Origin of the sequence: Cellulophaga sp. 20_2_10 (assembly GCF_023476645.1) — a bacterium.
Lineage (GTDB): Bacteria > Bacteroidota > Bacteroidia > Flavobacteriales > Flavobacteriaceae > Cellulophaga.
Genome location: NZ_JAMCOJ010000008.1, coordinates 1 through 57,671, shown reverse-complemented (window position 1 = coordinate 57,671; position 57,671 = coordinate 1). Strand labels below are relative to the sequence as shown.

The following is a 57,671-nucleotide window of genomic DNA, read 5'->3' as shown; positions in this document are numbered from 1 at the left end:
TTTTAGATAAGGATAAAAATATTTTAAGTAAAACAGGATATAAAAATAGTTCACCATCAGAATATATTAAGGATTTGAGTACTTTTGTGAAGTGAAAAAATTACTGTCCCCCCTGTTTTGTTTTTTCTTTTTGTTTTCAGTTGCTCAAGAAAAACACATTACCGCCCATAAAACTGTAAAGTTAATGGGCAATAGATTCGATTTTACTATAGTTGCTAAAGAAACAGCAACAGCAAATGCTTATATAGAGGAATGCATTGCAGAGGTAAAGCGCATAGAAAAAATAATATCTTCTTGGGATAAAAATTCTCAAACTTCAGAAATTAATAAAAATGCAGGTGTTGCTCCTGTGCAAGTAGCTCCAGAACTTTTTGGACTAATAGAACGTGCTATACAAATATCTAAAGTAACAGATGGTGCTTTTGATATTACTTATGCAGCTCTAGATAATGTATGGAAGTTTAATATACATATGGATTATTTGCCTACAGATGCTCAGGTTGCAAACTCAATTGCAAACGTAGGTTATAAAAATATTATTCTAGATAAAGAAAAGCAGACTGTTTTTTTACCAAATAAAGGGATGAAAATAGGCTTTGGGGCAATAGGGAAAGGTTTTGCTGCCGACCAGGTAAAGCAATTAATGATTAGTAAAGGTGTAATCGGAGGTATTATAAACGCATCAGGTGATTTAACCACTTGGGGCACTCAGGTAAGTGGCAAAAAATGGATGGTAGGCATAAGCAATCCTCTAGATGCAGAAAAAATATTTTCTTGGTTGCCTATAGTAGATTCATCTGTAGCAACTTCTGGTAATTATGAAAAATATATCATTTTTAAAGGAGAAAAATACTCACATATCATAGACCCTAGAACAGGTTGGCCTTCTAAAGGTGTAAAAAGTGTTTCCATTTTTGCTAAAAAAGCAGAATTATGTGATGCGCTTGCAACGTCTATCTTTGTAATGGGTGTAGAGACTGGGTTGTCTGTTGTAGCGCAATTAAAAGGAGTTGAGGTTATAATAGTAGATCAAAACAACCAAATACATAAAAGTAAAGGCATTACGTTCCAAAATAATTACTAAATTTAAAGTATGAGAAATTTAATTATTCTTTTCTGCTTGGCTGTTACAGCTACATCTTGCGTAGCTGTAAAGGGGTATGATAAGGTGTACCTTAATGATGAGGAGATGACCCTAGCAGCAAAAAACATAGAACGTTACGAAACCAATTTTCAGGTTTACAGAGAATCAGCTTCAGGAGCAAACGGAGGTAAAACAGGTGGTGGTTGCGGTTGTAATTAAAAATAAATAATTAAAATAATGCAAAAGGTTCTTATACCAATAGCTTTGTTATTTTCTGTTCTAATCTACGGACAAGAAGAAGCTACTTATAGCAAACGAGTTTTAGAAGATGCAGAAGTAGACCTGCTTTTTAGTTACTACGATCAAGATGGAGATAATGCAGCTGTATCTGGAGGTGAGGGTACGCAAGAGTTAACAGATGTAACATCTACCATCGTTGTAAAAATACCTTTAAATAATGATGATGTACTTACTGTAGATGTTGGTATATCTGCGTACACATCTGCATCGTCTAGTAATGTAAACCCATTAGATGGAGATTTTAGCAAGAGAGTTAACCCTTTTAATGCGTCTTCAGGAGCTTCTAAAAGTGATAAGCTAATTCATTTTAAAGCGGGTTACGAGCACAGCTCAGAAGATAGAAATAAAATTATAGGAGCTAGTTTATATTCCGCAAAGGAGTACGATTATAGTTCTGTGGGTATAGGAGCTAGTTATACATACTTGTTTAATGAGAAAAACACAGAATTGTCTATTTCTGGACAAGTATTTTTAGACAAATGGAAGCCGCAATACCCAATAGAGTTAAGGCAAGGTTTTTTTGATAGTAGAGTTTCAGGAACAGGAACGTATAACCCTAATTTTACTGAGTTTACTAACAAAAATAGAAATACATATTCAGTGTCTTTAGGCTTGTCACAGATATTAGGTAAAAAGGTGCAAGGATCTTTATTTGCAGATGTTATTGTACAGAGCGGATTATTAAGTACACCTTTTCAGCGTGTATACTTTGGAGATATGAACGATTTTTTTATTGATGATTTTCAATTAGCAGACGGAGTAGAAATATTGCCAGATAACCGAGTTAAAATTCCAATAGGAGGTCGCTTAAACTATTATCTTAATGATACTTTTGTGTTACGTACCTATTATCGTTTTTATACAGATGATTGGGGAATTACGTCTAATACGGCTAGTATAGAGGTTCCTATTAAATTAAATAATGTTTTTACATTATACCCTACATATAGGTTTTACAATCAATCAGAATCTGAATATTTTTATGAGAAAGAAGGAGCAGTGTCTATTTTGGACTATTACACATCTGATTATGATTTAAGTGAGTTTATATCTCATCAATACGGAGCAGGTCTACGCTACAAAGATATTTTTGCCAAGCAAAGAGTTTTTGGTTTTGGTTTAAAAACGATAGACGTTAGGGGAACAATGTACAATAGAGACAACGGATTAGACTCTTTTATAGTAAGTTTGGGAGCTACTTTTGTAAATGTCAGATAATTAGAAACTAAATATAGCCTTCGTTTTTTAAATCTTCTTTTGAGTCGATAGGTTTAGAATATCCATTTTTAAAAAAAAAGAGAGTGTCACTAATTTCCAAAATATCATTATAATAGTGATCTGTTATAATAATTACACTTTCTTTTTTCTGTGTGTTGATTATGTTTTTGATTTTTTCAATGTGAATAGGAGAAATAAAAGAAAATGGTTCATCTAATAGAATTATCTTTTTTCTAGACTTTAAGATTAAATATGTTTCAATAACTCTTATTTCACCACTAGAAAGTTTATTGATTTTAGTTTTTTCGTATAAAGAAAAAGTGTCAAACTCAGCTACAAAATCTATCCATGAAACTTTAAATAAATTAAATATTCTTGACGTCGTTAAATTTTTAGGAATAAGGGAATGTTGTGGTAAATATGCAATAAGACATGTACTAAACAAAGCTTTTTTTTGATGTTTACCATCTATTCTAATATTTTTGCTTTTTGGAGATAAATTGCCAAATAGGATTTTTAATAATGATGTTTTTCCACAACCGTTTTTTCCAAGAATACCAGTTACCGTGCCAGTTTCTCCTTTTATGTAAATTCCTGATAGAATTTTATTTTTACCAAAAAAATACTCTACATTGTCTATTTCTACTATCAAAATAAGGAGATTGTTTTAAAAGCTAATAATGTGAGTATACTATCGATTAAATATAAAAAAGAAAAAATTTTTATCCTCGAGAGTCCAAAATTTTGATAAAAAGTTAACTTTTGATTTAGTTTAACATTAGAAATAAATTGAATATATAACAAGCCAAATAAAACAGTTTTTATTGTAAATAATTGAATAATGGATATTGATCTAAAAATTAGATACAATGTAACTATTGGAGACAAAAACATATAAGTTACGTAAAAAATAAAGCAAAGCTTGTATGTCTGTATTTTTAAAAATGATTTCATCAAATATTCTTGTCTTTAAATTATTTAAATAAATATACAAAAATATCGTAAATTCGCAGTCCAAGCGAAGCACGGATTATGATTGACAAATTAAATATAGTAAAACAACGTTTTGATGAGGTTTCGGATTTAATTATCCAACCAGATATTATTACAGATCAAAAGCGTTATGTAGAGCTAAACAAAGAATATAAAGATCTTAAGAAGTTATGTGACAAAAGAGATTTATATCTTGAGTTTACGAACAATATAGAAGAGGCTAACGAAATTATTTCTGACGGTAGCGATGCAGAAATGGTAGATATGGCTAAAATGCAATTAGATGAAGCTAAAACTGCATTGCCTAAGTTAGAAGAAGAAATTAAATTATTACTTATACCTAAAGATCCAGAAGATTCTAAGAATGTTGTGGTAGAGGTAAGAGGAGGTACTGGTGGAGATGAAGCTAGTATTTTTGCAGGTGATTTATTTAGAATGTACACTAAGTATTGTGAATCTAGAGGTTGGAAAACCAACGTGATAGATTTAAGTGAAGGTACAAGTGGTGGTTACAAAGAAATTCAGTTTGAAGTTACAGGTGATGATGTTTACGGTACCTTAAAGTTTGAAGCTGGAGTGCACCGTGTACAAAGAGTACCACAAACAGAAACACAAGGTAGAGTACATACAAGTGCTGCAACGGTTATGGTATTGCCAGAAGCAGAAGACTTTGATGTACAAATAGAACCTAAAGATGTTCGTGTAGATTTTTTCTGTTCTTCTGGACCAGGTGGACAGTCTGTAAACACAACGTACTCTGCAGTGCGTTTAACTCACTTACCTACAGGATTAGTAGCACAGTGTCAGGATCAAAAATCTCAACATAAAAATAAGGAAAAGGCATTTAAAGTATTACGTTCTAGATTGTACGATCAGGAATTAGCTAAAAAGCAAGAAGAAGATGCCGCAAAACGTAATTCACAAGTAAGTAGTGGTGACCGTTCTGCTAAAATTAGAACATATAATTATCCGCAGGGTAGGGTAACAGACCATAGAATTGGTTTAACACTTTACGATTTGCAGAATATAATAAATGGAGATATTCAAAGAATTTTAGATGAGTTAATGCTTGTTGAAAATACAGAGAAACTAAAAGAAGCATCTGAAATTTTCTAGGGAATACGTAGATTCTAAAAAAAAAATGAAAGATTTTGTAGGTTGATAAATTGAAGATTGAAGAAGTTCAGGTTCAAAATACATCAATTGCAAAATCTTTTTTTATATAACAAAGTCAAAACATAGTATAGAATGACAACAGAACAGTTAGTAGCACAAATACATAAGAAACAATCTTTTTTGTGCATAGGTTTAGATGTAGACCTAACTAAAATTCCACAGCATTTACTAAAAGAAGAAGATCCTATTTTTGCTTTTAACAAAGAAATTATAGATGCTACGCACCATTTATGTGTTGCTTATAAGCCAAATACTGCTTTTTATGAAGCGTATGGTATAAAAGGATGGGTTTCTTTAGAAAAGACTATAAAATACCTTAATGCTAATTATCCAGAGATTTTTACAATTGCAGATGCTAAACGTGGAGATATAGGTAATACCTCTACAATGTATGCTAAAGCCTTTTTTGACGACTTGGGGTTTGACTCGGTAACTATTGCTCCTTATATGGGTAAAGACTCTGTAGAGCCTTTCTTAGCCTTTACAGACAAGCATACAATACTTTTAGCCTTAACATCTAATGCTGGTGCTTTTGACTACCAAACAAAGCTTGTAGACGGCAAAGAGTTATATAAACAAGTTTTAGAGACCTCTAAAACGTATAAAGGGTCTAAAAACTTAATGTATGTTGTAGGAGCTACAAAAGCCGAGTATTTATCTGAAATTAGACAAATAATACCCAATAGCTTTTTATTAGTGCCAGGGGTTGGGGCACAAGGAGGTAATCTTGCTGATGTTTGTACATATGGTATGAGTTCTAATGTAGGTTTATTAATAAACTCATCTAGAGGCATAATTTATGCAAGCAACGATTTAGACTTTGCTAAAGCGGCAGCGCAAAAAGCTCAAGACTTACAACAGCAAATGAAAATAGAGCTAGAGAAACTAAGCTAGTTTTTCTAAAGTTCTTCTTGTTTTTACAGCTTTAAATTGTAAAAATTCAGCCAATTTTGTGTTGCTATTTCCTATTTGTGCAGCCATCTCAATAAAAGAGTTATATCTGCGTTCTAATAGAGAAATCATATTCTCTTCGTTAGTTAAAGGAGTGGTAGTACCTACTTTGCAATATTGATTTTTCATAGCTAATGTTTTGTTCTTTACAAAGATACGTTTCAAACAGGGGTTTTGGTTCATCAGAAGAGTGACGTATGACCAATAAATAGGTAATTTATCTTTTTTTTAACTTTAATTTCTGAAAATCCTAACATTGTGATACAAACAACATATATAATTCCTATTTTTACGCGCTTAAAGCATCATCAATCAACACAAAAATATATTGCTTAATTATACAACTTATAGACATAAAACTTCTGAAAAATGGGTTACGTTTATTCACGGAGCAGGAGGTAGTTCTTCTATCTGGTTTAAACAAGTAAGAGCATTTAGGAGTGAGTTTAATATACTACTTATAGATCTTAGAGGTCACGGTGGATCTAAACACAGTTTTAAAGATGTTTATGATAAGAAGTATACCTTTAATTTCTTAACTGAAGATATTGTACAAGTTTTAGAATTTGAGAACGTAGAAAAATCTCATTTTATTGGTATATCATTAGGGACAATCTTAATTAGAAATTTAGCAGAAAACTACCCTCAGAAAGTAGAGAGTATGGTTTTAGGTGGAGCAATACTAAAATTAAACTTTAGATCACAGGTTTTAATGCGTTTAGGAACCATTTTTAAATCTGTTGTACCTTATTTATGGTTGTATAAGTTTTTTGCATTTGTAATAATGCCAAATAAGAACCATAAAGAGTCTAGATCTCTTTTTGTACGTGAAGCTAAGAAGTTATACCAGAAAGAGTTTATACGTTGGTTTAAGCTTACTGCAGATATAAATCCATTACTTCGTTTTTTTAGAACAAAGGATATAAAAATTCCTGCTTTATATATTATGGGACAAGAAGATTATATGTTTTTACCTTCTATAAGAAAAGTTGTGCAACAGCATGAAGCATCAGAGTTAGTGGTAATAGAAGATTGCGGACACGTAGTAAATGTGGAGCAACCAGACGTTTTTAATGAAAAGGTTATAAAGTATATCGCATCGTTTTAAACACAAAATACTACAAAAAATAAAAACCGGTGCTCCCACCGGTTTTAAACTAACTAACTCAAAAAAATACTAACTCAATTTTTTTACAAAAATCGAAAATTTTGTAATATTCACGGTTAACTTAACATTAATAATAAGTTAGATAACACGTTTCATATTTACATAACGTCCTTATTTTTAGATTATTGTAAAATGTAAGAGAAATTAGTAATATTTTTAATCTTGTAAGGCAAATACTTTCTTTAAAAGATCTGTAGATCTAGAAGAAACTTTATTTCTAATCTCTTTTTCCTCAACAGCAATCATAGTAAACACACCTTCTAAGGCTTCTTGTGTAACATAGTCTGTTAAGTCTGGGTTTACATTATTTGTAAGTGGTAAGCTATTGTATTTTGTAATAAGTTGAGCCCATATTTTATCTGCACCAACTTTAGAAAAAGACTTTTTAATTACAGGGTTAAATTTACTGTATAAAGCAGTTTCTGTGTTTGCTGTTAAATACTGTGTAGCTGCATTGTCCGACCCAACTAAAATATTTTTAGCATCTGCGAAAGACATATTTTTAATAGCATCTACAAAGATAGGAGTAGCTTCACCAACCGCATCTTCTGCAGCTCTGTTGATAGCTTTTAATCCTTGATCGGCTAAACTACTTAAGCCAATGCTACGTAATGTTTTATCTACTTTTTGCAATTCTTCTGGCAAAATAATTTTTACCAACTCATTTTTGTAGTAGCCATCTTTTAGAGTAAGCTTGCTCACTTGTTTTTGAATACCTTGGTTAAGGGCAGCTGTTAATCCGTTTGCAATTTCTTGATTGCTTAGTACAGCACCGCTTTGTGGCAATTGGTTTACTACTTGTTGTAGTTCTGCGCAACTTATAAAACTAAATATTACAAGGACTAAAAGTAACTTTTTCATACTATAATGGTTTGTGTTTGTGTTATACCTAATTAAGGTAGTGCAAAAGTAACAAAAGCCTTGAGTTTTATGGTGTTTTTAGTCTTTTTTTAACCTTAATTATAAAGTCTTATAATTTCGCCACTACGTTTGCCTTTTACGCTCCTAACATAAGCACCAATTAGTTTATTCATTGGTATTGGCATATTGCCAAGAAATAAATCTTTGTATTTATCGTATGCATCTTCTACTACGTTAGAGGATACAGCATTAACCCTAATACCATTTTCTATTTCTAATGCAACTGCCATTACAAAACTATGCACAGCACCATTAACCATCGCAGCACTTGTAGTTTTTACAACAGGATCATCTGCTAAAATACCAGTAGATAAGGTTATAGAGCCATTTTTATTTAAATAGTTTTGGCCAATACGTACAAGATTTACTTGGCCCATTAGTTTGCTATTAAGTCCAATATGGTAATCTTCTTCTGTTAAGTTATTAAATGTGTCCCATTTGGCTTCACCCGCAATAGATATTATGGCATCTAGTTTTCCTGTTTTATCAAACATTTCTTTTATAGAGTTGCTATTGGCAATATCAACAGTTACATCTCCGCTTGTTCTGCCAGCTACAAGTACTTCTGCTTCATTTTTAAAATGTGCTGTTACTTTTTTACCAATTGTTCCGTTGCCTCCGATAATTAAAATTTTCATATCAATATATTTTAGAATTATACATTTCTTTTTTGTCTAGGTGTATTGTTTTTTCGGTTTTTATAGATTGTTAATGTAGCTATGATGCTCCACAATAAATTTGTTACAAATGCGGAATAGCATTGTAATAGAAACAATTTAAAGCAATAAAAAGTCCGTCTATTAAATTAAGGTACTTACCGCATTCTAAATACTTCTTATTTTCTACAAGAGTAAGTGCGTATGCCAAAATAATTATAGCAGAGCCATACCAACCTAAAATATCTATTATTAGTTTCTTTTTTTATATTGCTATATCTATAAAAATGAAAAATTATTTATTAAAAACATCTGTGTACTTAACCGTTACTTTTCGTAGGTTTTCTGACAGCGTTTTTAACCAAATTAACTGGTTAGATATCAAGTGCGACTCTTGTAAATTTAGTAGCGTGTCTTTATCTATTTCTGTTTTACCAGCTTCAATATCTTTATCTCTTGCTAAGGCTAAAGCATCAAAATCTTTGCTAAGTTTTTGCTGTGCTTTATCTACGTGTACCTCTTCTTCATCTGCTGTAAAGTTTACTTTTTCTAGCGTTAAAGCAGATTTTTTTAAAGAAGTGTTTATACTAGAAACTATAATATCAAACTCTTTAGAAGCAGGTGTTGTCTTGTGGTTTAAAATATAACTACCTATAGATGCAATTGCAGATAACATAGTGTGGTTAAGGGTTACTATATCGTATATTAAAACAGACTCTTTTTGTTTAGATTTTGGGTCTTGTGTTAAACGCTGAAAAGCTGCATTTAAATTACTCATAGCTAAAAAAGCTTCTTTTCTATATACTTTATACTCTAAGGTATTGGTTTCTTTATTTTGATATAATTTTTTTGTAGCTTCTAAATAATCTCTATTACTTAGTATTACTTTTAAAATTACAGTGTCTAAATTCTTGTACTCCCAACTAGGAAAAACTACATAATTAGCAAGCAAAGCAATAGCAGCGCCAATAACAGTATCTATTACGCGGTATTGAATTACGGAAAAAGCATTGGGGTCTAATAAAGCATAAACAAAAACAATGTTTAATGTAATAAATGCAGCACCAGCCTTATAACTTTGTTGTATTAATGAAAACGCAAAGGTTAAAGAGATTACAGCTAATACCATATAAACGATGGTGTTTTGTGTAATAAGAATTATAATTGTGGCAATTACAGCACCAATTATAGTACCTATAATTCTGTTTTTAGAACGCTCTTTTGTTAAACCATAATTAGGTCTCATAATTACTATGATAGTAAGTACAATCCAATACGCATTTTTTAAATCTAAAATACTACCAATTAGAAATCCAAAAACAATGGCTAAAGACAAGCGTAATGCGTGTCTAAGCATTGGAGATTTTAGGCTAAAATGTTGTAAAAGAATATTAAATTTATATTCTTGCAGGGTTAAAAATTGTTTAGATTCCTGTGTTTTTGGTAAAACCTTAGCTGTATTTTCAGAATTGCTTAATACGCGTCTAATAGCTTTTATTTCTGATAAAAGTTGCTTTTGGTAATCGTGTAAATTACGTAGTGTAATTGCACCATCTCTGGCTTTAGGTAAGGTAACTTCGGCAACAAAGGCACCTATAGAAGTATTACATTCTTCAAAAGTCTTATTTAGGATAGATATATCTGGTAACTTGTCTTTTTTAAGCAGTAATTCTGATAACATAATAAGGTGATTCCCCATTACTTTATTCATTTTTTTGAACGACTTAATATGGTGTTTTTGAAGTTCAAAAAGTGAATCTATTTTAGAATAGTCTAAATTATTTGCAAGAGCGAGCTCAAAAATATCTACTAGAGAAATAAAAATCAGTAATCTTTTTTCGTTGGATATAGATCTACCAGAACGCTTACGGTCTTTTAATAAGAGTTCTCTTAGTGTTTCGTGCTTTTCACTTATTTGGGTTTGTATAATAAGTGCTTTGGTAGAGAATTTATCTCTTTTAGCAGGTTTACTTAATAGTTTAGCTCTTATTTTTAGGTACTTACCGGTAAGTGCAGATGTGTCAGACAATAACTGGTCTACATCTTTTTTAGGCGAAATCCAACCAGAAATTAATGATACAATTAAATACCATAAACCACCAATACCTATTAAACCAACGTGTTGCCAAATTTCTGTAGCTTCAGGTTTTTTAACAGCTAATCCTAAAACAATAGCTAGTAAACCAGAAAAGGAAACTAATGAAGCTCTAAAACCATACGCAGAAATTAATGCTATTATAAAACTTAAAACAGCAATGGCAATTAGTAGTACTATAAAAAATGGTTTAGTAAATAGAATTACACTAGTAACCAACATTGTTAGTCCTATACCAATTAGAATACCATTTATTTTACGTTTTAGACTGCCAGGAACATCACTAGGAGCATTTAAAAAAGCACCTAAAACAATTGATGGTGCATACTCCATTTGTCCAATCGAATAAAAAAAAACCAAAGGAATAACCACAGATATAGTAAGTACAATACCTCTGTAGAAGGCAGACCCTTTTAAAAAGAGCTCAATGGTTTTTAAGTACGTGGTAATCTTTTTCTGCATTGTAGGCAAAGATAGTCTAATTGTTTTTTAGCAAATTTGACCTTGACGTTAATTAAAATGCAATAAATTATTAGGTTTAAGAGTAAGACTAAAATTAATTTAGCCGCTCTTCTTCCATTTTTCTAGATTCTCTAATAAGAGCACTTGCTAAAACGGTTGTTGCATCTATAATTAAACTGTCTTCAATCTTTTCATATTGTATGGCAAGCGGAATTTCTGTACAGCCTAAAATTACAGCTTGTGCGCCTTTTCTAGATAAATAAGTTGCCGCCATACTTAGGTTTTCTTTTGCTTTTTGGTTCACAGGGTTAGAAAATGCTTTAATGCCGTAGCTAGCATCATAAATAGAAGGGTGTACAAACAAATCTTGAATATCTTCTGATGGCTGAATTACTTCAATATTATATTTAGCTAAAACATCTGGATATACTTTAGCTAAAATAGTACCTGTAGTACCTAAAACTCCAACTTTTGTAATTTCTGGATATTTAGTAGAAATGTGTAAGCCTACTTCTTCAATAAGATTTACAAGCACACAAGACTCTGGGATACTTTTTTCAATTAAACTTAAAATAGGTTTTGCGTGTGCCGTATTACAAGGAATACCTATAATACTAGAACCGCTAGCAATTAACGATGCTATAATTTCTGATATAGCAATACCCGGATTTATAGTTGTCTCGCCTAATAGGTACTTCGTACGATCTATAATTTTGTGTGGCACGGATAACATGGAAACAGGTAAATGCTCTTGGTCAGATTTTGCCTCTGTAAGGTCGTACACCTTTTTAATTAAATCTATACCAGCATAGCTGCCAACATCGCCAACTATACCTATTGTTTTATGTATCATACCTAAAAAATTAAGGGTGTAAAATAACAGTAAATTTTAAAGCCATAGCTGTTAAAAAGCTATAAATTTTTAGCTAAATCTGTTAACTTATGTATTACTGTTGTAGGCTCTATTCCCCAAGGATCCATAATAGCATCTGGAGTACGTTGTACCCAAGCAGAATGCATGCCAAACATTTTAGAACCAATAACATCAAAATTATTACTAGATATTAACCAGCTTTCCTCTTTTTTTGCATTTGCAGTTTCTAAAAAGTAGTCGTATACAATAGGGCTAGGCTTAAACATTTCTACATTTTCTACGCTAATTACAGCCTCAAAATAGTGAATAATAGTAGCTGTAGTTAGTAGTTTTGTAACCGCTTCTTTACTTCCGTTAGAAAAAGCAAACAAACGATGACCAGCATTTTTTAGTTCTTCTAAACCATTAGCAACGTCATCAAAAACGGGTAATACTTTATACTCGTTTAGCAATGCTTCTTTTTGTTCACAACTTAAATCTATAGCAAATTTTTTACACGCATAACTAAGTGCATTGTCTGTACATATTGAAAAATCTGTGTACTTATCCATTAAGCCACGTCTAAAAGAATACTCCAATTGCTTATCTCGCCACGTATCCATAAATGGTTTTGCAGCATCTTTGCCAATTAGTTTCTCTAACGAAGTGAGTACGGCAGACGTATTTATAAGTGTGCCATAAACGTCAAAAGCTAAGGTGTATTTCATAATTAGTTTTTTGCTAATTCAATTTTATTAATGGTAAACTCCATATCAGAAATATCTGCAGTTACCTCATTAATTCTAGAGTTGGTATAATATAAATATCCATTGTAAATGCTAAAAGTGTCTGCCCATTTTACGATATCACCTTCAATTAAAGTATGTATGCTACCGTCTGTTTTGCGATACATAATTTTATTGTGTTCTAGATCTGCATAATATAGGTTTCCGTTTTCGTCAAAAATCATTCCGTCTGGCGCAGATGTTTTAGCTTCAAAAGTTACTGCATTTTCAACCTCTTTTTCATTAGTTAAAGCCAAGGCCTTTGTAGGTATACTGTATAAACTATAGCCTGTAAGTGAGTGGTAGTATAATTTATCATTTTTAGTATCTAAAGCAATACCATCAGAATTTACTGTATTTGTCCATTTCTTATGATCAAAAGTTAAAAACTGAACCTCTGCAGCTGTTGAGGGATGATTGTCTAGAACTCTAGTAAATTTTTCAGTTTTTAAATCTAAAATTACCAAACCAGAATTGCCAGAGTCTGTAAAGTATATTTTGTTATTCTTTTTATCAAGTCGTAAATCGTTTATATAAGAATTAGCGTGATAAGTGCCTTCACTTAAAATATAAGTATGCTCTAATTGTTTTGTGTTTATATTAAACACAAAGACTCTAGGTGCATCTAAAACTTCTTGAAAAAGCGGACTTCTTGTATCTAAAACATAAATAAGATTATCATAAACAACTACAGATTGTACACCAATAAATTTAGTAGCTTCTACCTTGTCTCCAATTTCCCAAGAGTTCCATTCTTTGTTAGGAAAAGGGGAGTGGTTGTTGCTACCGACTTCAACTTCAACCACAGAATTGTTAACTCCATTTCTCCATCTAGGAAAATTTACAAAAATACGACCCTCATTACTCACAGATACTCCCGTTACTTGCTGCCCCTTAAAAGATGCTATTTGGGTAATTTTTGGAGTTTCAGTCTGTATGACTACAGGTGTCGATTCTGTTTTGTTAGCTGTTTTTTCTTTACAAGAAATAAATAAAATAGAAAGGATAATTATATAGCTTAAATTTTTCATTGATTCGTTTTTCTTACTTAAAATAGATTATTTTAACTTTTGTAAAGCAGCCAATATTTCTGAAGGTTCTGCACGTACGGTATAATCTGCATCTAAAAAAGCATACGTAATTATTCCGTTAGTATCTATAACATAGGTTGCAGCTAAAGGCAATTCATTACTAGTATCTCCATTTACATTATTTAATCCAAAACCAGCATTATATACAGTAGCCACATCGTCTGTTAACGTATAAACTACACCATATTCTTTTCCTATAGTATTTCCTAAATCACTTAAAATAGCGAATTCTAAATTGTTTTTTTCTGATGTACTTAAAGAGTTATCTGGCAATTCTGGAGTTAAAGCTAAAAGTGTTGCACCTTCGTTTTTAAATTCAGGTAACTTTTCTTGTAAAGCATGTAATGTAATGTTACAATACGGGCACCAACCACCTCTGTACCACGTTAAAACTACAGGGCCGTTTTTTAATTCGTCGTATAAAGTAACCAACTCATTTAAAGCATTTTTTAAGGTGAAATTATGAGCTTTATCTCCCACATTTAAAGCCTTTTCTAGTATGCCAGAGTTTTTAACACTAGAAATACCATTTGCATAAATCTGTTTCTTTTCGTCTGTGAATTTAGCAGCACCTGTTTGGCGTACTTTATCTAGCAAAGTATCTAATTCTCCAGTATTTTTATTGTTATCCATTTGTTGTGTTTTAAACAATTTGTTAAATTAAACAGATTGTTGTTCTGCTAGTAATTCCGTTACTACTTGTTTGTAAGTGTCCACTGGTTGTGCACCAGTTAATGCACTTTTACGGTTAAAAACAACGGTAGGTACAGAGTTTACTCCTAAACTTTTCCAGTACTCTTCTTCGGACCTTACTTTTGTTCTTGCTTCTTCATGATCTAATAAAGCAAAAGCTTCTGTAGCGTTTAAACCAATAGCTTCTAATTCTTGTTTAAGAATTTCTCTGTTAGACACATCCTTACGCTCTCCAAAAAATGAGTTCATTAAACGCAATTTGAGTTCTGTTTGTTTGCCTTGTTCTTTAGCATACTCTAAAAGTACGTGAGCGTCAAACGTATTAACCATACGCATACCCTTAAAATAATCGAATTTAAAGTCAAGTTCAGCGCCAAAATCTGTCATACGCTCTTGCGATTCTTTCTGCTGCTCTGGAGTAGAACCATATTTTTCTGTAATATGTTCTTCTACATCCTGACCTTCAGCAGGCATATTTGGATTTAACTGGAACGGTTGCCATTCTAATTCTATCTTATCTTCAACACCAAGTTCTTTAATTGCTTGTTCTAAACGTTTGTATCCAATGGCACACCATGGACAAACAACATCAGAAACAACATCAATCTTTATTTTTTCTGTCATAATTTTTATTTTAATTACATACTAGAATTAGCTACTCGCTAATAATACTAGTGTTTAAAAAATCTTTTTCATTAGGCTCATTCTCGTTACTTTCCCCTGTAGATAATAAATTAATAATCATAGAATTTACAATTCTACTTTTGGTAAGATCCTGCTTTGGAATAGTTACTTTGTGTAGCACACCTAGCATATTTAGGTGAGACTTTAGACTACTATTGTTAATTAGTACAATACTATAATTTTCTTTAGTAAAGGATTTTACCTTAGATATGTATGGAGAAAGTAGTGATATATCATTTTTAAAAACAGGAATAATTTTGTCTATATCGCCTTTTAAATGATCTTTACTCTCTGCTATATATTTTGCGTAATCTGCTAGGTATAATTCACTTTCTACTTTACTAGGTTCATAGCCTAACATTAAAAACGATGTGTCCTTTGCATTGTCTAAGTGAAAAGGTGTATTCACCTGCTGATTAAATCTAACGAGCCAATGGTACGTTAATGGTTTATGATATGTTTTTAGCGTAAACTTAGAAAGTTCATTCTTTAAATCAACCATAATAGACCTAAACGCTAAGGAAGTCAGGTTTTTTCCAAAGTCTAAATGTACAAAGCCAGGGGTAATTGTATCTGATCTAAAAACGAGATCTATACAAGTTTTGGCAATACTATTTATGCTCTTATCTTTTACCTTCATTCTAGTTTAATTTTACTTCTTAGAACAAATAGTTACGTTAGGTACTGTTTTTATTAAAACGTAACCAATTCACTAATTTGCAACTCTCCTTGTACATTGCTGTAGTTTTTTATATCTGCAGCAAAGACTTCTGCGTGTGGGCCAAATGAAGATTGGAACGCTGCAACATCATCAAACTTTAAATGAGCAATAGCTACATAAGGAGCGGGTTCTCCAGGAATTCTACTAGCGAATCCTAAGTCTAGCTCTAGCCCTTTTAAAGCACTACCAAGAGCTTCTACGATCATTGGTAAATGTTTCGTTTTATAATAATCGGCATCAAACTTAACGTCTTTACCGTTTGGGTACATTACAGATACTTTTATCATATTATTGTTTTTAAAAATTATTTCAAAGACAAGAAAGCAATCTTACACAAATTTACGTACTGTACACATGTATAAGTGTTCATTTATGTTTTCTTTAGGTTTTTCTATTGGTACTAAAAAAAAACCTTCCGTGGATGGCACGGAAGGTTATATGTCGCTATCCTCTTCATAGCCAAACTACTTTTGCGACAGTTTTTTATTTTTTAGACCAAGCAAATTTTTGGAAACCTGCATCAACCGGAGTATTAGCAATATGGTTTGTATAGTTGCTAATTACTTTTTGTGATAAACCTAAAATAATTTCTAATACTTGTTGCTCACCGTATCCAGCTGCATAAAAAGCTTCTAAATCTTCTTGAGAAACATTACCACGATTACGAGTTAAAGATAAAGTCATAGTACGTAATGCTTCTAATTTAGCATCAGCAAGTGGAGTTTCATCACGTAAAGCATTAATAATTGCATCATCAACCTTCATCATTTTTGCAATACCTGTATGCGCTGGCACACAGTAATGACAAGCGTGCTCTACGTTAATTGTTTGCCATACTACAGTAAGTTCATCATTATTAAAAGATGTTTCTGTAAATAATTGATGCAAATCTTGGTATGCTTTTAATAATCCTGGAGATCCTGCTAAAACACCGTGCAAACCAGGAATCATTCCATAGGCTTTTTTAGAAGCTTCTAATAATGGTTTTGCAGCTTCTGGTGCAGATTCAATGTTGTGTATTTTTAAAGTTGTCATAATTTTTAATTTTATGTTATTAATATTTGTTTTAATTTAAATCTAAGCAAACGCTTAGTTATATTGTAAAAAAAATGTTACAGGTTTGTAAATGTAACTTCTATTATATTTTCTAATTGATTTTTATGAAACACTTTAGATGCAATTGATAAACCTAAAATGGTATTCATTAAAAAATCTGCTTGCTTTTCTATTAAAGCATTTTCCTTTTTGTCGTCCTGTTTTAAATTACTTACAAATAAATCTCTAATTTCATTTGCAAACTTTTTAAGTTCGTCCATTACAATAGGCTCAACATCTTCTTTAATCTCATTTACCGTGTTAGTCACCAAACAGCCTTTTCTTAAATTGCCTTCTGATGAGAACTCAATAAAATCATAAAAATATTGCTTAAGACCAATAACACCGTTATTAGATGTTCTTAGTTTTTCTTTAATGGTATTTATTTGAGTCTTGTAATACTTAACACTTTCTAAAAAAACACCCTGTTTATTTTTAAAACTAGCGTAGATAGAGAATTGATTAATACCCATTTCTTTTTCTAACATACGAACAGAAGTAGCTTCGTAACCATTGCGCCAAAAAAGACCCATTGCCTTTTCTATTACTTCCTCTTCGATATATTGTTTTTTACGTGCCATTATTAATTAACTACAGGACAAAACTAAGCACTTGCTTTGATATAGGAAAATATTTAAGATTATTTAACATATTTGCCCGATAAAAGGTTGCGTAATTAAGTTTATTCATCATCATCATAAGTAGGTCTTATAATGGTAACCTCTTTAATAAAGCAGTTGGTCGTGTCTTGTTTTTTTAAGAATAAAGGAACAAAATTTTGGAGTTTAGTCTTTAAATGTTCTTTTGTTATAGAGTTGCTATAGGCAGTAAAGTAGAATAGGTGCGTACTATCTTTTAATTTAATTCTTGGGCCCATAATAAGCTTTAAACCAGACTTTATTTTCTGATTATCTAACTCGGTTTCTGTAAAAATTATTTTCGCTTTTTGTAAAGAATCTAACTCTCTAATTTTTTCTTCTTTTGATTGTAATATAGAAGTGTAGTTATTCTTTTTATTGATTAATTCTTTTAAATGATCTTTTTCTTTGCTATTATAATAGTAGGTAGAAAAAGTAACGTACTCTGTTTCTTTATTGTTGTTCACAAGTCGCTTTAAATAAAAGCCACCTTTTTTTGTGTTTAAAATTATGTTGTAACCTAGGCTATCTCTGTTTTTTAAAAACCTATTTAGCTCTGCTGTGATGGCATTGTTTTTTTGAATAACGGGTCTTGGAAAACCATATTCATTAAAAACATCATAGTTTATATTAGGTCTAATTGAAGCAGTCAATTCTGTAGTATCATTGGTATAAATGTGTAAACTGCTATTTTTGTTTGTAATACTATCTGTATAGTGCCTAATGTCCATAATGGCCTGGTTGTACCTTTCTACAGAAGCATCTAGTGCAGACTGGTCTCCACCATAATGTATGTTCTGAAATTCCTTATTCTGTTTGTAATTTTTAATAAGCCCAGGTCCAAACCATTGTACTACGTAAAACAATATTAAACCCGCTATCATTGCAAATTTTAGCAAACCGTAGTTTCTTTTATCTTGGTTGCTATTATTGTTCTCTTGTGGCATATTACTTTTTTAGGTTATACCAAAGATATAGTTCTGTTTAAGAAGTCTAATCCCTATATTCAGGTGTATTTTACACCCTAATTCTGGGTTAAATACTAAAAAGATTGTAGATTTTAAAAAGTACCAACAATACCAATTTGACTACCAGAAAATTTTAAATTCCAAGTAACAAGTTTTGGTTTTGTAGGATAGTCGTATAACTTTTCTTTAAACAAAAATTTATCTATTCCATCTACAACAAGTATGCTAAAAGCAGCACCAAAAGCAACATCGCTTAACCAATGAGATCCATTTACCATTCTAGAAATAGCGGGAAGACTACCAACAGAGTAAATACCTACTTTAGCCCAAGTGTTATCAAACTGTTTTGCGATAGAATGCGCTACGGTCATACCTAACACGGTATGTCCAGACGGAAAAGAAAAGTATTCTTCTGATCCTTCAAAAGGTTTAAAGGTATAAGGGTCTTTACCAGAATATGGTCTTGCACGTCCAAAAGCAGAACGAGCCATAATTTGTAAATATCCAGCGGTAATAGATGAAGAAATGATTAGTACACCGGTTTTACGTACTTGTTCGTTTTTGGTAAATAAACCAACTCCATAAACACCTGCATTCAATGCAAAATAGTACTGAGGTTTGGCAAAGTAAAAACCAAATTCTTTTACGGCGTGAGGTAACTGTTGTTCTTGATTTATAAAAAAGTCGCTTGTTTGCCTGTCTGCGGTAGCAATTATAGCAGTACCAACAAATAGGCTTCCAAACTTAGCAAAGTCCTTACCTTTCCAATGTAATGGTCTTGTTATAGAGTGTTTTATACCACGCCATGATGAGTTAGCATCATACTTAAAGGTTTTCCAGATAGTGGTGCTATCTGTAGGTCTGTTTAATTGCTGAGCAGAACCAGTAAAAGAACATAAAAGTAATAGTAGTATAAAACCTAAACGCATAACTTGTGGTGTGTATTAGTTAATAATACTAATTTTTTTACTTACCAATTTACGTTAGTAGTAAGCAAGATTAGTACAGGAATTAGCTGGCGAAATTAGCACTATAAATCTATAGATACAATGTAATTTATCTAATTTATTGAGTTTAGATACTTTTTAGCTAGTTATTCCTTATCAATTTTAAAAAGTAATAACTCCTCGGTATCATTAGGTAATGTTATAGTTTCTACTAATTTTAGCCCTAACTTTAGTAGCAGATTTTGAGATTCTATATTGTTTTTTGATGTTATTGCGCTAATCTTTTTAAGGTCAAATATTTTAAAAGCAGCTTCTTTTAGTTTATTGGCTGCTTCGTAAGCATATCCTTTTTTTTCATATTCAGGTAAAAAAGCAAAGCCTATATCTATACCCTCTAAACCATCCCTGTTATATAAACCACAAGAGCCAATTTTAACCTTATCCTCTTTTCTGATAATGGTATAATTGGAAAAGCCCAATTGCTTAAGTTGCGGTAGCATTTTAGTCTTGATGTATTCTTGAGCGTCTAGTAAGGTATGTATATTTCGGTCTCCAATATTTTTTAACCATTTAGGAGAATTTAAAAGATCAAAAATAAATTTGGCATCTTCTTCTGTAGTAGGTTTTAAATGTAGTCTATCAGTTTCAAATACCTTATAATTATTCATTTTATAGTAATGGTTTAGTATTGATTTGTTTTGTTAAAATATTTTTTTAGAACTAACAAAGAGATTAAATCCTCCGTCTTTTTGTTTTTAAATTGAGTTATATAGTCATTAGCGTTTTTAACAATTTCTTGTGCCTTCTCTGGATGATCTATATAGTATTGTAGTTTTGTTTCTAAATCCGAATAATCATTTTTTATTGCTACGTAGTGGTAATCAGGAATAAGTGTGCCTTCCATAAACCAAGTTTCGTATTTAGGCTTTGGCATTACTGCTAAAGAACCAGAAGACATTACCCATTTTAAATTACTTGAAACATCATTTCCTTCTAAACAAAGAATAAATTTATAGTGTAATTTTTCAGAAATAGTCATTCTATCTACTTTCCATTTGGGAACTATGTCCTTGGTGTTCACCATACCAATATTGCACATTGGATGGTTAAAGTATAGTTCTAAAAACTTAATTCTGTGTGGTTGATAAGCATATATTTGGCCGCGACTTATTAAGATATCTTTCTTAGATGAAAAAGGAACTTTATCGTTCTTAACAAACATAAAGTGCCTAACCTTATTCCATTTTAATAAAATTGAATTTTCATTTTCATCATTAATGGGTCTACTTTTTACAAAAGCAGGTTCTTTATAAACCTTTGTTATGTCACCAAATAAAAAATGACCTCTTAAACTTTGTTTAAAATATCGACCATACTCATATAGATCAAAAAAATACTCTTTTTTACCCTTTTTTAATTCTAATTCGTTTAAACTTTTAGATTCTGATGACAGGTTAAAATTAGATTCTAACTTATTATAGTAATGCACTCTAGATGTTATTTGTTCTAATTCTATAGTGCTAAGAATATCTATTTGTTTTAACCTAGCATCTAATTTAGATTGATAAAATTTAGAAGGGATAAGTTGTCTAAAGTAATTTTTAGAATAATACAAGAGTTTATTATTCTTGTGTTTATAAGACAACCTTTTAAGTTCCATAGTTTTGATTCCTTTTTTGCGAAAATACTATAATTGTTTAAATCAAAAATAAATTTTGGTCAAAGGTGTTACATTCTTAACATTTAAATGTTCTACGAATAGATTTATTCAATTTTTAATACAGTTTTATATATTTTACTTAAACCGTTTTTACTTCCTTGTACATAATTTTTAAAATCTAGAATAGAAATAAATTTTTTAGATGTAATAGTTAAGCGTTTACTTGTAAAATATAGGGTCTCGTTTTTTTGGTCGTAAAAAGGACAATACTCCATATATTTTGTATTCATAGGAGTACCAATATTTGTGGCTTTTTGCCATTCTCCATTCGCATTTTTTTTAGAGATGTATAAATCTCCACTTCCTTGTCCGTCTTCTTCGTTGTATTTAGAGAACAGTAAAAAATCTTCATCCAAAGAAATAAAAGCGTTAAACTCATAACCTTCACTATTTATGTTTTTGTCTAATAGAATTGGTTTTTCGTATTTATTTTTGTCCCATATACTAACATATATGTCATCTTTACCGTAACCGTTAGGCGAAACCATAGTAAAGTATAAATTGTTGTTTTTACTAACAGATGGGTAAAATTCGTCTAGGTTAGAATTAACTGGCGCGCCCAAATTTTTAGGTTTAGACCATTTACCATTTTTAATATCTTTTTCTACATACCAAATATCAAAATCTTTTTTAATGCTTATGGTGTCATTTAATGGTCTGTCAGAAACAAAAAATAACCTATCTTCATCATAAGATAAAAAAGGTTCTAAATACATATAAGAATCGCAAAACGGAAGCAACTCTGGTTCTGTCCATTTGTTATTTTCTTTTTTTATATGGACTATTTGAGAAATGTTTTGATCCGGACTTTGCATAGTAAAATAGGCATCGTTACCATCTTTAGAAATACAAAAATCTCTAACATTACTATAATCATTTAGAACGTCATCAAACTGTGTAATATCTGATTCGACTTGTGCTATTATTGAGTTTGATAGTAAAAATAAAAGAATTACTAATTTAGATTTATGTAGGGTTGTTCTATTTAAATGCTTTTTCATTCTGACTTTTTAGTATTTTGAAGAAAAGGATTGTACATCATAATAGCGTGATTTTCTACAATCATTTTTTCAGTTTCTAAGTCATCTCTAGTAATTACTTTAAATATTTGATTGTGTCTAGAGTAACCTCCCCAAGACTGTTGTTTAATAATATGGTTTCTTTCCTCAACCTTATAAGACTCTTCTATTTTAATGTTAGATAGTAATTCCCCATTTAAGTGAGTATCATCTAGCCAAAGCTTAATTACAAAACTAGTATTAGTTTCATTTTTTATCTGTAAATCTATGTAGTTGTAAGATAAAGTTGCGCCAGCTCCAAAGGGTACTTTTCTATTCACATCAGGGAAAACATCAAAACCGTGTCTATATCTTTCTTTAACGCTTAACGGACTATGTGCAAAAACCCAAAAAAGTAAGTTTCCTAATTGGCAAAGTCCACCACCAGTATCTCTGTCTATTTCGCCATTTTTTAAAACTAGGCCTTCTAAATACCCTTTTCTTTTTGTTGGGCGGCCAACAAGTTTCCAAAGTGAAAAATATTCATTGGGTTTAATTTCAATTTCATTAAGGTGTTTTATAGCTATTGCAAGGTTTGTTCTTTTATTCTCTTGTAGGTACATATCTACATCTTTTAGAGGCCTTAGAATAAGCGATCTGTGTTTAAATACAGGATGTTTAAAATTTACCGTAGTTTTAGCTTTAGAATAGGTGCGATCTGTAAAAATCCAACTCCATCTTCTTTTAAGAATAAAGTACTCTTTCCCTAGTTTTTGTCTTAGTTTGCTGCGGTCTATTGGTTTTTTTATTTCGTTCAAAATTTCTAGAATAAAATATAACGTTTTGGCTATAGTTAGTACTCATCTTTAAAAGAACATATGTAGCTTTATGTAAAAACGATACGTACATCTTTATGGTTTTCCAAGTTAGCCGATTTTTTACTTAAACCCAAGTTTATCTAAAACGAAAAAAAGCACAACTTTTACAGTGTGCTTTTTACTATTGAATATCCGTAGAGTATAGGTGTTTTTAAATGCTTTTAGCAAAATCTAAAAACACTTTTTTATGTAGTTCTAGATCTAGATTAGGAGAAAGCGATGCACGTACAATATAATCTTTATCGCCTTCTTTTGTTGTTCCTTGTGTAGATGTAGCAGGTATTGTCCAGTAACAACCTTTTAATTGTCCGTAACTTACACAGTACTTACTTTCGGTAGGGATTTCTGTAATCATTAAATTAATTAACTTAAGATTTAATGCCCTTTTGTAGTCTTCTTTTTCTTGAGCAGTGTTCCCTTTTGTTGGTAGGTCTAAAGAAAAAACTGAAGGTGTAAAATCTTGGGCAGCTAATTCTTCTGACACAAAATTGATTTTTGCTTCTGGCAGCGTTTCTTGTATAAAGTTTACAAACTCACGTGTATTTTTATAAGCCTCTATAATTCTATTATTCATAGAGGGTAGCTGCTTTGCTAATATTTTGTATTGAAGCTCTGTAGCCTCGTTATCACAAAGTATTAAATGCTTTTCTATTTTTTCAATTAAGGTTTCAGTTTTTGCATTACCTACACAATAGCCAGCAGTACATTGTCCGCCACTTGGAAATTTAGAACCACTCGCAAACGAAATTGTTCTAACGGTAGATAATATTTCGCCTTCACCTAGAAAGTGAACATTAGGACAAAATGTTTGGTCTAAAATAAAAACAGGATCTATAGCTATTGTACCCGCTGCAGTTTTACGCTCTTTGCTTAAAACAGCTTTTAACTGTTCTAGATCTGGAACTTCTACTCTTGGGTTTGTTGGTATTTCTGCAATTATGTATGGTATAGCATCTTCATTCGCAATATCGGCTAAAACAGCGTCAATACTTTTAACCATATCGTTATCGCCATCTACAAGCAAGTCTACTATTTCTACATTACTAATGCAAGCAGCAACACGCCTGGCTTGGTCGTTTGTGCCACCATAACAATTAGGAGGAACAACAAATTTAATAGCTTTTCCTTTATGGTTTTCTAATGCATCATGCACCAAGCCCATCATAATAGCATATTGTATAGACAAGCCACTAGATGCTACTAAAGGTTTTGTTGTAGAACCTGTAATGTCTTTAATTGCGTTTAAAACAAGTGGTTTATTTATCTCTTTAGAACTGTTTAAAGCAGCAATAGAAGATTGCTCTGTAAGTGCTTTTAGTGCCGTAAGAGCATTTTCTGGAGTCATTGCAATAGTTTCTCTTCTACGTACGTGTTGTATGTCCGAGATATAACTTGCATTCTCTTCACCATTAACTAGTAGTACACTACCAAGGTGCGCATAACAATTAATATAAAAGTCAATTGTAGCGTTAAGCGCTGTAGTATTAAATTTATTTTGTTGAGAAATAAAAACGGTACTACCGTTAAAGTCTGAGACGTTTGATACCCCATCAACTTTTTTTAATTCAAATTTATAACCGTAAACGCTTTTTAATACGTCAGCATCAAAAAAGTCTGGCAATTCATCAGTATAAAGAATCTGAGTGTTTTTCTGATCAAATAAGTTTTTTCTTAAAATAGCTAAAACGGGAATTGTCCTAGATGAAAAACTAATTACGTTCTCAGATTTTAGATGATGTAAGTTCGCAATTCCCCATTCTAAAACACAAGATAATGGATGCCCTAACCTTATATAGTCATAAGCCGTAGGCAACTGATTAAGTGCAGTTGGTTTAGAATTATTGTTGTTAAACAATGCTTTAAACTGATCTAAAAATTGAATTTTAGCCAATTTTTCATCATAAATATCGAGTCTATGCGTTGTTAGATTTAACCAATCTGTTGGCATATTGTCTAGTACATCTTTAATATAATTCAGCATTTTATTGTCTTCCATAATTTAACCTTTATATAGATTGGCAATTTACATTAATTAGATTTATTTAGTAAACCTTATAAGACCTATTGTTCTATTTTGGCTTACGTTTAACAGTACTTTTTATTTAGCTCTTAAGTTTGTTAAATTTAAACAAACACGTGTTACACATAAACTCATAACCTTTGTAGAATAGCAGTTAACTATTAATTATACAAGAGCACCATTGGCGCCAATTACCTGTCCAGAAATCCATTTAGAATCGTCACTAGCTAAAAACAATACAACTTTTGCAATATCTATTGGTTTTGCCAATCTGTTAAAGGCGTTCATAGCACTTAATTTTTCTATCTGTTCTTGTGACTTACCATCTAAGAATAATTCTGTTTCTGTAGCTCCGGGTGCAATAGCATTTACAGAAATTCCTCTTCCTATTTCTTTAGAGAATACTTTTGTCATTTGTTCTACAGCAGCTTTTGTAGCCGAATAAATAGCATAAGTTGGTAGCATTAATTTTGTTGTGCTAGAAGAAAAATTAATAATAATACCATTATCTGCCAACTTGCTGTCTGCTTCTTGTAATGTATTAAAAACACCTTTTACATTCACATTAAATTGTTTTGTAAAATCGTCTTCAGTAGCATCTTTTAATTTCTTTGAAATCATAGTGCCAGCATTATTTATCAAAACATCAATTTTTCCAAAAGTCTCAATAGCTTTGTCAAATAGCTGTGTTACTTGGTCTTTGTTGCTTACATCTGCTTTTACAACAATTGCTTCTCCGCCATTATTTTTAATTTCTGTTGCAGTAGCTTCAGCTTCTTTTGTACTGTTAGAATGATTTACAATTATTTTAGCACCATTTTTTGCTAATAAAATAGCCACTTCCTTACCAATTCCTTTAGATGAACCAGTTACAATTATGACTTTGTTTTCTAATTTATTCATAGGTTTTTATTTTAAAGCGATAAGTTTATCGGCAATTAGTTTTAAATTATTTTCTTTTATTTCTGGTTTTGGAGCTAGCGGATATACTTGTGTTCCTGGTCTACGAATAAAAGCACCTAAATAAGGATGATTAATAACTTTCTTTTTCTCAAAAATTAAACTGATTATACCCATTATCAAATTTTAATATTTTAAATAAAATTATTTTTTTGCGTTATAGCTTAGCACTTATAGTAGCAAATACGTACAGTTTTACATTTAGGTTAGGTAAGTTGTAAAACAATAAACGAGTAGGTGCAGAATACTAAATTAGTTGTGCAGCAATATGCTTAAGTAAAAATGTTTCGCGCTCTATAGACATTCCTTTTTTAGCGCTAGAAGCCATTGTTTTTTCGTTGTGTTTAATGGCATCAAAAATATTAATCCATTTTGCAGACATACCATTTTTAATCTCGTAAGATTCCATTTTAGTATCACCCAACTCAATATTAATAGTACAGGTGTAGCAATAAGATATCATATGCTGAATATCATAATCTTGCTTATACCAAGGTCTGTATTCTTCATAGGCGCCAAAAGGTTTAATATCTGTAATGTCTTTAGCTCCAGTTTCTTCAATAAGCTCACGTATCATCCCTTTTATTTGGTCTTCACCCGTATCTAAACCGCCACCAGGTAAACTATAATCCTCGTACCTTTCTGTATAAAGCAGTAAAATAGTAGTTCCTTTAACAGCTATGCTTCTAGTAGCGAGCCTAGTATAAACCGCTTTATTTTCTAGTGTTTTTACCTCAGGGTGGTAATGAGTTTTTAAAATCTGCATTTTGTAAATAACTTTGTTACAAAGATAAAATAAGATACGGTCTTAAACTTTAAATAAAACCTGTTCTGCAAAATGGTAGTTGCATTTTTATATTTTCTTATGAATAACCACGTATTAGATTGTTTCGTTAAATGCTCCTTTAACACATAAAATAGGCAACTCATATAGAATTTTAAAGAGGCTGTTTTCTTAGGTTAAAATGTAAATTAACAGCTAATTACTACCATTTATAAAGTTATTACATACAATTACACATATCCGTAATTGTAGTACAGAAAATAGTTTTACATTGTGAGTATATTAAACGTTAAAAAGAGATAATTGCGTTTATTACTCCAATAGGGATTAATAAACACAATGATTTGCGTTTACTAATTAGTTAGGCACAATTCCTCCTTTTGTAGGAAAAACAAATAATTACTTTATGCTAACGTTTAATTAGTTGATAAAGAAGAAAATATAACTGAAAAACAGAATCACTAACAGCTGATTTTCAGAACATTAAAAAAAACGTTAGTCAGAATATGACAAAGGAGTACATAAATAGAATTATAGGTGTCCTAGAAAAGAACAATGTGAAATTTGTAATTACTGGAGGAGTTGCTAAATTATTAAGGAATGAAAAAAAATCCACTATGGATTTAGACATTTTAGTTTCAATTCAAGAGGAGAATCTTAAAGCCTTAAAACAATTTGTGTTAGACTTGAACGTTAGTAAATATCAAATAATTGATGATTTGAAAAAGAATAGAATAATTAAAATTCAAGTTTTTCCTTTTTCTATTGATATTCTCCCAAAATTAGATGGATTGAATACTGAAAAAGTATTTGAGAATTGCGAAAAATTCAGTTTTGAAAATAAAATTATACCCTTAATCTCAAAAAAAGATTTGATAACAAATTATAACCATTTATGAATAGATACGAAAAATTTTTAGTGATAATTGACACAGAAAAAGCAGAATACGAAAGCAAACCTGAATTTAAAGAAGTTTCGTCCTTTTTAAAACCAAATGAATGGGGAGATAATGTAGAAACTTACCAAATGGAAATATTTTATTATCCCACTTATAATTTATTAAATAATCAATTTAGTTTCGGAGAAAATATATCAGAAAAAGATGACAATAAAATTCCTTATGAACAATACTTATCAGAAAGCGAAATAAAGTCACTTTCATTCTATGATTATGCAGGTGACAAACTTTATCGTTTTGCAATACAGAAGGAAGAAATGCTTGATTGGGATTGTATTAATCCTGAAAATTTATTATTAATTACTTCAAATTTGTTAGAATACTTAAAACAAAATAACCTAACCGATTATCATAATGAAACAATTGAAGAATTGGAAAAACTGAATAAATTATCAAAATTTTGTAAATCTATCAATTCAGAAATTATTTTATTTAATCCTGATATGTAAAATACTGTGCCTAACACGGTATAAAAAACATAGGGCATTTGTGTTAAACCGAAAGTTCTGTACATATTAACAAAGTCCGCTAAATATAAAATTTGGCATTTATAGAAAAAACGATAAAAGCAAAATATTTATATTTAGCTAAGTAATAAACCGAAACGAAAGCGCTTATTAACTGCCCTACGTTCCTTATACTAAACGTTGTATGCAAGCTAAAAGAAACAGAATATGTTCGAAAAACTTCTGAGAGAATTAAAACAAATGGAAGGAATTAAAGTTTCGATTCCGATTGAAACGGACGAAAATGGGTTCTTTGATAGAGAATGTCCTGACGAAGAGTGTATGTTCGAATTTAAGGTTCACGAAGAAGATTGGAAAAATAATTTTAAAGACGAATCTGTTTTCTGCCCAATGTGCGGTAATGAATCAACAAGCGATACTTTTTGGACAACCGAACAGGTTAATAATGCTCAAAAACAGGCGGGAGAATATATTGAAGGTAAAATCCATAAAGCAATGAAGGATGATGCCAGAAACTTCAATAGCCGACAACCCAAAGGAGGATTCATATCTATGAATATGAGTGTTAAGGGACATACACCTCAAAAAATAATAATGCCAATACCATCACAGGAAATTTTTGAACAAAAAATTAAATGCGAAAAGTGTGAATCAAGATATTCTGTAATTGGTAGTGCTTTCTTTTGTCCTTGTTGTGGACATAATTCAGTTGAACAAACCTTTAATAATACAATTAATAAGATTGAGAGTTCAATAAATAATATTCCCACAATAAGAAAAGCATTAAACGAAATTAGTAAAGACCAATCAGAAAATACTTGTCAAACATTAATTGAAAAATGTCTTCTCGATTCTGTGGTTGCATTCCAAAGGTATTGTGATATAATGTATTCAAAACATAAGAATTCGAAATCAAAAATTCCTTTTAACGCATTTCAAAAACTTGATGTTGGTGGAGATTTGTGGAATGAACTTTTCAACGAATCCTATAAAGATTGGCTGACTGAAACAGAATTTAAAAGATTAAATATTTTATTTCAACGCAGACATCTACTTCAACATACTGAGGGTATAGTAGACGAAAAGTATATCGCTAAATCTTTTGACAACAAATATAAGTCGGGACAAAGAATTGTAGTAAAAGAAAAAGATGCTATTGAATTAGTAATCTATATAAAAACCTTAACAACCGAAATTCGAAATAAAGTTGAATAAAAAAAAGCCAGCATACAACAATGGCTATAAGTAATTGCTTGTTCTCGTCTACTTACGAATCCCGAAGCGTCGGGACTCACGGACTTTCTTGGTTAGTAATTATTTGCTAAATTAGTTGCTTAAACAACGCAACTATTCTTATACACAACCCTTCTAATAAATAAGAGAAAAACTTTAATGAAAGTCAAACATATAACAGCCATAATTTTACTGCTAACAACATTTAATTTGTTTTCACACGAATGTAGTGTAACTGCTGAATTAGGTTTAAAAGTAAGAAAAGAACCTTCTTTAAAAAGTAAAAAGATATAGAAACTGATAACGGTAATTAAGATTGCTTATAATACTATGTGTAATTAATTGGTTATAAGTTGCTTGTGATAGTTTTAGTGGGTTTTATTTCCAGTATCTATCTATAGTAGTAACTTAGTAACTTAATTGCGGACTAAACCATGTACAGGACCATTTGGTACAATAAAACAAGAAAGGAATGAAAAATATATATAACAAAACACATTTAGTACATCTTCTAATTTTAATTGCATTTCTATTCTGTTCTAGTAGAGCCAATGCTCAAGACATAAATAGTAAAAAAGGATATGATACTCAGATAGGAGTTATGGTTTATATGCTAGAAAATTTAAAAAGCGATGTAATTTCGTCTACACGAGGACTTAATCAATCTGAAACAGACTACCAATTTGACGAGCAAGCAAATTCAATAGGAGCTATTGTTTTACATTTAGCTGCTGTAGAGGTAGGATATCAAAAATCTTCATTTAGAGAAAATATACTTAATGAATATGAGAAAGAAGAACAGGATATCTTAGAAATGAGTCTTGATCTAGATAAAACTAAGGAAATACTTAAAGAAAAACCGATAAAATATTATTTAGATATTTATAAAAAAGTTAGAAAAAATACGTTAAAAGAATTCAAGAATAGAAATGATGATTGGTGGACTAAGGACAATCATTGGTCTTGGTTTCATGTGATGGAACATCAAGCACACCACTTAGGACAGATAAAATTGATTCTACAAAGATTACCTTAACAAACACTTAAATATTTTAAACGGTTGGTTAATTTTTTTGTGTAGCTAAAGTTAAAATTGAGTTGCCTAAAAAATCTATTCAAAATTTATATGAACCAAATTTAGAGTATACTAGTGTCAATTATAACGAAAAGAAGAATATTGTATACATACAATCCAGGAATAGCGATGGTGCCGGAAGTTATGCTGTAATTTGGATAATTGAAAAAGGAAAATTACAAAATAGATTTATTTCAATACCTTTTTAACAAAACCGAATAGAAACCATCATTAAAGCGTACCACCAAATAATCATTGGACAAATTGGCCAGATGGCGGCGCCCTATAAAAAAAAGTATCTAGTGATAAAAGTTTATACACTATAGCTAATAATAAGGTTTATGTATATGTAAGTAGATAGCACATAAGCCAGTATAAATCTGAAAAAAAATAAGAATAAACTAGACTAAATGGGGTGCCATAGAAAAGCGTACATCTCACTAAAGGATAGATCTTATAATTTAATTTATGGTTTTTGCCTACCTATAGAAGAATTACCTCTACATAACATTTTCTAATATCTAACACAAAGGGCTAACTGGCCCCATAACAATAAAGTACTGCTTGTTTGTAAAGTCTGTTACAAATATACATTGTACACTAGCAAATATAGATTACTCTTATTTTTTTTAGAGTACTATAGCTATTATTGCTTTAATTAATGTGTGTTATTTATAAGAGAAAGAATGAGAGAATCTGAGATCCAAATTTTAAAGAAGTCACTTAATGTTATAATAGATTTTTATGAACGGGTAGAAATGGTTAATTCTTCTTCCGAATTTTTAGAAATTCATAATAGGAACATTAAAATGCTAGCGGATTTAGGTTTTGAGAGGCAATCTATTTTTATAAAGAAATGTATTGGTGATTATCCTACGTTACGGGTTTCAGAAATTGAATTATTTATATCTAGACAGAGAAAAGAAAGAAGTTTTTTATGGTTTGTTGGCGGCCGTAGAGTAGGCTTTATTCACGATTTAATAAAAACAAGAGGGGTGCTTTTATCCCAGATAAAGAAAAAGATATCTAAAATTAAAGAGCTTAATATTAAGCTATACAAAGTAGTAGAAAACCCTATTTTTGAAGAGGTTTACGAGAAAATAGGTTAGTAATGAGTATGCCTATGAACTAATTATTAATGCTATAGTGTTATAAAAAATCGATAGTGAAAGCAAAAACCTACTATATACTATGTGTCGTCCTAATAATTGTATTAATAGCAGCTGGTTATTTATTTAATTTTTCTTTTAGGTATCTTCTGTTTTCAATAGGCAGCATAGTTTTTTATCTTTGGAATAGAAATGACTTTATATCAAAAAAAAGAGTTTTAAACAAAGGTATACCGGCTCTAAAGTCAGCTACAAAACAACAACAACAAAAACAACAACAATTTGTTTATCCAACTATAAATGTAACTCCTGCTGAAATTCAGGGGTATATAAAGTTAGCAAAACTATGTTGCTCTATAGATACTCAGAATAAATTAAGTCTTTTCTTAAACACTTTAAATAGTTATAATAATGAAGATGAGTATACAACTACCTTAAATAGAGTAATGGAATACCTTGATGATAATGAGCTGTTTTTTATTATGAGTTTAGATTGGAAACAAGATATTGAGACTTTAGATTGGAGAATAGAAAGAGCTTTGCAGGATAATTTTAATTTATCTGTAGATTTACCCATTCCAGAAAGTTATGGGCCAAATGCTTCTGTTGCTCATGATGCTGTATTTAAAGATTACAACAAGCCCTTAGTACATATCGATTTTCAAATAGGGTTTATTAATACGAATAGTGACGAGTATGTAATCTTAATTCATAAAATAAAAGACACTAAAAAAGTAAAACAAGCTGTTAATGCAATAGGGTACGAGTACTTTAATACGTGATATTTTATATAAGTTTATAGCCTGTTAATCTTCAATAAAAAGGCAGTTCTATTTTTTAACCAGTACTATAGAAATTCCCATAAGTATAAAGGCTACACCACTTAATCTGTTTAACCAAAGGTTAAAATTTGGGTTGTTATTAATCTTTTGCGTAAAACTACTTGCAAAAAATGTAAGAGCTATATACCAAAGTGTACCCATTACCGCAAAAGAAATACCAAGTACTATAAATGGTATTGGGTTTTTAATTTCTGTGGGATTTATAAATTGAGGGAAAAAGGCTAAAACGAATAATGCAACTTTTGGGTTTAATGTATTGGTAAAAAAACCAGACCAAAAATCGTTTTTACCTTTTTTTGGTTCTTTGCTTTCTTTAAATTTCACTGTTTTTTTACTATTTTTTAGTTTAGAAATCCCTAAAATAATTAAGTAAATAAATCCTGCATATTTTATTGTTGTAAATGCATGTTCTGACTTAGATAGCAGTACAGATAGACCTAAGGCAGCAAAAAGAGTGTGAGCTAAAATACCTGTATTTATGCCTAATGTAGCGTATATCCCAGATTTTTTACCCTGTACTATAGACTTGTTTAATACAAAAACAGTATCAATGCCTGGGGTTATAATAAAAATGAAAGCAGTAAACAAAAATGTGATAAAATTTTCTATACCCATTGTTTCTTTAATTTTAAGGATTACACTAAATTATAGAGCAAAGAAACCATTATGTAGTGCGTTTAAAAATTCTTATTTTTGTTTGATTAATGCAAAAAACGCATTAGATATGACTATTCAGCAAATAAAATATTTTTTAGCCCTTTCTAACGAACTTCATTTTTGGAGAACAGCAGAGAAGGTATTTATATCTCAGTCGGCACTAAGTAGGCAAATACAGTCGTTGGAAGATGAAATGGGGATACTCCTTTTTGAGAGAGATAAAAGAAACGTAAAGCTTACTGATGCAGGTAAGTTTTTGCAAGAAAAATGGACAGTTACCATTAATGATTTTGAGCAAGTTGTGCAACAGGCAAAAAAGATAGATGAGGGTACATCTGGTTTTGTTTCCTTTAGTTATCCGGGTTCTATTGCATTTAAATTTTTACCCAATTTTCTTGAGGTTTTAAATTTAAACCTGCCCGACTTAAAATTAGAATTGGTAGAGCCAACAGATGAAAACCACGAGCAATTGTTGCTTAATTACAGTACAGATATTGCATTTAGTAGAGATGAAATAAAAAATATAAACATAGCTTCCTTTAAATTATTTTCTGAGCCAATATGTTTAGTGGTGCCAAAAAATCATTGGTTAACAACCGATTCTTTAAAGAACTTAAACGAGTTAAAAGATGAGAAATTTATTATTTCTGGGTTGTATAAAACAACTTTTTTTGCATCTCTTTTAAGAAGCTTTTTTGAAAAGAATAATTTTAAACCAAAAACAATAATTGAGTCGGACTTTGGAGGAATGATTTTAAATCTTGTATCTAAAGAACTTGGAATTTCTATTTTACCTTCTTCATTTAAATTTTCGAAAACTAAAAATATTAGATTTATAGACTTAAATGAAGAGATAGATTTGTATATCAATTTTAGAAAAAATGATCCAAATAAAATTATTACTAAAGTAGTAGATTATGCTAAGTCATTAAAAAAATAATGTTTTTACAATGAAAAAAGATCCAGAACTGTTTTATTTGGAATTAGTGCGTAGTAAAAACTATAATTTAGAAGTTATAGAGCGTAAGTTTTTAGAGCTAAAGATAGATGTAACAAAGTATAGTTTGTATAAAGTAAAATCTGCTATTGTGTTTGTATCTCATTTTGAGAACGAAATTGATGCTATAATTACCATCGCAAATGCCAATGTACTTTCAATTTTGAATGCAGCAACAGTAAAAGAAGAACGCGGTTAAATAGTAAAAGACTATTTTAATTCGCAAATTAATATCCAAGAACATAGATAAAATGGGATACGATTTAAATTTCTGGAAATATAAAAAAGATGTTTATTTAGAGCATCAAGATACGTATATAAAGTGTTCTGAGGAAGAACTTGTAGACGGACTAGAAGATTTGCCAATTGAAGCAATTATTAAAGATGTTCAGCAAAAATTTGCCAATTGGAAAATGGAAGGAAGTACTATCGATTTTGAAAACCCAGATGGTAAAGGAGCTTTTGGGATATCTACAACAAAACAATTTGTTAGGTTCGATTGTTACGGGATGGAGGGTGAAGATATGAACCAAATAATTGAAGTGATGGTTACGTATAACTGTCCGTTGTACGACCCTCAAGTACCCCAACGTTATGATGGCGAATAGAACGGAAAATATTACGTTTTAAATTGTACCGCTTTGTACAACGGTACAAATATGTATTATATGCTTACAGATATAAATTAGTACTTTCTTTGATGGGCTAGTAGCATTACTATTGCTATTGTAAAATAACAGAAAATATAGATGAAGAAAATCATAGTAATTCCGCTTTTGTTAATTTTTATAGGCTGTTCTAAGCCAATTGAAAAAAAATATGATAAAGCTAGTGAAGCTGAAGACTTGCTCGCAATAAGAAAAGAGATAAAGGTGTATGATTACAAGGTACTTAAGTGGCAACTTTCTTTTTTAAAATCTATTAAAGAAGATTTATCTGGTAAAAGATACCAAGAGATGCTGGCCAACGGTCAAGAAAGATGGAACGATACTTTAGCAAAACGAAAAAGTAATCTTGAAGAGCAGAAACAAAAGGAAGAAGAGGCTCTTAAAAAGCAAAAAATAAAACTTTTTTGTAATATTAAATGGGGAATGTATTATTACAAACCAGATTATTTAGACGTTCATCCAGATGCTGTAGAGTCTAACCCAGAATTAGCAGCGAAAGCCTTTAAGTTAGACCCAAACAATAGTTGGATTATGTTTTATGAAGACGGAACCTGTGACGTTAAATTTTATGACCCTAAAAAAACACACAATTGTAGCTGGGAGTTAACAGACGAAGGAATTGTTTTTTCTCATGGTTGGAAAGATGAAAAACGCGGTAGTATAAAAAATAAAACTACGTTTAAAATTATAAAGTTGGGAGATGAGAACTTTAATGTAACTGAGGTTGAAGAATCTATTAGTCTAGTTTTAAAGAGTGAGCTAAGGATGAGAAAAATAGGATAGTTTTTTTATCTAAAACTAAAACTAGAATTTTAATATTAAATATGCTTAAATGAAAAAACTAATTACACTTCTTGTTTTGTTAGTTGTCACTACAGGTTTCTGTCAAGTATCAAATCTAGATTTAAATAAATTTCCGCTTTCAACATACCTAGAAGCAGAAAATAATTTTCCTGGAGGTCAAATATTAAATTCAGATTACCATACTGTTTCTGATGATTTGGGGTTGCTTTCATTTATAAGAAAAGATAATGATATTGCTGATGTAGATATAGTTGCAAGGTATATTTATTATAAAAAAGATAGTCTTATTCTAGAATTAATTAATGAGTGGGATGTAGCCAATCATAACAAAAAATTAAATAATAAAAAGGATTTAGAGTTTAGAAAAAATATGCTTAGTTTTTATTTAAAAGGAGAAAACGCAATGATAGCTTCTATGGGTGATGGTACTATAGAAGGGAGTATGCCTTTAGAAATTACAGAGAACAATACTTATTATAAAAGTATAATTTGGAATTTAGAGAACGCATTGATAAAGTTAAGTATTACAATGTCTAACAACTACAATAAAGAAACAGGAGAGTTCCCTACGCATAAGGTTGTTGTGAGTATGGTAGCAACAAATATAACAGATAGGCCTGCCTATACAGGTAAGGAGTTGATAAAAAGAGATAGAAAAGAAATACCAAATATAGAGCACCCTATTGTAAGTGGTAAAGACCCCATTTATCCTGGTTGCGAAAACAGTGTAGAGAAAGGAGTTTGTTTGCGCAATAGCGTTAGAGAATTAATACTCAAAAACATAAATGGAGAAAAATTAATTATAAATAGCGGTACAATAAAAATAGGATTTCTGGTAGACATAAATGGGACCGTAAAACCCTGGGTTAGTGATATAACATCTAATAATAGTCAATTGCAAGAAATTGCGTTACAAACTATTAGTGGTTTGCCTAAGATGATTCCTGCTTACTCTAAAAAGACAAAGCAGAATGTTTCTGCAGGTAATCGCTTTTATCTTGTAATTAAAGACAATAAAATAGCTAATTTGGAGTAGTATTTAGGATTTTCAATTTTTATAAAAAAAAAATATTTTTCATTAGCTGATAAAAATCTCTAATGCATACGTAAATATCTTTCTAGGTAAACAAAAGATCCTCATTTATTACTTGCCCAGTAAAGCAATTGCAAATATATACTGCATCCTATCAAATATAAATTGAAACTTTATTTACTACGTACTTAGAACTACTATTGTTTAGGCTTACGTGTGTTATTTTTAATAGCATTAATTTAAACGCCGAAATTTTTAATCAATACATATTTTATAAACTACTAAAAATGCAATTAAATAAACTCATTTTTTTACTAGTACTAACAATTACGATGGGTGTAGTTAAGACTCAAGCTCAAAAAATTTGGAAGGGAGATTTGTTAACAGAACACCTACAAGATTTTGCTTCAGGAGCGTATACAGAAGTTGAAGGTGCTATTACTATAGAAGAATATGAAGGTGTAGATTTAACTGTCTTGAAAACACTAGAAAAGTGTTCTGGTAATATCATTATAAGTGATAATAAAAAGTTAGAATCATTAAAAGGGTTAGAGAATTTAAAAGAAGTAGGAGGAAGTTTTTCAATTTTAGAAAACGCCGAATTATATAGTTATTGCGCTCTTCAAAAAGAACTTATTTCAGCAGGAATAAAAGGAGTCGAGATTACAAAAGGTATTATTGAAAAAATTGAAACTCTAGATAACGGTTACAACCCATCTATAATGAGTTTGCAAAATAAAAAATGCTCAGCTCTAAAGTTTAAAGAGTTATGTTTCTCTTGTTAAAATCTTACGTTATGAAAAATAGTTTAATATTTTTATTAGCATCTTTAGTATGCATATTTAATCTAAAGGCTCAAGAACCTAGTGTTTGGGAAGGAGATTTATTTCCTAAAGATTTTGATAATTTTAAATCTGGCGCATACACTTCTTTAAATGGAGATTTAAAAGTTTATGGTTCAAAAATTATAGACCTAGCACAACTTAAGTCCTTAAAATCTGTAAACGGTAATGTATATATTGGTATTAATGATTATAAAAGTAAGTTAGAGGAAGGGAACAAGTACATCACCTCTTTAAACGGTTTAAATAACTTAAAAGAAATTTCTGGTGAATTAGAAATTCATGAAAATAAGTTACTAACCGATTTAACAGCCTTAAAAAAGTTAAAAAAGGTTGGTAAATTAAATATTGCTCAAAATCCAATACTTACAAGTCTAGAAGGACTTAACAGCGTTTCGGGCAGTATGCCAAACGGATTGGAAATTAATAAAAACAAAAGATTACAAAATATTTCTCAATTGTCTGGCATCACTAGCGTAGGAGAATATATAGCAATTACTTCTAATTTATCGCTTCAAAGTTTAGAAGGGTTACATAATATTAAAACCACCATAGATTGTCATATACAAATTGTTAGTAATAACTACCTAAAAGACTTAAAAGGTTTGCGTAGCTTAAGTAAGGTAGACGGAGAGGTCCAAATAAGATTAAACCCAGAGATAGAAGAGCTAACAGGTCTAGAAAAAATTACAGAAATTAAAAAGTTTCTTCATATTAAAAACAATGATAAACTAAAAAACTTAGAGGGTTTATCCTCATTAAAAAGTATAGGGGAAGACTTTTCAATCACAGGAAATAAAGCATTAAAAAGCTTAAATGGTTTAAAAAAGTTAACAACAATAAAAGGAGATTTAAGTATTACACAAAACCCTTTGTTAAGTGATATTAGTGGTGTTAATACAGTTAAAGATTCAATTAACAGAATTGCTATTTATAAAAATGAATCTTTAACAGAGCTTACTGGCCTAAATAATATTAAGGTTGTTAAAGAAGATGTTGTACTTTCTATAGATGTTTTAAATAAGGGTACAGGCTTTAGTAGTATTAAGTATATAGGAGGAAATTTTAGCATAAACTTAAATCAAGTTAAAGAAATGAATATGTTTAGCAACCTTACGAAGGTTGGTAAAAATATGGGAATTGGCACAAAGATAATTGTGGTAGATTTAAGAAACTCTTTTGAAAAACTGACACATGTAAATAATAATTTTTACATACGTAGCACAAAGACACTGGAACACTTTAGTGGTCCTGATGCGCTAGTAGATATAGAAAATATTGTTGTTACAGGAAATGAAAAGTTAATTTCTTTGCAGGGTTTTAATGGTCTTAAAACAATAAGAGGAGGTATAAAAATAGAAGACAATATTACGCTTACTGCTGTAGAAGGTTTTAATAGCTTAAAAACAATAAATGAAAGATTTTCTATAGAAGACAACCCTGTTCTGGTAAGTATTAGAGGATTTAAAAGTTTAGAATTTATAAACTACCTATGGGTAGATGATAATAAGAAGTTAGCAGATTTAAGTGGTTTTAGTAACTTAAAGAGTTCAAATAAAATATACTTGAGAGAAAACTATTCGTTAGAAGATTTAACAGGATTTAGTAGTTTAGAGAGAGTTAATGAAGAGTTGGATTTTCACGATAATAGCGAACTAAAATCATTAAATGGTTTAGAGAATTTAGTGTATGTTAAAAAATTATTAGATATCACAGGTAACAGCAAACTTGTAGATTATAATGCTTTAAGTGAGCAGTTTATTACATCTAAAACAGATAGAGACTTGTGGTTTTCTGACAATGCATACAGTCCCAGTAAAAATGAACTTCTTATTCATAATAAACTAGATACTAAAGTAATTCCAGAGTCGTATTTAAAAACTAAAAGTAGATGGGGACTTTCATTATTGCGTAATGAGATTTTTGCAAGAAAAGGTTTTCTTTTTAAGGATGGAGATATAAAAGATTATTTTGATAAAGAAGGTTGGTATCAACCACAAGAAGGTATAGAGATTACTTTAAATGATATAGAAGAAGAAAATGTACGCCTAATAAAAATGTATGAGCAACAACGTATTGATAGGGCTGTAGGCGCTATAAATAGTTTAAAAAAGAAGTATCAAAATAACCTTAATTTTTCTAATGAATATAAAAAATATTATCCAATACTAAAGAAATTCATTAAGAGCATAAAAGTTAACGATGTTACAAAATCTAATAAGCTTACTTTTTCCGTGCCTGCAGATGTGGAAGGACTTTGGATGTATGATGATACGGGAGGTATGAAAATTGAAGATACAGATGAGTTAATTATTTTCTTTAATTACACAAAAAAAACGCTAACAATACGTATTAAAGATAATAAGTTGGTAGAAGATCCATATGAACGTTGGGAGGTTAATGAGGTTGTTGATTTTGAGTTTATAATTGAAGATGATTTTTCTGTAGAGTTTGCTAATGTCACTTCTGATTATAATTAACTTAAGCGTTTTTTAATTACGTAGGTTGATTAGGAGATCTTTTTTTGTTTATATAAAAATGGATATAAGCCTTTATCATTAAACAATCATAATGACACTTTTTAGGCGAAATTTGGTTACATAGTATCAAATATAGACTCAACTTCTACATTTATATATTTAAGATTAGATTTTCAATACTATTCCAATATTTTTATAATAAAATAGGGTTAGTATTTATAAAAACTTTTTATGTATACGCCAAGTACAATTATACGTTTGCTTAAAAGGTTTGCAATAATTACGGGTAATAAGATAGAAAAGAGTGATACATATGAAAACAGAGGAAAACATCTCACAAGAGCTTATAAGTAAATTAAAGGAATGGCATAATACAGGCAATCACCTAAAAGTAGTATTAGAATTAAAAGCGTTTTCTAAAACTAGTGAGTCTTATTTATTAACCAATCTTTTGGCTAGAGCATTAAATAACCTTAATCTTTATGAAGAAGCTTTAGGCTTGTTGCAAAGTGTTAGTGAGCAAGGAAAAGAAGATAGAGATTGGCAATTTCGTGTAGGATATTCGTTATTTTATATAGATGGTAGAGAAACGGAATCTATACCTTATTTTGAAAAAGCCATAGCATTAGGGGACGATTACCCTTCTACTTATGAATTGCTATTAGAAGCTAGGTCTTTTTTAGATGATAATGTGCAGGATAATAAATCTCATGAAGAAGAGTTTACGTTTGTTCCTGAAGCTTATGCACAAATAAATCTAAATATGAGACTTCAGCCAAAGTACCGTGCTCATATAGAAGATTCTTTAGATTATATGCTTCGTTTAAAAAAATGGGGCTGCGTTAGTGGAGGTGGTACATCAATTGGAAAAAATGGAGAACCTGAATCTTGTGATATAGAGATTGATTTGGTTTCGTATTCTGAAGAAATGAAAAATAACGTAATCTCCATTGCAAAGAATTTAGAAATAGCAAATGGTTCTAAGTTAAAATACTATGCAAAAAATGAAAATGTTAATCAAGAATTTAATGTAGAATGTCCAATTGGTAAATTGGCAGGTTTAGGAGTGTATATAGACACAAAAGTTTTAGAGGGCCAACAAATAGAAGTAGATACTGTTATAGAATTGTACAACTCTCTTATTAATATTCTGGGAAATAATGGTGCATTAACACCTAGTCATAGTGAAAACACAAATCAGATTGCATTGTATTTTTATGGAGAAAGAGAGTATGAATATTTATTAAATAAAATTACGCCATTTTTAAAAGACAACGTAGTTGGTAAAAATTGTAAGGTTGTACAGATTGCATAATTTTTAGTAAGCCCTAGAGGTAATAACTCATATTGTTGTAAAAAGAAAAAAGCTTGCAAAATCATAGATTTTGCAAGCTTTTAGTGACCTCGACTGGATTCAAACCAGTAACCTCTTGAGCCGTAATCAAGTGCGCTATTCAGTTGCGCCACGAGGCCATTTTAATTAGTTTCCCTTTAACAGGGCTGCAAATATATTTCTTTTTACTTTTACAACAAAATTACTGAAGAGAAATATATGAATTTTAAAGAATACATTAGAGATGTAAAAGATTTTCCTAAGCAAGGTATTGTTTTTAAGGACATTACACCTTTGTTAAATAATGCAGAAATTTTAGAGAAAACAGCAAATGCGCTCTTAAATTTGGTAAAAGACCAAAAAATAGACAAAGTTGTGGGTATGGAGAGTCGTGGTTTCTTCTTTGCTACACTTTTAGCAACCAAATTAAATGCAGGTTTTGTGCCTGTACGCAAAAAAGGAAAATTACCTTTTAGCGTGTTGTCTAAACCTTACTCTTTGGAGTATGGAGAAGATGCTTTAGAAATACACACAGATGCTATTAAAAAGGGAGATAGAGTATTAATACATGATGATGTGTTGGCTACTGGTGGCACAGCCAAAGCTGTTTGTGAGCTAATTGAAGAATTAGGAGGCGAGGTAGTGCAATGTAATTTTTTAATAGAGTTAGACTTTTTAAATGGTAAAGATAAAATTGCACAGTATACAGTTGCTTCTTTACTACATTATTAGTCTATTGCATTAGTGGTTACAAAATAACGCCAACCAATAATAGCCATTTGTAACTTTGTGGCTTTAGATAGGTCTAGCTGTTTTTTGCTGTAAGATGGTAATAGAGTTCTATTTATTTTTGCTAAAAACATAAATATAGATTTCTTCATAAAAGTTATTTTTGCAAATATATGATATTACTAAAAAGAATAAAGGTTGCTAATAGCAACCTTTACATTTATATAGGCCTATATAATTATTCTTAGAATAGCAGTATAACAAGTAGAATAGTGTAGCTAAATAAAATTTCTGATAGAATAATCATAGTTGTGTGGTTTTTAAGGTTAATAATTAGTTGTAAACAATCGATTGTTAAATCAATATAATAAGAAAAAATGTTCACGTCCAAATAAGTAGATCATTATTAATGCAGTTGAATACACTATTGAAAGTGTTTAAGTCTTATTTATTTTAATATTTCTATATTAATCTTCAGTATTGTTTTAATTTGTAATGTTAAAATATAATTATTGTTATTATATGTAATTATTGTAGGGGCATTTTTGATGTAAAATGTATAAGCAAGGAGCTTTTCATTATTTAAAACATCATTTTAGCTTGTTTCATAAAAAGTTGCTGTAGTTTATTTCAGTTTAAGCCTTCTTATTTTATAAAAAAAAAATATTGAATTTCGAGAAATAATTGTCACATTCTAATTCTTATATTTGTTCAAAAAAATAGTAGATGTTAAATATAGTGTACATAGTTATTGGTTTGGTTTTTTTAATAATGGGTGGTAACTGGTTATTAAAATCGTCTGTAGCACTTTCTTTAAGATTACAAATACCAAAAATTGTAGTTGGGATGACGGTTGTTTCTTTTGCGACCTCTGCACCAGAATTAATTGTGAGTATTAAAGCTGCCTTAGATGGCTCTCCGGATTTAGCCTTGGGTAACGTTGTAGGTTCTAATATTGCCAATTTAGGTTTGGTTTTAGGTGTAATTGTAATGTTGGGTTCTATAGATGTACGTAAAAGTTTTTACACAACAGACTGGCCTATTTTAATAGTTGCATCTTTAATCTTTTTTGGATTTATCTACTTTGATGGTGTTATAGAATTCTACGAAGGTCTTATAATGGTTGCCTTGTTAATTGTATATATAGTATACTTAATAAAGTTTCAGAAGACGGCAGTAGAAGATGAGTCGCCAGAAGATGACGAACCTTTACCAGTCTCTAAAATGATATTATTTTTAGTTTTAGGAGGCTTAGGTTTATGGGGAGGATCAGAGCTATTGGTTAATGGAGCAACTGGTTTAGCTAGGTTTTATAATGTAAGTGAAAGAGTTATTGGGGTAACAGTGGTCTCTATAGGTACAAGTATACCAGAATTAGCAGCATCTGTAATAGCGGTAATTAAAAAAGAGAAAGCAATATCTTTAGGAAACTTAATAGGATCTAATATTTTTAACATTTTTGCAGTTTTGGGTATTACAGCAATGATTACACCTCTTAAGGTTGTAGACCAAACGCTACTTAGTAATGATATTTTATGGATGTTAGGCTTTGCTTTTATAATATTGCCGCTCGTATTTATTCCTAAGGGATTACGTTTAGGTTGGCGAGATGGTATTATACTTTTAGCAGGGTATGCGGCCTTTATCTATTTTACCATTTAAAACAAACCAAACTTTATATAAAACAAAAACGCCTAAGATAAAATCTTAGGCGTTTTTTATATCAATTTAATTATAAACTTAAATCTTTGCAGATTTTACAGTCTTAATAATTCTTCCAGCAATTTTGTAAGGATCTCCGTTAGATGCAGGTCTTCTGTCTTCTAACCAACCTTTCCAGCCTTTTTCTACTGTAATAATTGGAATACGAATAGAAGCGCCTCTATCTGAAATACCATAGCTGAAATCGTGAATAGATGCAGTTTCATGCTCACCAGTTAAACGTTGGTCGTTAAACTCACCGTAAATGGCAATATGCTCTTTTACTACAGGTCTAAATGCTTCGCATATTTTCTCGTAAACTTCTTGAGAACCACAAGTTCTTAAAGTAGTGTTAGAGAAGTTAGCGTGCATACCAGAACCATTCCAGTCCATATCTTTACCTAATGGTTTTGGGTGGTATTCTATATAGTAACCATATTGTTCTGTTAATCTATCTAATAAGTAACGAGATACCCAGATCTCATCACCAGCTTTTTTAGCTCCTTTAGCAAATAATTGATATTCCCACTGTCCGCTTGCAACTTCTTGGTTAATACCTTCAAAGTTTAAACCAGCTTCAATACATAGATCTGCGTGCTCTTCAACTAATTCTCTACCGTGAGTATGTTTACCACCAACAGAGCAGTAGTACATACCTTGTGGAGCAGGGTAGCCACCAATAGGAAATCCTAAAGGCAATTGTGTTTGCGTATCCATAATAAAGTATTCTTGCTCAAAACCGAACCAGAAATCATTGTCGTTATCATCGATTGTAGCTCTTCCGTTAGATTCGTGAGGTGTACCATCTGCATTTAAAACCTCTGTCATTACTAAAAAACCATCCTTACGTGCAGGATCTGGATATATAGCAACAGGTTTTAATAAACAGTCAGAAGCTCCACCAGAAGCTTGTCTTGTTGATGAACCATCAAAAGACCAGATTTCACAATCTTCTAGTTTTCCACTAAAGTCTTCTACTACTTTAGTTTTACTTCTCATGTTTTGAGTTGGCTTGTATCCATCAAGCCAGATATACTCTAATTTAGATTTGCTCATAATGTTGATTGTTGTAATTTCATTAAAGATGAGGCAAAAGTAATTTTTTTCATTGTATCTCCATAATTTTTATAGGGGTAATTGCTAAAATACTAGATGAAATTCGTGATACCCTTATTTTTTTAGGGGTTAATTAAAAATTTTATATTTTTTATCAGTTTAATTACTAATTTTGCAATTCATACCACTTTTAAAACTATAAATATGTCTTTAGTAAGGTTCAATGCTGTTAAAGAAAGTCTTTCAAGACCAAATTTTGTTATAAATGAAAAAGGGATCAGATCTAAAAAGTTTGGTAACCAAGTTTTTAATGAAGAGCGAATGTTGCAGTTTTTAACTAAAGATGCATTAGCTACGGTAAAATCTGCTATTTTTTCTGGTGCTAAGATTGATAGAAAAATTGCAGACCAAGTAGCAGAAGGTATAAAGTCATGGGCAATATCTTTAGGAGCTACGCATTACACACATTGGTTTCAGCCACTAACGGGTAGTACGGCTGAAAAACATGATGCCTTTTTTGATATTTTATCTGATGGTAGAGCATTAGAGAAATTTGGAGGTGGCCAATTGGTACAGCAAGAGCCAGATGCATCTAGTTTTCCTAGTGGCGGAATAAGAAATACATTTGAAGCAAGAGGTTACACTGCTTGGGACCCTACTTCGGCAGCTTTTATATATGATAAAACGTTATGTATACCTACCATATTTGTATCATACACAGGAGAAGCTTTAGATAATAAAGCGCCACTTTTACGTGCATTATCTGCGGTAGATGAGGCTGCAACAGCCGTAGCCAAGTATTTTGATAAAAACGTGACCAAAGTAAATGCAACTTTAGGCTGGGAACAAGAATATTTTTTAATAGATAAGTCTTTAGCATATTCTAGACCAGATATACTATTAACTGGTAGAACTTTAGTTGGGCACCATGCTGCAAAAGGGCAACAGTTAGACGATCACTATTTTGGCGTAATACCGGCCAGAGTACTTAACTTTATGAAAGAGCTAGAGATAGAGTGTATTAAATTAGGGATACCTGTTAAAACGAGACATAACGAGGTTGCTCCTAATCAGTTTGAGCTTGCTCCAGTTTTTGAAGAGGCAAACTTAGCTGTAGACCATAACCTATTATTAATGGATGTTATGGATAAAATAGCAGACAAGCATAATTTAAAGGTATTGTTCCATGAAAAACCGTTTGCACACGTAAATGGCTCTGGAAAACATAATAACTGGTCGTTAGCAACAGATACAGGTACCAACTTATTAAGTCCTGGATCTACACCAATGAAGAATCTTCAGTTTTTAACGTTCTTTATTAATACCATAAAAGCAGTAGATACATACGAGGAGTTGTTAAGATCATCAATAGCATCTGCGAGTAACGATCATAGGCTAGGGGCTAATGAAGCTCCGCCTGCAATTTTTTCAATTTTTATAGGAACACAACTTAGTAGTGTTTTAGATGAGTTAGAGGGGGTTTCTAAAGGTAAATTATCACCAGAAGAAAAAACGGAACTTAAATTAAATGTAGTTGGTAAAATACCAGAAATACTATTAGACAATACAGACAGGAATAGAACATCTCCTTTTGCTTTTACAGGTAATAAGTTTGAGATGCGTGGAGTAGGTTCTAAAGCAAACTGCTCTAAGCCAATGACTGTTTTAAATACTATAGTTGCCAAACAATTAATAGAATTTAAAAAAGAAGTAGATGAGCTTATAGATAAAAAAAGTCTTAAGAAAGATGAGGCCGTTTTTAATGTTTTACGTGAGTATATTAAAACATCTAAACGAATTAGGTTTGATGGTGATGGTTATAGCAAGGAATGGGAGAAAGAAGCTAAAAAACGCAAACTAAGTAATAATAAAACGACACCAGAAGCTTTACAGGTATTAACGTCTAAAGATAGCTTAGAACTTTTTAAGTCTATGAAGGTAATGAGCGAAGTAGAGATTACTGCTAGACAAGAAATAGAACTAGAAACTTATATTATGCACTTGCAAATAGAAGGTAGAGTTTTTAACGAGTTGGTTTACGGGCATATACTGCCAGCAGCTTTGGCTTATCAAAATAAATTATTAAAAACGGTAATGGGTCTAAAAGATATTTATGGAGATTCGTATAAAACAATGGCTGCAGCGCAATTAACAATAATAGAAGAAATTGCAACGTATGTTAATGCTATAAAATCTAAAGTAGATGAAATGACGCAAGCACGTAGAGACGCAAATAACTTAAAAGATTTGACTAAAAAAGCATTTGCATACTGTGATAGTGTTAAGCCTTATTTTGAAGAAATCAGATACAATAGTGATAAGTTAGAACAGTTGATAGATAATGAGTTATGGCCATTAACTAAGTATAGAGAGCTCTTATTTACGGAATAGTTTTACATGAGTTGAAATTGTTTTTTTTGTATATTTTCAGGATTTTTATACTAGTCTAATAGGTGAATTACTTTAATATCCTATCTTTGTTTATTGATATAAATCAAACCTATTTGAAAATATGGAATATTTAGACTTTGAACTCCCTATCAAAGAACTAGAAGAGCAGTTAGATAAGTGTCAGATTATTGGCAAGGAGAGTGATGTAGATGTATCTGAAACTTGCAAGCAGATAGAGAAAAAATTAACAGAGACTAGAAAAGATATATATAAAAATCTTACACCTTGGCAAAGGGTACAATTATCTAGACACCCTAACAGACCTTATACATTAGATTACATTAATGCAATCTGTGGAGAAACTTTTTTAGAATTGCACGGAGACCGTACTGTAAAAGATGATAAAGCAATGATTGGAGGCCTTGGTAAAATAGGCGACCAAAGTTTTATGTTTATTGGTCAACAAAAAGGATACAATACAAAAACAAGACAATATCGTAATTTTGGAATGGCAAACCCAGAGGGTTACCGTAAAGCATTACGTTTAATGAAATCTGCAGAGAAATTTAATGTTCCTGTAGTATGTCTTATAGATACTCCTGGTGCTTACCCAGGTATAGAAGCAGAAGAACGCGGACAAGGAGAAGCTATTGCTCGTAATATATTAGAAATGACACGACTAAAAGTGCCAATTATTGTTGTAATAATAGGCGAGGGAGCTTCTGGTGGTGCATTAGGTATTGGTGTTGGTGATAAAGTATTAATGTTAGAAAACACATGGTACTCTGTAATATCTCCAGAATCTTGTTCTTCAATTTTATGGAGAAGTTGGGAATATAAAGAGCAAGCTGCTGAAGCATTAAAACTTACAGCAACAGACATGAAGAAATTAAAGCTTATTGATGAAATTGTACGTGAACCTGCAGGAGGAGCACATGCAAACAGAGAAAAGAATTTTACTATTGTAAAAAACAAAATTATTTCTCATTTTGAAGAGCTTAAAAAGTTATCACCAAAAGAATTGGTAGAAACTAGAATGGATAAATATGCAAATATGGGAGTCTTTAACGGCTAACAGGCATTTTTAGTAAAAATAGTAGAAATCCAAAGCGTAAGTCTTTGGATTTTTTTTGGTTATGAACACAAATTCGTAACTTATCAACAGGTCAATTGTTAATCAATAGTGAATATCACGACCCCCATTTTTTAAGTTAACTAAACGTTAATTGCATACTTTAGCAGATATGGATAAGCCAAGCCCAGTAGTAGGACATAAGATAGATAAATCTACAATTATTAGTTTAGAGAGGGGTAAAATACCTCCGCAAGCTGTTGATTTAGAAGAGGTTGTCATCGGCGCAATGATGATAGATAAAAAAGGTGTAGATGAGGTTATAGATATTTTACATCCAGATGTTTTTTACAAAGAAGCACACAAACACATTTACGAGGCAATTTTTAAGTTATTTGAATCTTCAGAGCCAATAGATTTATTAACCGTTTCAACACAATTAAAGCAAGATGGAAAGTTAGAAGTTGTAGGTGGAGATTTTTACCTTATTAGACTTACCCAAAAAGTAACTTCTTCGGCGCATATTGAGTTTCATGCAAGAATTATACTTCAAAAATTTATACAAAGGAGTTTGATAAAAATTTCTAATGAAATTATACAAGAGGCATATGAAGATGCTACTGATGTATTTGATTTGTTAGATGCAGCAGAATCTAAGTTGTATGATGTTACGCAAGGAAATTTAAAACGTTCTGCAGAAACAGCACAAAACTTAGTAATACAAGCAAAGAAAAGGATAGAAGAAATATCTGGTAAAGAAGGTTTAAGTGGTGTGCCGTCTGGTTTTCATAAATTAGATGAGTTAACTTCTGGTTGGCAACCGAGTGATTTAATTATTGTAGCTGCTCGTCCAGGTATGGGTAAAACGGCATTTACATTATCTATGGCACGTAACATGGCAGTGCAATCTAATATGCCAGTTGCTTTCTTCTCTCTGGAGATGTCATCTGTACAGTTAATTACAAGACTAATTTCTTCAGAAACAGGTTTGTCATCAGAAAAATTACGTACAGGTAAATTAGAGAAACACGAGTGGGAACAATTAAACGTAAAAGTAAAAACATTAGAATCTGCACCGTTATTTATAGATGATACACCATCACTTTCTATTTTTGACCTTAGAGCTAAATGTCGAAGATTGGCATCTCAACATGGTATAAAAATGATTATGATTGATTATTTGCAGTTAATGACTGCGGGTGGTACTCAAAAAGGAGGAAACAGGGAACAAGAAATTTCTACAATTTCTAGAAACTTAAAAGCCTTAGCAAAAGAACTTAATGTTCCTGTAATTGCACTTTCTCAGTTATCAAGGGCTGTAGAAACGCGTGGTGGTAGTAAAAGGCCAATACTATCAGATTTACGTGAATCTGGAGCAATTGAGCAAGATGCCGATATTGTATCATTTATTTATAGACCAGAATACTATAAAATTGATGAATGGGATGATGATGAGCATTCACCAACGCAAGGACAAGGTGAATTTATTGTTGCAAAACACAGGAATGGTGGATTAGAAAGTATCAGACTTAAATTTATTGGTAGTCAAGGTAAGTTTGATAACCTTGATGATTTTGATTCTCCAGTTGAATTTCAATCTAAAATGAATGAAAACGAACAGAATCCATTTTTAACTCAAGGTCTTCCAGATGCTAATGAAGCTTTTGGTAGTTCTATGAACGACGGTTTACCGCCAGAAGGAGATAATGACGTTCCTTTTTAATAATTGTATTTTATGAGAAAAGTGAATAACTTAATTTCAGATTCAATAGTTAGAATTGAAGATATGACAATAGGAGATAATGATTGTTATATAAATACAGGTTTTTGTAAATTTGATGAGTTAACATCTGGTTTGCAAAAAGGGGATTTAATTACAATTGGTTCCCGTCCTTCAATTGGAAAAACATCTATGGCACTTAACCTTGCTAAGAATATCTCGGTTCATAGTGACAAGCCTGTTTTGTTTTTTTCTTTGGAAGCTAAGATTAATAATATAATTCTTAAATTGATTTCGGCTGAAACAGGGCTTTCTTTATCTAAGCTAAGGAACGGTGTGTTAGAAAACTATGAATGGGAAATTTTAAATACAAAAACCGAATCTCTAAAAAAAGCCCCTTTTTATATTGATGATTCAGGGGAGATATCAATTGAATTAATTGAATCTCGAATAGAAAATGCTGTAAAGAATGATAATGTAAAGGTTGTAATTGTTGATTATCTACAACTTATTACAATTTCTGGCAAAAATTCGATGGCTTCAAATAGAGAACAATATGTTTCTATTATTGTAAGAAAGTTGAAGGCATTAGCAAAAAACTATGATATTCCCATTGTGTTATTCTCTCAGTTATCTCGAACTTTAGAAACTAGAGGAGGAAGTAAACGTCCAATTTTATGTGATTTACGGGAATCTGGAGCTATAGAAGATGACTCAGATTTAGTTTGTTTTTTGTATCGTCCTGAATATTATAAAATTGATGAATGGGATGATGATGAGCATTCGCCGACACAGGGCCAAGCTGAATTAATTGTTGCAAAAAATAGAAATGGAAGATTAGAAAATATACGGCTTAAGTTTACTGAAAGTAAGGGGAAATTTGAGGACTTGGAGGATTTTAGTAATCCTTTTGAGTTTAAATCAAATATGAGTAAAAATGAAGCTTTAAATGATTCTATGGAAGGTAGTGTATCATCAGAAGGAGATAATGACGTTCCTTTTTAATTAAAATCTATATTTTACTCTATGTTATTTAAGCATAGAGTAAAATTCTTTCACTTTTTAAGATATACGTAGTAATATAAAATGAGATTTAATTACCTTTAAAAGGCTAAAATAATGATCATTTATAATGCGTAAATATTTATTACTTCTTTCTTTTTTTTATTTTTCAATGAGTCTTATGGCTTCTAATATCCTAATTCCTATGGATGCAGAAAGTCAAAAAAATCATTTAAAAGCGTACGGAATTACGTATTGGGTTTTAGCAAAGCAACAAAAGGTACATTGGCTATTAAACTATAGAGGTGGTTCTTTTTTATTGCCAGATGGTGATGCTATTCGTAAAGAATGTCAAATTAGAGGTGTTTCTTTTGAGGTTTTGTCTACAGCACAAGCAGAAAGTATTTTGGCAGACATAAGTAGTCCATCCAAAAATCAAGATGCTGTTATTCTAGAAAAAGCACCTAAAATTGCAGTATATTCTCCTTCAGGAAATCATCCATGGGACGATGCTGTTACAATGGTACTTACGTATGCGGAAATTCCATATGTTACTATTTATGATGAAGAAGTTTTAAGTGATAAATTAGCTTTGTATGATTGGTTGCATTTACATCATGAAGATTTTACGGGTCAATATGGTAAGTTTTATGGCAGCTATAAAGCAGCGCCTTGGTATATAGAAAGTAAAGAGAATTCAGAAATTTTAGCAAAGAAACTAGGGTATAGCAAAGTGTCTGAAGAAAAAAGAGATGTTGCTTTAAAAATAAGAAATTACGTTATTGGTGGTGGATTTATGTTTGCTATGTGTTCTGCTACCGATAGTTTTGATATTGCTTTAGCGGCAGAAGGGGTAGATATTTGTGAACCTATGTTCGATGGTGATGCATCGGAACCAAATTATCAGTCAAAAATTGACTATAAAAAAACATTTGCCTTTACAGATTTTACATTAGAACGTAACCCAACCGTATACGAGTTTTCTACTATAGATATGACTAGGACCAGGCAACTGTCTAAAGATTCGGATTATTTTTCTTTAATGGATTTTTCGGCTAAATGGGATCCTGTGCCAACAATGCTTTGCCAAAACCATACTTCTTTGGTAAAAGGGTTTATGGGGCAAACAACTGCTTTTAATAGAAAACAATTAAAATCTACAGTTTTAGTTTTAGGTGAAAATAAAATAAATAGTGAAGCTAGATACATTCACGGTATAAAAGGAAAAGGTTTTTTTACTTTTTACGGTGGTCACGATCCAGAAGATTACCAACATAGAGTAGGGGACCCTAAAACAGAATTAGAATTACACCCAACTTCTCCAGGATACAGGTTAATATTAAATAATGTATTGTTCCCTGCTGCGCGTAAAAAGAAGAAGAAGACCTAAGTCTTTAACTTTTTAGAAGCAGGTCTAAAATAGTTTCAACCCCATATTCATCATTACTTTTTGTTGTGTAATTGGCAGCTTTAGTTACGTTAGGGTGTGCATTGGCCATTGCAAAACTAAAATCTGCAAGAGCAAGCATTTCTAAATCGTTATTAAAATCACCAAAAACCATAGTTTCTGAAGAAGAAACATTAAACATATCTTGTAGTTTTTTTAAAGCGTGACCTTTATGTGCATTATTGTGAGATAGATCTAGCCAGTTTTCTCCAGATACTTTTACCTTTAATTTAGATTCTAAGTGTTTTACTTTGGGGTATATAAAGGTTTCAGAACTCTCAAAATGAAAAATAGCTATTTTTAAAATCTCATCTTCGTATTCACGTAAGTTGTCTAAAAGTGCATATTCCGCATAATACTCCTTAAACTTTATAACGAATTCTTCAGAGTTAGATGAGATATACGCTTTCTTTTTACCACAAAGTACAGGGTAAACACCATCAATAGTAGAAATTAAATCTAAAAGTTCTAGAATTGTTTCTCTATCTAAGCCGGTTTGTAATAGCTCTATGTCTTTATCTTTAGCAATCGCACCATTCTCTGCAATAACCAAGATATCATCTTTAATAGTATGTAATTTATCTATAATGCTATGGTACTGTCTACCACTAGCAGCAACAAATAGGATGTTGTTTTCTCTTAATGCTTTAAATTGTTTAAAGAATTTTTCGCTAACCTCGTGTTTAGAGTTTAGTAATGTACCGTCCATATCGGTAACAACCATTTTTACTTTAGATAAATCCATATGCTATGCTAATTATACGATGTAAATATATCTTTATCTTCTTAAAAATAGATGAAGATTAGTTCATCATTTTGTAAAAGATAATGAGTGTATTGTATGTACGTTATTAAAAGAATTTTATACTCAACGGGTATTTGTATAATCTTTTTTCTGATGCAGCCATCCCACCCATTATAGGTGGTATAATCATAAGTAATGCTAATGCAATACCTACGGCAATTAATAGAATTAAAAATATAAAACCTATTAAGATAGCAGTTAAAATAAGCGATATAAATAGTAGTACAAAAAATGTAATGGAATATATTAAAAGACTAATCTGGAAATTAACGACAGCCTTTCCGTGTATATCCATATCCTTTATGTTTTCTTTTTTAGATGACCACATGACAATAGGTATAATTATGCCAAACGGTCCTAAAAAATTAAGGAGCTGCGAGTAATGCATTAAGGATATAGAACTGTAGTCTTCTTGTAAATCAATATTTGTCATTGGCTTTTGTTGTGTCGTTTTTTACGCAGTTCATAAAGCGTTAAAAATACTGTTATTAGTATACAAATGGAAATAAAAGTATATGGTTTTTTTTCAGTTAGGTTAATTAAAAACTCTGTCATCTCTGCAAGTTCTCCTGTCATGTTCTTTTTTAATTAAATAATATCTTATTCTCTTTAGGAGATGCAAAAAGCTGTAAAAGGTTGCTTTGAGCCCTATAGAGATACGTGTATTTTATAACCACTAAAAGGTGTAGTTATTGCCTAGTGTCTATTAAAGTTATGGTAAAAAAAAACCTACTCTAAAAGAGTAGGTTCATTCATCTAAGCGAGATGAGTTATTTTTATTTTACCTTGTTTACAATAGCTTTAAAAGCTTCTGGGTGGTTCATAGCTAAATCTGCTAAAACCTTACGGTTAAGCTCTATGTTATTAGCTTTTACTTTACCCATGAATTGAGAATAAGATAATCCATGTAATCTAGCACCTGCATTAATACGAGTGATCCATAAAGCACGGAAATTTCTTTTCTTAACTCTACGGTCTCTATAAGCATATTGCATTGCTTTTTCAACCGCATTTTTGGCTACTGTCCAAACGTTTTTACGTCTTCCAAAGTACCCTTTGGCTTGCTTCATCACTTTTTTTCTTCTAGCTCGTGAAGCAACTGAATTTACTGATCTTGGCATAATTTTAATTTTTTTTGTAGTAGGCGGACTCTAAATTGAGACACTTTATTTTTAAGCCTAACTCCATGGTTAATAATAATTACCGAAAAGAATCTATTACTTTAAACGTAATTGTTCTTTTATACTATTCACATCGGCTTTGTGTACTAAAGTACTGTGAGTCAATGCTAGCTTACGCTTTTTAGATTTTTTTGTCAAAATGTGACTCTTAAAAGCGTGCTTTCTTTTTATTTTACCAGAACCTGTAAGCTTGAAACGCTTTTTAGCACTGGATTTTGTTTTCATTTTAGGCATTTGTTCCTATTTAATAAATTAAATACCGTAAAAAACTTACGGCATCTCTCGCTTAGTGAACCAAGTCTAGACCTGATTTATTTTACGAATACTTACTAGTAAGTATTGTTACTTCTTTGTCTTAGGAGCTAAAAACATTGTCATTCTTTTGCCTTCTAATTTAGGCATCTGTTCTACCTTACCAAGTTCTTCTAGTTCTTGGGCAAGACGTAACAACAATATTTCTCCTTGATCTTTATAGACAATAGATCTACCTTTAAAAAATACGTATGCTTTTAATTTAGCACCTTCTTTTAAAAATTTCTCTGCATGTTTCTTTTTAAACTCATAATCGTGATCATCTGTTTGTGGTCCAAAACGAATTTCTTTAACCACTACTTTAGACGCTTTGGCTTTCATCACCTTTTCACGCTTCTTTTGTTCGTACAAAAACTTTTTGTAGTCTATAATTTTACACACAGGAGGGTCTGCTTTTGGTGAGATTTCTACCAAATCTAATTCTAACTCCTCTGCTTTTGCTAACGCCACTTTAGTCGTGTAAACACCAACCTCAATATTATCTCCAACTAAACGTACATTTGGTACTTTTATATCGCTGTTAATATTATGCGGGTTTTTATTCTCTCTCCTCGGCTGTGGCCTAAATCTCTTTCTAATTGCTATAACTGATAATTTTTAGATTAAACTTCTATTTTTTTAAAACGACTTTAAGGTACTATTTATTTCGCTAGTTACCAAGTCACTAAAATCTTTTATTGAGATAGAGCCTAAATCATCACCTCCGTGTTTACGTACAGAAATAGTGTTTGTAGCCTCTTCATTCTCGCCAATGATAATCATAAAAGGGATTTTATTCATTTCTGCTTCCCTAATTTTCTTACCAACTGTTTCGTTTCTGTTGTCTAGCAGGGCGCGAATTTCGTTATTTTCTAATGAATTTAAAACTTTTTTCGCATATTTCTCATATTTCTCGCTAACTGGTAGTATAATTACTTGTTCTGGTGTTAGCCATAATGGAAAATTACCACCTGTATGTTCTAGTAATAGCGCTATAAAACGTTCCATACTTCCAAAAGGAGCACGGTGAATCATCACTGGTCTGTGATTCTCGTTATCACTTCCTTTATAGGTAAGATCAAAACGTTCTGGTAAGTTATAATCAACTTGTATAGTACCAAGTTGCCAATTTCTTCCTAGAGCATCTTTTACCATAAAATCTAGTTTAGGTCCATAAAAAGCAGCTTCACCACTTTCTATAACGTAATCCAAACCTTTTTCTTTAGCTGCATTTATAATCGCATTTTCAGCTTTTTCCCAGTTTTCAACACTACCTATGTATTTGTCGGGAGTATTTAAGTCCCTTACAGATACTTGCGCTCTAAAGTTATCAAATCCTAAAGAATTTAATACATATAAAGATAAGTCTATTACATTTCTAAACTCTTCGTCTAATTGATCTGGTGTACAAAAAATATGTGCATCATCTTGTGTAAAACCACGAACACGTGTTAAACCGTGTAGTTCTCCACTTTGTTCGTATCTATACACGGTACCAAATTCAGCAAAACGCTTAGGTAGATCTTTATAAGAATGTGGTTTAAAGTTATAAACTTCACAATGGTGTGGGCAGTTCATAGGCTTTAATAAAAACTCCTCATCCATTTTAGGAGTTTTAATTGGCTGAAAACTATCCTCTCCGTATTTTGCATAATGTCCAGAAGTAACATAAAGTTCCTTTTGTCCTATATGTGGTGTAACAACCATTTCGTAACCAGCCTTCTTCTGGGCTTTTTTCAAAAAGTTCTCTAAACGTTCTCTTAAGGCAGCACCTTTTGGTAGCCATAGGGGCAGACCTGCGCCAACTTTTTGAGAAAAAGTAAACAACTCTAGTTCCTTCCCTAATTTTCTATGGTCTCTTTGCTTTGCTTGTTCTAATAGCTCTAGATACTCTGTTAATTCCTTTTGTTTAGGAAAAGAGATACCGTACAAACGTGTAAGTTGTGTTTTGTTTTCGTCACCTCTCCAGTAAGCGCCAGCAACACTTAATATTTTTATAGCTTTTACAATACCAGTATTTGGTATGTGTCCGCCTCTACATAAATCCGTAAACGTATCATGGTCGCAAAAAGTAATGGTACCGTCCTCTAAGTTTTCAATTAACTCGGTCTTGTATTCATTACCTTGTTCCTTATATAAGGATAAAGCTTCAGCCTTAGTAACAGCTCTCATTTTAAAATCGTGCTTACCTCTAGCAATTTCAATAGCCTTCTTTTCTATAGCAGGGAAATCTTTGTCAGATATAGATCTATCACCTAAATCAATATCGTAATAAAAACCATTTTCTATAGATGGGCCAATTGTTAACTTAACCCCAGGGTATAGTTGTTCAATAGCCTGCGCAACAATGTGCGAGGACGAATGCCAAAAAGCTTGCTTACCTTCAGTATCATTCCAAGTGTATAAAACTAGAGAACCATCTTCGGTTAGTGGGGTAACGGTTTCTACCGTGGTATCATTAAATTTAGCAGAAATAACATTTCTTGCAAATCCTTCGCTAATGCTTTTAGCAACGTCCATAGGAGTGCTCCCCTTGGAAAATTCTTTTAAAGTACCGTCTGGTAAAGTAATTTTAATCATACCTATTATTAATATATAGGACACAAAGATAATATGTTGTTATCACCTTAACAATAATAATGTAGATATTTTCATACTATATAGGAATAAGCTTGTTTGTTTTGTAACAAGTCGCGCTATCTTATATATAGGTATGGTGTTTTTCTAGTGTATTCTTTTATATCTATAGGTTGATAATAGCCTTGGCTACGACAAAGAACCTGGGATAAACTGTGTGGTTTTGGGAGGGTTTGTTAATTTGTTTAAAAAGGGTTAAAAAAGATGCTTGTTTAAGGTGTTGATAAATAGGCTTGTAAAGGTGTATTTAGAAATACTTTTAAAAAAGATTTAGAAAAGGG

At 31.2% G+C, this 57,671-nt stretch carries 61 protein-coding genes and 1 tRNA gene (1 of these 62 running past the window's edge); 28 read left to right on the top strand and 34 right to left on the bottom strand.

Annotated features, from left to right (window positions below; all coding sequences use genetic code 11):
• The 4 genes from M4I21_RS14135 to M4I21_RS14120 all read left to right on the top strand — a co-directional run.
• Nucleotides 1–95, top strand: the 3' end of a protein-coding gene (locus tag M4I21_RS14135; protein ID WP_249559882.1) for a thioredoxin family protein. Its footprint begins 340 nt before the window's first position; 95 of the gene's 435 nt are visible here — the last part of the coding sequence; its start codon lies off the left edge, out of view; its stop codon occupies nt 93–95.
• Between the two features lie 89 nt (nt 96–184).
• Nucleotides 185–1,084: an FAD:protein FMN transferase gene (locus M4I21_RS14130; RefSeq protein WP_249559881.1), complete on the top strand. Its 900-nt coding sequence runs from the start codon at nt 185–187 to the stop codon at nt 1,082–1,084.
• 9 nt (nt 1,085–1,093) lie between these two features.
• Nucleotides 1,094–1,303: a DUF4266 domain-containing protein gene (locus M4I21_RS14125; RefSeq protein WP_249559880.1), complete on the top strand. Its 210-nt coding sequence runs from the start codon at nt 1,094–1,096 to the stop codon at nt 1,301–1,303.
• A gap of 18 nt (nt 1,304–1,321) precedes the next feature.
• Complete coding sequence (locus M4I21_RS14120; protein WP_249559879.1) at nt 1,322–2,602, top strand: DUF3570 domain-containing protein; 1,281 nt, start codon at nt 1,322–1,324, stop codon at nt 2,600–2,602.
• A gap of 7 nt (nt 2,603–2,609) precedes the next feature.
• On the opposite strand, the gene M4I21_RS14115 is transcribed toward M4I21_RS14120, so the two are convergent.
• On the bottom strand, nt 2,610–3,254 hold the full coding sequence (locus tag M4I21_RS14115) for an ATP-binding cassette domain-containing protein (protein ID WP_249559878.1): 645 nt from the start codon (nt 3,252–3,254) through the stop codon (nt 2,610–2,612).
• A gap of 380 nt (nt 3,255–3,634) precedes the next feature.
• Between M4I21_RS14115 and prfA the strand changes: the two genes are divergently transcribed.
• Both prfA and pyrF read left to right on the top strand, forming a co-directional pair.
• Nucleotides 3,635–4,711 carry a peptide chain release factor 1 gene (prfA, locus tag M4I21_RS14110; protein WP_249559877.1) on the top strand — a complete coding sequence of 359 codons (1,077 nt, stop codon included), beginning with the start codon at nt 3,635–3,637 and terminating at the stop codon, nt 4,709–4,711.
• A gap of 132 nt (nt 4,712–4,843) precedes the next feature.
• Entirely contained in the window at nt 4,844–5,665 is an 822-nt protein-coding gene (pyrF, locus tag M4I21_RS14105) for an orotidine-5'-phosphate decarboxylase (RefSeq protein WP_249559876.1), read from the top strand.
• Here the strand turns inward: pyrF and M4I21_RS14100 are convergent.
• On the bottom strand, nt 5,657–5,851 hold the full coding sequence (locus M4I21_RS14100; protein WP_249559875.1) for a hypothetical protein: 195 nt from the start codon (nt 5,849–5,851) through the stop codon (nt 5,657–5,659). The two genes, pyrF and M4I21_RS14100, sit on opposite strands and share 9 nt — an antisense overlap.
• Nucleotides 5,852–6,050: 199 nt before the next feature.
• Between M4I21_RS14100 and M4I21_RS14095 the strand changes: the two genes are divergently transcribed.
• Nucleotides 6,051–6,830, top strand: coding sequence for an alpha/beta fold hydrolase (locus M4I21_RS14095; RefSeq protein WP_249559874.1), 780 nt, complete (start codon nt 6,051–6,053; stop codon nt 6,828–6,830).
• Between the two features lie 216 nt (nt 6,831–7,046).
• Here the strand turns inward: M4I21_RS14095 and M4I21_RS14090 are convergent, their stop codons facing one another.
• The 22 genes from M4I21_RS14090 to M4I21_RS13985 all read right to left on the bottom strand — a co-directional run bounded on the left by M4I21_RS14090 (nt 7,047) and on the right by M4I21_RS13985 (nt 26,841).
• Nucleotides 7,047–7,751: a DUF4197 domain-containing protein gene (locus M4I21_RS14090; RefSeq protein WP_249559873.1), complete on the bottom strand. Its 705-nt coding sequence runs from the start codon at nt 7,749–7,751 to the stop codon at nt 7,047–7,049.
• A gap of 95 nt (nt 7,752–7,846) precedes the next feature.
• On the bottom strand, nt 7,847–8,449 hold the full coding sequence (locus M4I21_RS14085; protein ID WP_249559872.1) for a short chain dehydrogenase: 603 nt from the start codon (nt 8,447–8,449) through the stop codon (nt 7,847–7,849).
• Between the two features lie 313 nt (nt 8,450–8,762).
• The gene (locus M4I21_RS14080) at nt 8,763–11,024 is read right to left on the bottom strand and encodes an FUSC family protein (protein WP_249559871.1); all 2,262 of its coding nucleotides are present in this window, start codon (nt 11,022–11,024) and stop codon (nt 8,763–8,765) included.
• Nucleotides 11,025–11,118: 94 nt separating this feature from the next.
• Entirely contained in the window at nt 11,119–11,877 is a 759-nt protein-coding gene (locus tag M4I21_RS14075) for an aspartate/glutamate racemase family protein (RefSeq protein WP_249559870.1), read from the bottom strand.
• A gap of 59 nt (nt 11,878–11,936) precedes the next feature.
• Nucleotides 11,937–12,605, bottom strand: a complete 669-nt coding sequence (locus M4I21_RS14070; RefSeq protein ID WP_249559869.1) for a haloacid dehalogenase type II — start codon at nt 12,603–12,605, stop codon at nt 11,937–11,939.
• A 2-nt stretch (nt 12,606–12,607) separates the two neighbouring features.
• The gene (locus M4I21_RS14065) at nt 12,608–13,693 is read right to left on the bottom strand and encodes an L-dopachrome tautomerase-related protein (protein ID WP_249559868.1); all 1,086 of its coding nucleotides are present in this window, start codon (nt 13,691–13,693) and stop codon (nt 12,608–12,610) included.
• A gap of 27 nt (nt 13,694–13,720) precedes the next feature.
• Nucleotides 13,721–14,386: a peroxiredoxin-like family protein gene (locus M4I21_RS14060; RefSeq protein WP_249559867.1), complete on the bottom strand. Its 666-nt coding sequence runs from the start codon at nt 14,384–14,386 to the stop codon at nt 13,721–13,723.
• A gap of 27 nt (nt 14,387–14,413) precedes the next feature.
• Nucleotides 14,414–15,070, bottom strand: a complete 657-nt coding sequence (locus tag M4I21_RS14055) for a DsbA family oxidoreductase (protein ID WP_249559866.1) — start codon at nt 15,068–15,070, stop codon at nt 14,414–14,416.
• Nucleotides 15,071–15,101: 31 nt separating this feature from the next.
• Nucleotides 15,102–15,770 carry a hypothetical protein gene (locus M4I21_RS14050; RefSeq protein ID WP_249559865.1) on the bottom strand — a complete coding sequence of 223 codons (669 nt, stop codon included), beginning with the start codon at nt 15,768–15,770 and terminating at the stop codon, nt 15,102–15,104.
• Nucleotides 15,771–15,823: 53 nt separating this feature from the next.
• Nucleotides 15,824–16,138 carry an EthD family reductase gene (locus M4I21_RS14045; protein ID WP_249559864.1) on the bottom strand — a complete coding sequence of 105 codons (315 nt, stop codon included), beginning with the start codon at nt 16,136–16,138 and terminating at the stop codon, nt 15,824–15,826.
• A gap of 196 nt (nt 16,139–16,334) precedes the next feature.
• On the bottom strand, nt 16,335–16,886 hold the full coding sequence (locus M4I21_RS14040) for a carboxymuconolactone decarboxylase family protein (protein ID WP_249559863.1): 552 nt from the start codon (nt 16,884–16,886) through the stop codon (nt 16,335–16,337).
• A 77-nt stretch (nt 16,887–16,963) separates the two neighbouring features.
• Complete coding sequence (locus tag M4I21_RS14035; protein WP_249559862.1) at nt 16,964–17,527, bottom strand: TetR/AcrR family transcriptional regulator; 564 nt, start codon at nt 17,525–17,527, stop codon at nt 16,964–16,966.
• Between the two features lie 101 nt (nt 17,528–17,628).
• Nucleotides 17,629–18,531 carry a hypothetical protein gene (locus tag M4I21_RS14030; RefSeq protein WP_249559861.1) on the bottom strand — a complete coding sequence of 301 codons (903 nt, stop codon included), beginning with the start codon at nt 18,529–18,531 and terminating at the stop codon, nt 17,629–17,631.
• A gap of 113 nt (nt 18,532–18,644) precedes the next feature.
• Nucleotides 18,645–19,481: a phosphatase PAP2 family protein gene (locus M4I21_RS14025; RefSeq protein WP_249559860.1), complete on the bottom strand. Its 837-nt coding sequence runs from the start codon at nt 19,479–19,481 to the stop codon at nt 18,645–18,647.
• 164 nt (nt 19,482–19,645) lie between these two features.
• Complete coding sequence (locus tag M4I21_RS14020) at nt 19,646–20,167, bottom strand: GNAT family N-acetyltransferase (RefSeq protein WP_249559859.1); 522 nt, start codon at nt 20,165–20,167, stop codon at nt 19,646–19,648.
• 14 nt (nt 20,168–20,181) lie between these two features.
• Nucleotides 20,182–21,159, bottom strand: a complete 978-nt coding sequence (locus tag M4I21_RS14015) for a glycosyl transferase family 90 (protein ID WP_249559858.1) — start codon at nt 21,157–21,159, stop codon at nt 20,182–20,184.
• A gap of 104 nt (nt 21,160–21,263) precedes the next feature.
• On the bottom strand, nt 21,264–22,220 hold the full coding sequence (locus tag M4I21_RS14010; RefSeq protein ID WP_249559857.1) for a TolB-like translocation protein: 957 nt from the start codon (nt 22,218–22,220) through the stop codon (nt 21,264–21,266).
• Nucleotides 22,217–23,035 (bottom strand): VanW family protein, encoded by an 819-nt coding sequence (locus M4I21_RS14005; RefSeq protein WP_249559856.1) that lies wholly within the window; start codon nt 23,033–23,035, stop codon nt 22,217–22,219. Before M4I21_RS14005 ends, M4I21_RS14010 begins: the two co-directional genes overlap by 4 nt.
• Nucleotides 23,036–23,246: 211 nt before the next feature.
• Entirely contained in the window at nt 23,247–25,091 is a 1,845-nt protein-coding gene (locus M4I21_RS14000) for a PLP-dependent aminotransferase family protein (protein WP_249559855.1), read from the bottom strand.
• Between the two features lie 189 nt (nt 25,092–25,280).
• Entirely contained in the window at nt 25,281–26,018 is a 738-nt protein-coding gene (locus tag M4I21_RS13995; protein WP_249559854.1) for an SDR family oxidoreductase, read from the bottom strand.
• A gap of 6 nt (nt 26,019–26,024) precedes the next feature.
• Nucleotides 26,025–26,192 carry a hypothetical protein gene (locus M4I21_RS13990; protein WP_249559853.1) on the bottom strand — a complete coding sequence of 56 codons (168 nt, stop codon included), beginning with the start codon at nt 26,190–26,192 and terminating at the stop codon, nt 26,025–26,027.
• Nucleotides 26,193–26,322: 130 nt separating this feature from the next.
• The gene (locus M4I21_RS13985) at nt 26,323–26,841 is read right to left on the bottom strand and encodes an NUDIX hydrolase (protein WP_249559852.1); all 519 of its coding nucleotides are present in this window, start codon (nt 26,839–26,841) and stop codon (nt 26,323–26,325) included.
• Between the two features lie 524 nt (nt 26,842–27,365).
• Here M4I21_RS13985 and M4I21_RS13980 point away from each other — a divergent pair.
• The 6 genes from M4I21_RS13980 to M4I21_RS13955 all read left to right on the top strand — a co-directional run bounded on the left by M4I21_RS13980 (nt 27,366) and on the right by M4I21_RS13955 (nt 32,484).
• On the top strand, nt 27,366–27,758 hold the full coding sequence (locus M4I21_RS13980; RefSeq protein ID WP_249559851.1) for a nucleotidyltransferase domain-containing protein: 393 nt from the start codon (nt 27,366–27,368) through the stop codon (nt 27,756–27,758).
• Nucleotides 27,755–28,267 carry a hypothetical protein gene (locus tag M4I21_RS13975; protein WP_249559850.1) on the top strand — a complete coding sequence of 171 codons (513 nt, stop codon included), beginning with the start codon at nt 27,755–27,757 and terminating at the stop codon, nt 28,265–28,267. The genes M4I21_RS13980 and M4I21_RS13975 overlap by 4 nt, the downstream gene beginning before the upstream one ends.
• Before the next feature lie 225 nt (nt 28,268–28,492).
• Nucleotides 28,493–29,500: a hypothetical protein gene (locus M4I21_RS13970; protein ID WP_249559849.1), complete on the top strand. Its 1,008-nt coding sequence runs from the start codon at nt 28,493–28,495 to the stop codon at nt 29,498–29,500.
• A gap of 490 nt (nt 29,501–29,990) precedes the next feature.
• Nucleotides 29,991–30,554: a DinB family protein gene (locus M4I21_RS13965; protein WP_249559848.1), complete on the top strand. Its 564-nt coding sequence runs from the start codon at nt 29,991–29,993 to the stop codon at nt 30,552–30,554.
• A gap of 725 nt (nt 30,555–31,279) precedes the next feature.
• Nucleotides 31,280–31,702, top strand: coding sequence for a hypothetical protein (locus M4I21_RS13960; protein WP_249559847.1), 423 nt, complete (start codon nt 31,280–31,282; stop codon nt 31,700–31,702).
• Between the two features lie 56 nt (nt 31,703–31,758).
• A complete protein-coding gene (locus M4I21_RS13955; protein WP_249559846.1) occupies nt 31,759–32,484 on the top strand; it encodes a DUF6630 family protein in 726 nt (241 codons plus the stop codon).
• 48 nt (nt 32,485–32,532) lie between these two features.
• Here M4I21_RS13955 and M4I21_RS13950 read toward each other — a convergent pair whose 3' ends face one another.
• Nucleotides 32,533–33,159: a LysE family translocator gene (locus M4I21_RS13950; protein WP_249559845.1), complete on the bottom strand. Its 627-nt coding sequence runs from the start codon at nt 33,157–33,159 to the stop codon at nt 32,533–32,535.
• An 82-nt stretch (nt 33,160–33,241) separates the two neighbouring features.
• Between M4I21_RS13950 and M4I21_RS13945 the strand changes: the two genes are divergently transcribed.
• The 8 genes from M4I21_RS13945 to M4I21_RS13910 all read left to right on the top strand — a co-directional run bounded on the left by M4I21_RS13945 (nt 33,242) and on the right by M4I21_RS13910 (nt 41,340).
• The gene (locus M4I21_RS13945) at nt 33,242–34,141 is read left to right on the top strand and encodes a LysR substrate-binding domain-containing protein (RefSeq protein ID WP_249559844.1); all 900 of its coding nucleotides are present in this window, start codon (nt 33,242–33,244) and stop codon (nt 34,139–34,141) included.
• A gap of 10 nt (nt 34,142–34,151) precedes the next feature.
• Nucleotides 34,152–34,397, top strand: a complete 246-nt coding sequence (locus M4I21_RS13940; RefSeq protein ID WP_249559843.1) for a hypothetical protein — start codon at nt 34,152–34,154, stop codon at nt 34,395–34,397.
• Nucleotides 34,398–34,449: 52 nt separating this feature from the next.
• On the top strand, nt 34,450–34,806 hold the full coding sequence (locus M4I21_RS13935) for a hypothetical protein (RefSeq protein WP_249559842.1): 357 nt from the start codon (nt 34,450–34,452) through the stop codon (nt 34,804–34,806).
• 141 nt (nt 34,807–34,947) lie between these two features.
• Nucleotides 34,948–35,649 carry a hypothetical protein gene (locus M4I21_RS13930; RefSeq protein ID WP_249559841.1) on the top strand — a complete coding sequence of 234 codons (702 nt, stop codon included), beginning with the start codon at nt 34,948–34,950 and terminating at the stop codon, nt 35,647–35,649.
• Between the two features lie 49 nt (nt 35,650–35,698).
• Complete coding sequence (locus tag M4I21_RS13925) at nt 35,699–36,706, top strand: hypothetical protein (RefSeq protein WP_249559840.1); 1,008 nt, start codon at nt 35,699–35,701, stop codon at nt 36,704–36,706.
• Between the two features lie 329 nt (nt 36,707–37,035).
• Nucleotides 37,036–37,488: a hypothetical protein gene (locus M4I21_RS13920; protein ID WP_249559839.1), complete on the top strand. Its 453-nt coding sequence runs from the start codon at nt 37,036–37,038 to the stop codon at nt 37,486–37,488.
• An 11-nt stretch (nt 37,489–37,499) separates the two neighbouring features.
• The gene (locus M4I21_RS13915; RefSeq protein ID WP_249559838.1) at nt 37,500–40,025 is read left to right on the top strand and encodes a YARHG domain-containing protein; all 2,526 of its coding nucleotides are present in this window, start codon (nt 37,500–37,502) and stop codon (nt 40,023–40,025) included.
• Nucleotides 40,026–40,338: 313 nt separating this feature from the next.
• Nucleotides 40,339–41,340 (top strand): tetratricopeptide repeat protein, encoded by a 1,002-nt coding sequence (locus M4I21_RS13910; RefSeq protein WP_249559837.1) that lies wholly within the window; start codon nt 40,339–40,341, stop codon nt 41,338–41,340.
• An 84-nt stretch (nt 41,341–41,424) separates the two neighbouring features.
• Here the strand turns inward: M4I21_RS13910 and M4I21_RS13905 are convergent.
• Nucleotides 41,425–41,498 (bottom strand) — tRNA-Arg (locus M4I21_RS13905).
• Nucleotides 41,499–41,577: 79 nt separating this feature from the next.
• Here M4I21_RS13905 and M4I21_RS13900 point away from each other — a divergent pair.
• Nucleotides 41,578–42,090: an adenine phosphoribosyltransferase gene (locus M4I21_RS13900; RefSeq protein WP_249559836.1), complete on the top strand. Its 513-nt coding sequence runs from the start codon at nt 41,578–41,580 to the stop codon at nt 42,088–42,090.
• On the opposite strand, the gene M4I21_RS13895 is transcribed toward M4I21_RS13900, so the two are convergent.
• The gene (locus tag M4I21_RS13895) at nt 42,087–42,239 is read right to left on the bottom strand and encodes an SsrA-binding protein (protein ID WP_249559835.1); all 153 of its coding nucleotides are present in this window, start codon (nt 42,237–42,239) and stop codon (nt 42,087–42,089) included. The genes M4I21_RS13900 and M4I21_RS13895 overlap by 4 nt on opposite strands.
• 574 nt (nt 42,240–42,813) lie before the next feature.
• Here M4I21_RS13895 and M4I21_RS13890 point away from each other — a divergent pair.
• Nucleotides 42,814–43,749 carry a calcium/sodium antiporter gene (locus M4I21_RS13890; protein ID WP_249559834.1) on the top strand — a complete coding sequence of 312 codons (936 nt, stop codon included), beginning with the start codon at nt 42,814–42,816 and terminating at the stop codon, nt 43,747–43,749.
• 78 nt (nt 43,750–43,827) lie between these two features.
• Here M4I21_RS13890 and M4I21_RS13885 read toward each other — a convergent pair whose 3' ends face one another.
• Nucleotides 43,828–44,844 carry a glutamine synthetase beta-grasp domain-containing protein gene (locus tag M4I21_RS13885; RefSeq protein ID WP_249559833.1) on the bottom strand — a complete coding sequence of 339 codons (1,017 nt, stop codon included), beginning with the start codon at nt 44,842–44,844 and terminating at the stop codon, nt 43,828–43,830.
• Nucleotides 44,845–45,048: 204 nt separating this feature from the next.
• Between M4I21_RS13885 and M4I21_RS13880 the strand changes: the two genes are divergently transcribed.
• From M4I21_RS13880 to M4I21_RS13860, 5 genes are all read left to right on the top strand, one after another.
• Entirely contained in the window at nt 45,049–47,235 is a 2,187-nt protein-coding gene (locus tag M4I21_RS13880) for a glutamine synthetase III family protein (RefSeq protein ID WP_249559832.1), read from the top strand.
• Nucleotides 47,236–47,356: 121 nt separating this feature from the next.
• A complete protein-coding gene (locus tag M4I21_RS13875; protein ID WP_249559831.1) occupies nt 47,357–48,310 on the top strand; it encodes an acetyl-CoA carboxylase carboxyltransferase subunit alpha in 954 nt (317 codons plus the stop codon).
• Between the two features lie 169 nt (nt 48,311–48,479).
• Entirely contained in the window at nt 48,480–50,030 is a 1,551-nt protein-coding gene (dnaB, locus tag M4I21_RS13870) for a replicative DNA helicase (RefSeq protein WP_249559830.1), read from the top strand.
• 12 nt (nt 50,031–50,042) lie between these two features.
• Entirely contained in the window at nt 50,043–51,032 is a 990-nt protein-coding gene (locus tag M4I21_RS13865) for a DnaB-like helicase C-terminal domain-containing protein (RefSeq protein ID WP_249559829.1), read from the top strand.
• Nucleotides 51,033–51,159: 127 nt separating this feature from the next.
• Nucleotides 51,160–52,419 carry an asparagine synthetase B gene (locus M4I21_RS13860; RefSeq protein ID WP_249559828.1) on the top strand — a complete coding sequence of 420 codons (1,260 nt, stop codon included), beginning with the start codon at nt 51,160–51,162 and terminating at the stop codon, nt 52,417–52,419.
• A 4-nt stretch (nt 52,420–52,423) separates the two neighbouring features.
• On the opposite strand, the gene M4I21_RS13855 is transcribed toward M4I21_RS13860, so the two are convergent.
• The 6 genes from M4I21_RS13855 to thrS all read right to left on the bottom strand — a co-directional run bounded on the left by M4I21_RS13855 (nt 52,424) and on the right by thrS (nt 57,333).
• Nucleotides 52,424–53,221 carry an HAD family hydrolase gene (locus tag M4I21_RS13855; RefSeq protein ID WP_249559827.1) on the bottom strand — a complete coding sequence of 266 codons (798 nt, stop codon included), beginning with the start codon at nt 53,219–53,221 and terminating at the stop codon, nt 52,424–52,426.
• 106 nt (nt 53,222–53,327) lie between these two features.
• Complete coding sequence (locus M4I21_RS13850) at nt 53,328–53,714, bottom strand: DUF4870 domain-containing protein (RefSeq protein WP_249559826.1); 387 nt, start codon at nt 53,712–53,714, stop codon at nt 53,328–53,330.
• Between the two features lie 343 nt (nt 53,715–54,057).
• On the bottom strand, nt 54,058–54,402 hold the full coding sequence (gene rplT, locus M4I21_RS13845; RefSeq protein WP_072302933.1) for a 50S ribosomal protein L20: 345 nt from the start codon (nt 54,400–54,402) through the stop codon (nt 54,058–54,060).
• A gap of 96 nt (nt 54,403–54,498) precedes the next feature.
• Nucleotides 54,499–54,696: a 50S ribosomal protein L35 gene (gene rpmI / locus M4I21_RS13840; protein ID WP_249559825.1), complete on the bottom strand. Its 198-nt coding sequence runs from the start codon at nt 54,694–54,696 to the stop codon at nt 54,499–54,501.
• Between the two features lie 108 nt (nt 54,697–54,804).
• Nucleotides 54,805–55,353, bottom strand: a complete 549-nt coding sequence (gene infC / locus M4I21_RS13835) for a translation initiation factor IF-3 (protein WP_072302931.1) — start codon at nt 55,351–55,353, stop codon at nt 54,805–54,807.
• A 39-nt stretch (nt 55,354–55,392) separates the two neighbouring features.
• Nucleotides 55,393–57,333: a threonine--tRNA ligase gene (gene thrS, locus M4I21_RS13830; protein ID WP_249559824.1), complete on the bottom strand. Its 1,941-nt coding sequence runs from the start codon at nt 57,331–57,333 to the stop codon at nt 55,393–55,395.
• Nucleotides 57,334–57,671 lie beyond the last annotated feature (338 nt).

Excerpts from the sequence above, each read along its gene's own strand:
- M4I21_RS13850 (WP_249559826.1), bottom strand. The coding sequence starts at position 53,714 with ATGACAAATATTGATTTACAAGAAGACTACAGTTCTATATCCTTAATG.
- rpmI (WP_249559825.1), bottom strand. The coding sequence starts at position 54,696 with ATGCCTAAAATGAAAACAAAATCCAGTGCTAAAAAGCGTTTCAAGCTT.
- M4I21_RS13995 (WP_249559854.1), bottom strand. The coding sequence starts at position 26,018 with ATGAATAAATTAGAAAACAAAGTCATAATTGTAACTGGTTCATCTAAA.
- M4I21_RS13985 (WP_249559852.1), bottom strand. The coding sequence starts at position 26,841 with ATGCAGATTTTAAAAACTCATTACCACCCTGAGGTAAAAACACTAGAA.
- M4I21_RS13875 (WP_249559831.1), top strand. The coding sequence starts at position 47,357 with ATGGAATATTTAGACTTTGAACTCCCTATCAAAGAACTAGAAGAGCAG.
- M4I21_RS13865 (WP_249559829.1), top strand. The coding sequence starts at position 50,043 with ATGAGAAAAGTGAATAACTTAATTTCAGATTCAATAGTTAGAATTGAA.
- M4I21_RS13935 (WP_249559842.1), top strand. The coding sequence starts at position 34,450 with ATGGGATACGATTTAAATTTCTGGAAATATAAAAAAGATGTTTATTTA.
- M4I21_RS14030 (WP_249559861.1), bottom strand. The coding sequence starts at position 18,531 with ATGCCACAAGAGAACAATAATAGCAACCAAGATAAAAGAAACTACGGT.
- M4I21_RS14070 (WP_249559869.1), bottom strand. The coding sequence starts at position 12,605 with ATGAAATACACCTTAGCTTTTGACGTTTATGGCACACTTATAAATACG.
- M4I21_RS13890 (WP_249559834.1), top strand. The coding sequence starts at position 42,814 with ATGTTAAATATAGTGTACATAGTTATTGGTTTGGTTTTTTTAATAATG.
- M4I21_RS14055 (WP_249559866.1), bottom strand. The coding sequence starts at position 15,070 with ATGACAGAAAAAATAAAGATTGATGTTGTTTCTGATGTTGTTTGTCCA.
- M4I21_RS14025 (WP_249559860.1), bottom strand. The coding sequence starts at position 19,481 with ATGCGTTTAGGTTTTATACTACTATTACTTTTATGTTCTTTTACTGGT.
- M4I21_RS13975 (WP_249559850.1), top strand. The coding sequence starts at position 27,755 with ATGAATAGATACGAAAAATTTTTAGTGATAATTGACACAGAAAAAGCA.
- M4I21_RS14020 (WP_249559859.1), bottom strand. The coding sequence starts at position 20,167 with ATGAATAATTATAAGGTATTTGAAACTGATAGACTACATTTAAAACCT.
- M4I21_RS13910 (WP_249559837.1), top strand. The coding sequence starts at position 40,339 with ATGAAAACAGAGGAAAACATCTCACAAGAGCTTATAAGTAAATTAAAG.
- M4I21_RS13855 (WP_249559827.1), bottom strand. The coding sequence starts at position 53,221 with ATGGATTTATCTAAAGTAAAAATGGTTGTTACCGATATGGACGGTACA.
- prfA (WP_249559877.1), top strand. The coding sequence starts at position 3,635 with ATGATTGACAAATTAAATATAGTAAAACAACGTTTTGATGAGGTTTCG.
- M4I21_RS13860 (WP_249559828.1), top strand. The coding sequence starts at position 51,160 with ATGCGTAAATATTTATTACTTCTTTCTTTTTTTTATTTTTCAATGAGT.
- M4I21_RS14000 (WP_249559855.1), bottom strand. The coding sequence starts at position 25,091 with ATGGAAGACAATAAAATGCTGAATTATATTAAAGATGTACTAGACAAT.
- M4I21_RS14100 (WP_249559875.1), bottom strand. The coding sequence starts at position 5,851 with ATGAAAAATCAATATTGCAAAGTAGGTACTACCACTCCTTTAACTAAC.
- rplT (WP_072302933.1), bottom strand. The coding sequence starts at position 54,402 with ATGCCAAGATCAGTAAATTCAGTTGCTTCACGAGCTAGAAGAAAAAAA.
- M4I21_RS14065 (WP_249559868.1), bottom strand. The coding sequence starts at position 13,693 with ATGAAAAATTTAAGCTATATAATTATCCTTTCTATTTTATTTATTTCT.
- M4I21_RS14120 (WP_249559879.1), top strand. The coding sequence starts at position 1,322 with ATGCAAAAGGTTCTTATACCAATAGCTTTGTTATTTTCTGTTCTAATC.
- M4I21_RS14040 (WP_249559863.1), bottom strand. The coding sequence starts at position 16,886 with ATGACAACTTTAAAAATACACAACATTGAATCTGCACCAGAAGCTGCA.
- M4I21_RS13960 (WP_249559847.1), top strand. The coding sequence starts at position 31,280 with ATGAGAGAATCTGAGATCCAAATTTTAAAGAAGTCACTTAATGTTATA.
- M4I21_RS13900 (WP_249559836.1), top strand. The coding sequence starts at position 41,578 with ATGAATTTTAAAGAATACATTAGAGATGTAAAAGATTTTCCTAAGCAA.
- M4I21_RS13970 (WP_249559849.1), top strand. The coding sequence starts at position 28,493 with ATGTTCGAAAAACTTCTGAGAGAATTAAAACAAATGGAAGGAATTAAA.
- thrS (WP_249559824.1), bottom strand. The coding sequence starts at position 57,333 with ATGATTAAAATTACTTTACCAGACGGTACTTTAAAAGAATTTTCCAAG.
- M4I21_RS14050 (WP_249559865.1), bottom strand. The coding sequence starts at position 15,770 with ATGAAGGTAAAAGATAAGAGCATAAATAGTATTGCCAAAACTTGTATA.
- M4I21_RS14010 (WP_249559857.1), bottom strand. The coding sequence starts at position 22,220 with ATGAAAAAGCATTTAAATAGAACAACCCTACATAAATCTAAATTAGTA.
- M4I21_RS14045 (WP_249559864.1), bottom strand. The coding sequence starts at position 16,138 with ATGATAAAAGTATCTGTAATGTACCCAAACGGTAAAGACGTTAAGTTT.
- M4I21_RS13930 (WP_249559841.1), top strand. The coding sequence starts at position 34,948 with ATGAAGAAAATCATAGTAATTCCGCTTTTGTTAATTTTTATAGGCTGT.
- M4I21_RS13925 (WP_249559840.1), top strand. The coding sequence starts at position 35,699 with ATGAAAAAACTAATTACACTTCTTGTTTTGTTAGTTGTCACTACAGGT.
- M4I21_RS14080 (WP_249559871.1), bottom strand. The coding sequence starts at position 11,024 with ATGCAGAAAAAGATTACCACGTACTTAAAAACCATTGAGCTCTTTTTA.
- dnaB (WP_249559830.1), top strand. The coding sequence starts at position 48,480 with ATGGATAAGCCAAGCCCAGTAGTAGGACATAAGATAGATAAATCTACA.
- M4I21_RS14085 (WP_249559872.1), bottom strand. The coding sequence starts at position 8,449 with ATGAAAATTTTAATTATCGGAGGCAACGGAACAATTGGTAAAAAAGTA.
- M4I21_RS13915 (WP_249559838.1), top strand. The coding sequence starts at position 37,500 with ATGAAAAATAGTTTAATATTTTTATTAGCATCTTTAGTATGCATATTT.
- M4I21_RS14015 (WP_249559858.1), bottom strand. The coding sequence starts at position 21,159 with ATGGAACTTAAAAGGTTGTCTTATAAACACAAGAATAATAAACTCTTG.
- M4I21_RS13920 (WP_249559839.1), top strand. The coding sequence starts at position 37,036 with ATGGGTGTAGTTAAGACTCAAGCTCAAAAAATTTGGAAGGGAGATTTG.
- M4I21_RS13885 (WP_249559833.1), bottom strand. The coding sequence starts at position 44,844 with ATGAGCAAATCTAAATTAGAGTATATCTGGCTTGATGGATACAAGCCA.
- M4I21_RS13980 (WP_249559851.1), top strand. The coding sequence starts at position 27,366 with ATGACAAAGGAGTACATAAATAGAATTATAGGTGTCCTAGAAAAGAAC.
- M4I21_RS13950 (WP_249559845.1), bottom strand. The coding sequence starts at position 33,159 with ATGGGTATAGAAAATTTTATCACATTTTTGTTTACTGCTTTCATTTTT.
- M4I21_RS14130 (WP_249559881.1), top strand. The coding sequence starts at position 185 with ATGGGCAATAGATTCGATTTTACTATAGTTGCTAAAGAAACAGCAACA.
- M4I21_RS13895 (WP_249559835.1), bottom strand. The coding sequence starts at position 42,239 with ATGAAGAAATCTATATTTATGTTTTTAGCAAAAATAAATAGAACTCTA.
- M4I21_RS13990 (WP_249559853.1), bottom strand. The coding sequence starts at position 26,192 with ATGGGTATAATCAGTTTAATTTTTGAGAAAAAGAAAGTTATTAATCAT.
- pyrF (WP_249559876.1), top strand. The coding sequence starts at position 4,844 with ATGACAACAGAACAGTTAGTAGCACAAATACATAAGAAACAATCTTTT.
- M4I21_RS14035 (WP_249559862.1), bottom strand. The coding sequence starts at position 17,527 with ATGGCACGTAAAAAACAATATATCGAAGAGGAAGTAATAGAAAAGGCA.
- M4I21_RS14125 (WP_249559880.1), top strand. The coding sequence starts at position 1,094 with ATGAGAAATTTAATTATTCTTTTCTGCTTGGCTGTTACAGCTACATCT.
- M4I21_RS13965 (WP_249559848.1), top strand. The coding sequence starts at position 29,991 with ATGAAAAATATATATAACAAAACACATTTAGTACATCTTCTAATTTTA.
- M4I21_RS13940 (WP_249559843.1), top strand. The coding sequence starts at position 34,152 with ATGAAAAAAGATCCAGAACTGTTTTATTTGGAATTAGTGCGTAGTAAA.
- M4I21_RS14060 (WP_249559867.1), bottom strand. The coding sequence starts at position 14,386 with ATGGATAACAATAAAAATACTGGAGAATTAGATACTTTGCTAGATAAA.
- M4I21_RS14075 (WP_249559870.1), bottom strand. The coding sequence starts at position 11,877 with ATGATACATAAAACAATAGGTATAGTTGGCGATGTTGGCAGCTATGCT.
- M4I21_RS14090 (WP_249559873.1), bottom strand. The coding sequence starts at position 7,751 with ATGAAAAAGTTACTTTTAGTCCTTGTAATATTTAGTTTTATAAGTTGC.
- M4I21_RS13880 (WP_249559832.1), top strand. The coding sequence starts at position 45,049 with ATGTCTTTAGTAAGGTTCAATGCTGTTAAAGAAAGTCTTTCAAGACCA.